Source organism: Alkalibacterium sp. 20, assembly GCF_001885615.1.
Lineage (GTDB): Bacteria > Bacillota > Bacilli > Lactobacillales > Carnobacteriaceae_A > Alkalibacterium.
Genome location: NZ_LSRN01000021.1, coordinates 1 through 46,718, shown reverse-complemented (window position 1 = coordinate 46,718; position 46,718 = coordinate 1). Strand labels below are relative to the sequence as shown.

36 protein-coding genes are annotated in these 46,718 nt (G+C 41.7%); 32 read left to right on the top strand and 4 right to left on the bottom strand.

What is annotated here, in order from left to right; translation table 11 throughout:
- Positions 1-126: 126 nt before the first annotated feature.
- Positions 127-687, top strand: a complete 561-nt coding sequence (locus AX762_RS03765; protein WP_071847828.1) for a TetR/AcrR family transcriptional regulator — start codon at positions 127-129, stop codon at positions 685-687.
- Positions 688-770: 83 nt separating this feature from the next.
- On the opposite strand, the gene AX762_RS03760 is transcribed toward AX762_RS03765, so the two are convergent.
- Both AX762_RS03760 and AX762_RS03755 read right to left on the bottom strand, forming a co-directional pair.
- Positions 771-1,037: a hypothetical protein gene (locus AX762_RS03760; protein WP_071847827.1), complete on the bottom strand. Its 267-nt coding sequence runs from the start codon at positions 1,035-1,037 to the stop codon at positions 771-773.
- A 21-nt stretch (positions 1,038-1,058) separates the two neighbouring features.
- The gene (locus AX762_RS03755) at positions 1,059-1,511 is read right to left on the bottom strand and encodes a flavodoxin (protein WP_071847826.1); all 453 of its coding nucleotides are present in this window, start codon (positions 1,509-1,511) and stop codon (positions 1,059-1,061) included.
- A 256-nt stretch (positions 1,512-1,767) separates the two neighbouring features.
- Between AX762_RS03755 and AX762_RS03750 the strand changes: the two genes are divergently transcribed.
- The 7 genes from AX762_RS03750 (at position 1,768) to AX762_RS03720 (ending at position 10,190) form a co-directional block, all read left to right on the top strand.
- On the top strand, positions 1,768-3,204 hold the full coding sequence (locus tag AX762_RS03750; protein WP_071847825.1) for a glycoside hydrolase family 1 protein: 1,437 nt from the start codon (positions 1,768-1,770) through the stop codon (positions 3,202-3,204).
- Between the two features lie 114 nt (positions 3,205-3,318).
- Positions 3,319-4,227 carry a diacylglycerol kinase family protein gene (locus tag AX762_RS03745; protein ID WP_071847824.1) on the top strand — a complete coding sequence of 303 codons (909 nt, stop codon included), beginning with the start codon at positions 3,319-3,321 and terminating at the stop codon, positions 4,225-4,227.
- Positions 4,228-4,474: 247 nt separating this feature from the next.
- Positions 4,475-5,092: a hypothetical protein gene (locus tag AX762_RS03740; protein ID WP_071847823.1), complete on the top strand. Its 618-nt coding sequence runs from the start codon at positions 4,475-4,477 to the stop codon at positions 5,090-5,092.
- Between the two features lie 52 nt (positions 5,093-5,144).
- A complete protein-coding gene (locus tag AX762_RS03735) occupies positions 5,145-5,762 on the top strand; it encodes a hypothetical protein (protein WP_071847822.1) in 618 nt (205 codons plus the stop codon).
- A 591-nt stretch (positions 5,763-6,353) separates the two neighbouring features.
- Positions 6,354-7,265: a nuclease-related domain-containing protein gene (locus AX762_RS03730; RefSeq protein WP_071847821.1), complete on the top strand. Its 912-nt coding sequence runs from the start codon at positions 6,354-6,356 to the stop codon at positions 7,263-7,265.
- A 701-nt stretch (positions 7,266-7,966) separates the two neighbouring features.
- Positions 7,967-8,722: a type I methionyl aminopeptidase gene (gene map, locus AX762_RS03725; protein ID WP_071847820.1), complete on the top strand. Its 756-nt coding sequence runs from the start codon at positions 7,967-7,969 to the stop codon at positions 8,720-8,722.
- A gap of 223 nt (positions 8,723-8,945) precedes the next feature.
- Entirely contained in the window at positions 8,946-10,190 is a 1,245-nt protein-coding gene (locus AX762_RS03720) for a CinA family nicotinamide mononucleotide deamidase-related protein (RefSeq protein ID WP_071847819.1), read from the top strand.
- An 82-nt stretch (positions 10,191-10,272) separates the two neighbouring features.
- Here AX762_RS03720 and AX762_RS03715 read toward each other — a convergent pair whose 3' ends face one another.
- Positions 10,273-11,133: a MurR/RpiR family transcriptional regulator gene (locus tag AX762_RS03715; RefSeq protein WP_071847818.1), complete on the bottom strand. Its 861-nt coding sequence runs from the start codon at positions 11,131-11,133 to the stop codon at positions 10,273-10,275.
- Positions 11,134-11,279: 146 nt separating this feature from the next.
- Here AX762_RS03715 and gnd point away from each other — a divergent pair, with 146 nt between their 5' ends.
- The 14 genes from gnd to AX762_RS03635 all read left to right on the top strand — a co-directional run bounded on the left by gnd (position 11,280) and on the right by AX762_RS03635 (position 32,258).
- Positions 11,280-12,179, top strand: a complete 900-nt coding sequence (gene gnd, locus AX762_RS03710; protein WP_071847817.1) for a phosphogluconate dehydrogenase (NAD(+)-dependent, decarboxylating) — start codon at positions 11,280-11,282, stop codon at positions 12,177-12,179.
- A 31-nt stretch (positions 12,180-12,210) separates the two neighbouring features.
- Positions 12,211-13,554, top strand: a complete 1,344-nt coding sequence (locus AX762_RS03705) for a GntP family permease (protein ID WP_071847816.1) — start codon at positions 12,211-12,213, stop codon at positions 13,552-13,554.
- A gap of 83 nt (positions 13,555-13,637) precedes the next feature.
- Positions 13,638-15,170: a gluconokinase gene (gene gntK / locus AX762_RS03700; protein WP_071847815.1), complete on the top strand. Its 1,533-nt coding sequence runs from the start codon at positions 13,638-13,640 to the stop codon at positions 15,168-15,170.
- A 437-nt stretch (positions 15,171-15,607) separates the two neighbouring features.
- Entirely contained in the window at positions 15,608-16,534 is a 927-nt protein-coding gene (locus AX762_RS03695) for a phosphotransferase family protein (protein WP_071847814.1), read from the top strand.
- A gap of 66 nt (positions 16,535-16,600) precedes the next feature.
- A complete protein-coding gene (locus AX762_RS03690) occupies positions 16,601-17,476 on the top strand; it encodes a YihY/virulence factor BrkB family protein (protein WP_071847813.1) in 876 nt (291 codons plus the stop codon).
- 295 nt (positions 17,477-17,771) lie between these two features.
- Positions 17,772-18,407, top strand: coding sequence for a YesL family protein (locus tag AX762_RS03685; RefSeq protein ID WP_071847812.1), 636 nt, complete (start codon positions 17,772-17,774; stop codon positions 18,405-18,407).
- 73 nt (positions 18,408-18,480) lie between these two features.
- Entirely contained in the window at positions 18,481-19,485 is a 1,005-nt protein-coding gene (locus tag AX762_RS03680) for a LacI family DNA-binding transcriptional regulator (protein WP_071847811.1), read from the top strand.
- A 367-nt stretch (positions 19,486-19,852) separates the two neighbouring features.
- On the top strand, positions 19,853-21,199 hold the full coding sequence (locus AX762_RS03675; protein WP_071847810.1) for an ABC transporter substrate-binding protein: 1,347 nt from the start codon (positions 19,853-19,855) through the stop codon (positions 21,197-21,199).
- A gap of 81 nt (positions 21,200-21,280) precedes the next feature.
- On the top strand, positions 21,281-22,195 hold the full coding sequence (locus AX762_RS03670) for a carbohydrate ABC transporter permease (protein WP_071847809.1): 915 nt from the start codon (positions 21,281-21,283) through the stop codon (positions 22,193-22,195).
- Positions 22,196-22,197: 2 nt separating this feature from the next.
- Positions 22,198-23,025 carry a carbohydrate ABC transporter permease gene (locus AX762_RS03665; protein ID WP_071847808.1) on the top strand — a complete coding sequence of 276 codons (828 nt, stop codon included), beginning with the start codon at positions 22,198-22,200 and terminating at the stop codon, positions 23,023-23,025.
- A 177-nt stretch (positions 23,026-23,202) separates the two neighbouring features.
- Entirely contained in the window at positions 23,203-24,540 is a 1,338-nt protein-coding gene (locus tag AX762_RS03660) for a glycoside hydrolase family 30 beta sandwich domain-containing protein (RefSeq protein WP_071847832.1), read from the top strand.
- Positions 24,541-24,554: 14 nt separating this feature from the next.
- On the top strand, positions 24,555-27,692 hold the full coding sequence (locus AX762_RS03655; protein WP_071847807.1) for a hypothetical protein: 3,138 nt from the start codon (positions 24,555-24,557) through the stop codon (positions 27,690-27,692).
- A gap of 488 nt (positions 27,693-28,180) precedes the next feature.
- Entirely contained in the window at positions 28,181-31,084 is a 2,904-nt protein-coding gene (locus AX762_RS12720; protein ID WP_177244028.1) for a family 16 glycosylhydrolase, read from the top strand.
- Positions 31,085-31,271: 187 nt separating this feature from the next.
- On the top strand, positions 31,272-32,258 hold the full coding sequence (locus AX762_RS03635; RefSeq protein ID WP_071847806.1) for an acyltransferase: 987 nt from the start codon (positions 31,272-31,274) through the stop codon (positions 32,256-32,258).
- Positions 32,259-33,073: 815 nt separating this feature from the next.
- On the opposite strand, the gene galE is transcribed toward AX762_RS03635, so the two are convergent.
- Complete coding sequence (gene galE, locus AX762_RS03630; protein WP_071847805.1) at positions 33,074-34,087, bottom strand: UDP-glucose 4-epimerase GalE; 1,014 nt, start codon at positions 34,085-34,087, stop codon at positions 33,074-33,076.
- A gap of 269 nt (positions 34,088-34,356) precedes the next feature.
- Here galE and AX762_RS03625 point away from each other — a divergent pair, with 269 nt between their 5' ends.
- From AX762_RS03625 to AX762_RS03580, 10 genes are all read left to right on the top strand, one after another.
- The gene (locus tag AX762_RS03625) at positions 34,357-35,409 is read left to right on the top strand and encodes a glycosyltransferase family 2 protein (protein WP_071847804.1); all 1,053 of its coding nucleotides are present in this window, start codon (positions 34,357-34,359) and stop codon (positions 35,407-35,409) included.
- 30 nt (positions 35,410-35,439) lie between these two features.
- Positions 35,440-36,873 (top strand): lipopolysaccharide biosynthesis protein, encoded by a 1,434-nt coding sequence (locus AX762_RS03620; protein ID WP_143139278.1) that lies wholly within the window; start codon positions 35,440-35,442, stop codon positions 36,871-36,873.
- Positions 36,874-36,916: 43 nt separating this feature from the next.
- Positions 36,917-37,843: a glycosyltransferase family 2 protein gene (locus AX762_RS03615; protein ID WP_071847803.1), complete on the top strand. Its 927-nt coding sequence runs from the start codon at positions 36,917-36,919 to the stop codon at positions 37,841-37,843.
- 164 nt (positions 37,844-38,007) lie between these two features.
- The gene (gene wecB / locus AX762_RS03610; protein ID WP_071847802.1) at positions 38,008-39,147 is read left to right on the top strand and encodes a non-hydrolyzing UDP-N-acetylglucosamine 2-epimerase; all 1,140 of its coding nucleotides are present in this window, start codon (positions 38,008-38,010) and stop codon (positions 39,145-39,147) included.
- On the top strand, positions 39,147-40,526 hold the full coding sequence (locus AX762_RS03605) for a sugar transferase (protein ID WP_071847801.1): 1,380 nt from the start codon (positions 39,147-39,149) through the stop codon (positions 40,524-40,526). The genes wecB and AX762_RS03605 overlap by 1 nt, the downstream gene beginning before the upstream one ends.
- A 32-nt stretch (positions 40,527-40,558) precedes the next feature.
- Positions 40,559-41,758 (top strand): hypothetical protein, encoded by a 1,200-nt coding sequence (locus AX762_RS03600; RefSeq protein WP_071847800.1) that lies wholly within the window; start codon positions 40,559-40,561, stop codon positions 41,756-41,758.
- Between the two features lie 33 nt (positions 41,759-41,791).
- Positions 41,792-42,934, top strand: coding sequence for an O-antigen ligase (locus AX762_RS03595; RefSeq protein ID WP_071847799.1), 1,143 nt, complete (start codon positions 41,792-41,794; stop codon positions 42,932-42,934).
- Positions 42,935-43,008: 74 nt separating this feature from the next.
- On the top strand, positions 43,009-44,172 hold the full coding sequence (locus AX762_RS03590; protein WP_071847798.1) for a glycosyltransferase family 4 protein: 1,164 nt from the start codon (positions 43,009-43,011) through the stop codon (positions 44,170-44,172).
- 17 nt (positions 44,173-44,189) lie between these two features.
- Positions 44,190-45,296, top strand: coding sequence for a polysaccharide pyruvyl transferase family protein (locus AX762_RS03585; protein WP_071847797.1), 1,107 nt, complete (start codon positions 44,190-44,192; stop codon positions 45,294-45,296).
- A 14-nt stretch (positions 45,297-45,310) separates the two neighbouring features.
- A complete protein-coding gene (locus AX762_RS03580) occupies positions 45,311-46,627 on the top strand; it encodes a lipopolysaccharide biosynthesis protein (protein ID WP_083432771.1) in 1,317 nt (438 codons plus the stop codon).
- The last annotated feature ends 91 nt before the right edge of the window (positions 46,628-46,718 follow it).

The window sequence follows — 46,718 nt, the reverse complement described above, 5'->3', positions numbered from 1 at the left end:
TATGACAAAGTAATTAAATTTTTAAACTGTTTTAAAAGTCTTTATTCTAAAAGTTAAATATGTTATACTAGCAATCATTATAGGGTAAGAGAGGTTAAAAAATTATTAATAAGGGAGTATAAGAAGGTGCCTAGAAAAAGGAGAATTTTGAAAGAACATATTTTAGATGCTGCTTTGGAATTAATAAAAGATGAGGGCTTCAGTCATTTCACAGCGCGACGCATTGCCGAGTATCTTAATGCATCGACTCAACCCATTTATAAAGAATTTAAAAACATGGATGACTTGAAAGATAATTTACTTGATTATGTAAAAGAAAGCATCCAGGAAGATGTATTCAAAATATCTGATCAGGATACTAATTTAAAAGATATGTGTGCGAATTACGTACGTTTCGCTAAAGAAGAAGGGACTCTTTTCTGCGCTCTCTTTTTGGGTGGAGCATCATCATCTAGCCCCTTACATGAGTGTGCCTTCGATTCATTAAACCAGGTGATGGATCAGATGGAAGAATTAGATTCGAGAAATAGTTCGGAAAAAAAGGCGCTTATAGATATCATTTGGCCTTCTATTCATGGAATGGCTGTATTAACTGCCCAGGGGCAATTTGATTACAGTGACAAAGAGATTACAGATAAAGCCGATCGCGTAGTTACCTATTCGTTAGCCGCTTGGCAGAATGTTTAAAGAAGTTTAGTTGTAGTAAATTGAAAAAGGCTTGAATAAGAGGTATGAAACCTCCTAATCAAGCTTTTTTTTTGTTCATTTAATTAAAATTGAACCGAATCGGTATCTTTTGCCGAGCCTGCACGGCCGGTCATACCGTCGCTCATTTTCATATCCTCTTCTTCATTCTTATACCTTTGAGCAGTATCGATATGACGGTAGCCAGATCCGAGTGCCCATAAAACGGACGGTTTGACTTCGTTATTACTGGCCTGCCATGTTCCAAAACTAACTTTCGGAATGGTCAAACCATTCCGAAAGTTGACCAGTGCAACAACACACATTCGTTGTTGCTGCCAAGCACCCTTCATTCGCTACTTCAAAACTAATACTTACTGATTTTTGTAAGCGGCCAATACTTTCTCGGCAAAAATTTTCAAGTTCTCAATGTCTTCGGCTTCAGGATTTAAATTCACTTTGACATTTTCAGCACCTTTTTTTGCACCGGTCTTTTCAAATTGCTCATCAAAATCATTCACTGATTTACAGTATTTCTCATAAAATGTATCACCCGAACCAAAGCAGCCGAAGATCTTTCCTGTTAAATCCACGTCTTCAAGTTCTTCATAAAAGTCAACGATCTCATCCGGTAAATCTGCATCGGTTCCGTAGGTGTATGTGCCAACCAACACAATGTCGACACCTTTCAAATCTTCAGGATCAGCAAAGACGCTTTCGACTAATTCGACCTCAGCTCCCAATTCTTTAAACGTTTCTTCCAAAATTTCCGCACATTCTTCCGTGTTCCCTGTCAAACTCGCATACACGATCATCACGCTCGGCATAGCTTTCACTCCTCGTATTGTATTCTTTTATGTAACAACGTACGACTTAATTTCATCCTAAAAAAGGATACCATTTTAGGTGGAGATTTTCAATGAATGCCCATTGGAAGGACAGCTATTAAATTCAAGAATGTTTTTCTTGAGATTGCTGAATGAGAACGGTTATACTGCTTGGGTAAGGGTCAGCGAGACATGGAAACGAACACCATTTCCATGTGATAACGATTTTATGAAAAAAAATTTAAGGAGTGAGTCAATGTTTCATAAACAACTGGATGCCTTTCCAGAAGATTTCTTGTGGGGATCCGCATCTGCTGCTTATCAAATTGAAGGGGCAATGAAAGAAGACGGAAAAGGGGAATCTGTTTGGGATAAATTCGTTCAGATTCCTGGTAAGACGTTTAAAGGCACGACGGGAGAAGTTGCAGTTGACCATTATCACCGTTACAAAGAAGACATCAAACTGATGGCGGATCAGGGACTGAAAGCCTATCGCTTCTCTATTGCCTGGGCACGTGTGATTCCAGACGGGGACGGTAAAGTGAACGAAAAGGGACTCGAATTTTACGACAACTTGATCAATGAGTTATTGAAATACGGTATCGAGCCGCTCGTCACCTTGTATCACTGGGATATACCGCAAGCCCTGCAGGATAAATACGGCGGATGGGAAGATCGTCAAGTGATCGAAGACTTTACCCGCTATGCTGAAATAATTTTCAATCGTTACACTGACAGAGTGAAGTACTGGGTCAGTTTAAATGAACAGAATGTTTTCATCAAACTCGGCTACAGCATGGCAGCTCATCCACCGAATGTCACCGATGAAAAGCGCATGTATGCGGCGAATCATATTGCGCATCTGGCAAATGCTTCCGTCATCAAACGCTTCAGAGAACTCGATATGACGGGAATGATTGGTCCGAGTTTTGCTTATGGCCCATCGTACGCTTTAGACAGCCATCCACTGAACCAACTGGCAGCGGAAAACAACGAAGAATTTAATGAACATTTATGGATGGATATTTATGTGTGCGGTGAATACCCGTCCGTTGTCTGGAAGTATCTGGAACGCAACAACTTGACGCCGGATGTTCAACCCGGTGACATGGAACTGCTCAAGGCGGGCAAACCTGATTTCATGGGACTGAACTATTACCAGACCGCGACCGTTGAAGCGAATCCGCTGGACGGCGTGGCTGAGGGTAAAATGAACACGACCGGTAAAAAAGGAACGAGCCAAACAAGCGGAGTTCCCGGCATGTATAAATCAGCTGAAAATCCATTCATCGAAAAAACCGACTGGGACTGGGATATTGATCCAACCGGTCTGCGCATAGCGATGCGTCGCATCAACAGCCGCTATCATATGCCGATTCTAATTACTGAAAATGGTTTAGGCGCCTATGATGATCTGGAAGCGGACGGTACGGTCCACGACGACTACCGCATCGACTTCTTAAGAAACCACGTTACAGCAATCCAAGAAGCGGTCACGGACGGAGTGGACGTTTTAGGTTACTGTACATGGAGCTACACTGATCTGCTCAGCTGGATGAACGGCTACCAGAAACGTTACGGCTTTGTTTACGTTGACCGTGAAGAACTGGATGAAAAAGAACTCAAGCGTTACAAAAAAGACAGTTACTTCTGGTACAAAAAAGTGATCGAATCAAACGGAAAAGAATTATAATCGAATTAAACGGAAATGGTCTCGGAATACCGAGGCCATTTTTTTAGCATATTGAGAGACTTTAAAGTAAAATGAAGCTTGCAATGATGAATTTACTTTAAGGAGTTTGAAACTATGACTAAAGCAGTTGTAATCGTTAACCCAACCAGTGGCCGTGAAGAAGGCGAGGAATACGGTCCTCAAGCTAAAGCCGAACTTGAAAAATTATACGATGAAGTGGAACTGAAATGGACAGAAAAAGCCGGAGACGCCATGGTGTTTGCCCGTGAAGCCGCGCGCGCTCATGTGGACGCGATTTATGCCTTAGGTGGTGACGGGACAGTGAACGAATGCGTGAACGGTATTGCGCCTGAAGAAAACCGACCAGCCTTTGGTTTCATCCCGCTAGGTACCGTCAATGACTTGGGCCGTGTTCTGGAGATCCCGATGAACCCGGACAAAGCAATCAAAGCCTTAACGAACCGCAAGAAAAAAGCAATCGATATCGGAAAATTGAATGACACGTATTTTATCGATATCGTCGCTATCGGATCCATTCCTGAAGCCGTTCATAGTGTACCGATCGAGAAGAAGACCAAGTTAGGTCCACTTGCGTATTTTTTGGAAGGTGTGAAAGCCATTTCTGAAAAAGAAGTGTATTCGTTCCAATTCGATATCAACGGTGAAACCACAGAAGTGGATTCCTTCCTGGTGCTTATTGCCTTAACAAATTCCGTGGTAGGGATCCAAACGATGATCCCAGACGCACGCGTGGACGACGGCTACTTGCACCTGGTAGCGTTAGAAGGCGGCAATATTGCCGACAAGCTTGATCTGGTACCGAAAGTCTTTTCCGGAAAACTGACCGAGGACGAAAATGTATTTTACCGCAAGTTCGAAGAAGCAAATATCTCTCTCACTGATGAACAAAAAAATGACTCAGTCATCACGAATATCGACGGTGATGAAGGGGATTCACTGCCGATCAAATTAAATGTAATAAAACAGCATATAGAAGTCTTTATACCTGACATGGACGAATAAATAGCGTATACTACAGGCAAGAACTAAGGCAAGCAATCGCTTTCGAGCTTGCACATTTACCAGATGGACCGTCCTCTTATTAAAATTCACTGTTCACCAGATAATCAACCCTTTTTTTCCTTGATTGAATACAATTGCCCCCTATGCTAAAATGGGGAAGGAAAACGGATAAGATGAAGCTTTACCGAACACGACAATTTTTAATAAAGAGAAAAGTAAAATTCATTCAAGAGGACGGTCTTTTATATTGAAAACGAAAGTAAGGGAAATACTGGATTCAGAAGATACGGCCAAAGAAAAAGTTGAATACCTGTGGGGATACTACCGCTGGCACGTGATAATTTCCGTGGTGGCGTTATTTTTTGTGGGCTATCTTTTTGTAGATTGGATGAACCGACCCATCACTGTTTTTCACGTTACGGTACTGGCGCCAGAAGTTTTACAGCAAGAGGCGCCGGACTTAACCAGTGACCTGAATGAACTTTTAAAACCCGAAGGCCGGAACGAGACCGCTTATGCTACCTTTACGGCTCACGGTCGAACGGCCGACCGCTTCGTGGCTCAAATCACCGCGGCAGAGTATGATGTGATCTTGATGAATCAAAGAGACTTTGAAGAGTATGCTGCGAATGATAACATGATGGCATTCCGTTTAAGCGGTTTGTCAGAAGAGGACTATTACCAGCCGGATAACTATGACGAACCGATCGGCATAGATTCAAGTCAGTTAGCGGTATTTGATGGCTATGAGACGACCAAAGACCTGGTTGTCATGATTCCCGGAAACACCAAACGCCGCGATGCCATCGAAGACTTCTTCGAAACCCAAGGCTACGAGATAGAATTCTTCGATACAAACCAATAATTTGATTCATGCTAAGATGGAGAAGAAAAATCACTAAAGAGGACGGTCTTTTATGGCGAAAACAAAAATAAGAGAAATACTGAATTCAGAAGATACCACCAAAGAAAAAATTGACTACCTGTGGGGATACTACCACTGGCACGTGGTGATCGCTGTGTTAGTGGTGTCTCTTGTGGCTTTTATCACGATCGATGCATTCAACCGCACCGAGACAACCTTTCACGTAACAGTTTTTGCAGCAGAAGTCAGTTTTCTAGAAGAAGAACCGTTGATCAGCGATTTGAACGATTTGCTGGAACCGGAAAGCGAGAAAGAGTCAGCCTACGTATCCTTCACACCACAGGGACGCATGGTGGAAGGCTTTATGGCCCGACTCGCTGCAGCAGAGTACGACGTGATCCTGATGGACAAAGAAGCTTATGAAAAATATTCAGAACTTGAAGCCATGCTGGAATTCCGCTTAACGGGTTTGGAGGAAGAGGACTATTACCAACCTGACGTCCATGACGATCCAATCGGCATAGATTCAAGACGGTTACCGGTGTTTGATGGTTATGAAACGACCGAAGACATGATCGTGATGATTCCTGAAAACACCCGTCGCCGCGAAACGGTCAAGGACTTCTTTGAGACCCAAGGCTACGAGATAGAATTCATCGATCAAGACTAATACAATATGGAAAGCCTTCGACTCTCGGGTCGAAGGCCTCTTTTTTGTCTTTGGAAAGACGAAACTGACCGCCACGGGTCAGTTTCCACAACCTTTGAAAGGTTAAAGGGGATATACTCGCTGTTGAGCGAGTATGGATATCATGAAAAGCAAATTTTGCGGTCGGTTCGGTAAGTAGGGATTCAAGTTTGGCCCCAATCTACCGAATATCACCCTATTCGGTAAGTTGCCGCTGCCGCTGTTCAGCTAATTACCGAAGTTGGCATGCCTTCGACACTTTGAAAAAACTTTCGCGCCGCTAATTACTGAACGGAGGCTCATTCAGTAATTAGCGGCGCGTTTAAATTTTCTAACAACCGAACCTGCCCGAACTTCGGCACATTGGGGAGAAGCAACGCTTGCTACTTACCGAACCTGTCACTATTCAACACTTAGAAAAGTGAAATAACCACCAAAGTGTCGAACCCGGATAAAATTGAAGCTGATTTGACGACTTTAGACCTTATTCAAAAGAATATCTCAAAAAACTCAACAATTTTGATGAAAAAATTATCAGTTGGACAATATTAAAGGTGAAGGGGTGAGTGCAAATTGATACTCAAACACAGAGAGAAGTCTAAACTTCATTTAGGACTTCTGGCACTGGATAAACGAATGGAACTGCAGGACACTGATCGGAATTATCTGCTCAATCTTGAGAAGGGGTTTGAAGGAGAGGAACTTTTTGACACGTATGTCAAAAAGTATCTGAATAAAGAAGTGATCGTTTTAAATGATTTGCTGCTGACGAGTCGATCAAGTACGTTCCAAGTGGACAGTATCCTCATTATGTCGGATACGTTATATATCTACGAAATCAAAAACTATAAAGGGAATTATCAAATGAATGCCGGTCAATTGACGACACTCACTGGACAGGAGATCAATAGTCCGCTGAATCAAGTGAGTCGTGCAAAAACGTTGATGAAGCAGTTAATCAAAGATTTAGGTTACGGGTTGAGCGTTGAAGCCTTAGTGATATTTGTGCATCCAACCTTTCATCTGTATCAGGCAAAGTCTTCCGATTCCTTTGTTTATCCGAATCAGATCGAGAAACATTTTAACGCTATCAATCACCGACTAACTTCACTATCTAAAGAACAGCGGTATCTGGCTCAAAAGTTGGTAAAAGAAAATAGAGAATCAGTTCCCTATCAGAAACAGTTACCGGACTTTGAGTATAAAAAGTTAAAGAAGGCTGTATACTGCAAGACATGTGGTGAGAATCAGGTGACTGTGACTCGGAAAAAAAGTTACTGTTTGCTGTGTCAGAACAAACAGGCGCTGGATAAAACAATACTGGAGCATATTGAAGAATTCAAACTGCTTTTCCCAAAAGAAAAACTGACTGCACGATGCCTGTATGACTGGTGCGGCGAACAAATCAGTCCACGCCGGCTAAGGAACGTTTGTAGAAAGCACTATGAAAAGGTAGGAACAACAAGCAACAGCTACTATGAATGAATAAAATATGTAAGCCTTCGACTCTTGAGTCGAAGGCTTCTTTATGAGATTTAGAAAGAAGAAACTGACCGGCGTCAGTTTCTACAGTCATTGAAGTTTAGTGGTGCATACTCGCTGTTAGGCGAGTATGGACATTATAAAGAGCGGTTTTGCGGGTGGTTCGGTAAGTAGGAATTCAAGAGTGGCTCCAATCTACCGAATACCATCCTATTCGGTAGATTGGGGCAAAACCTTTTCAGCTAATTACCGAACTTGGCACATTTTCGACACTTTGAGAAAGGTTGACCGCTGCTAATTACCGAATGGGCCTCCATTCGGTAATTAGCAGTACTTAATCGATTTCAAAGTGCCGAACAGTCACCAACTTCGACACTTTGAAAAAGAGAACCTTCTCCTAACTACCGAACCAGCCGGTATTCGGTAATTAGAACAGACACTACTCATCCTACTTACCGAACTTGAACAAATCACGCGCTAATCACTAAGCAATCACGCACAAACTCAAAAAGCACACACAACTCATGCACAACTCACTCAAGCAACACACAAATTTCCCGAACGCGACCCTTCCAATGCTGTTCATACTCGCCGGCAGCGAGTATGCTCCGTCCGAATAAAGCTCTTTTCAAGAAAAAGGTTTTTTAAACGCCGTTTTTTCGCTATACTGGTAAAGAATAATTTAAAGAAGAGGAGAATGTTTTGTGATTACTTTGAAATCACCTCGCGAAATAGAAGCGATGGATAAAGCCGGCGAAGTGCTAGCTAAAATTCATGAACATTTACGCGATTTTATTAAACCAGGTATAACGGGTTGGGATATCGAAAAATACGTTGAGGAATTAATGGAGAAATACGGCGCGACCCCTGAACAAAAAGGGTTTGAAGGCTATGAATACTCAACCTGTGTCAGCGTGAACGACGAGATCTGTCACGGCTTTCCGCGTAAAGTTGTCTTGCAGCAAGGGGACTTGATCAAAGTGGATATGGTTGTCAACTTGAACGGCGCCTTGGCAGACTCATGCTGGAGCTACAGTGTCGGTGAACCCACGCCGGAACTGAAAAAACTGATGGACGTCACGAGAGAAGCATTGTACAAAGGAATCGAAGCGGCCAAACTGGGTAACCGTATGGGTGACATCGGTCATGCCATTCAAACCCACGTTGAAGCGGAAGGGTTCTCGATTGTCCGCGAATTTATCGGACACGGCATCGGCCCCACGTTGCACGAAGCACCAAGTGTGCCACATTACGGTGAAGCGGGCAAAGGCTCTCGTTTGAAAGAAGGCCTGGTCATCACGATCGAACCGATGGTAAACACCGGGACATGGCGCTCGAAAATGGATAGCAACGGTTGGACAGCGCGCACGAAAGACGGCGGACTCAGCTGCCAGTATGAACACACCATTGCGATCACGAAAGATGGTCCGAGAATCTTAACGAAACAAACAGGCGAATAGCCTCACCAAACTGGATACTAAAAGAGAGAAGTACGCATTGTCGTGCTTCTTTTTCATTAGCATGTTCGCCTAAAGACAACCCACAACAAAGCTTTCCCGGGCACACTTGCACAAATAAGTCACACGTCTAAACTGAAGAAACAAGTTGCAACAGTCTATGCTTTAAACAATAAATTTTGATACAATAAGTTTATGAAGAAACATACTGCAGAGGAGTTTACTTATGAAAACAGAAATCATTTCAGTCGGAACCGAATTACTGATGGGGTTCGTTGTGGATACCAATTCCAGCAAAATTGCTCAAGAACTTTTAAGTATCGGCATCGGGACGTATCACCTGCAAACAGTCGGAGATAATCCCGAACGCATACGAGATGCTTTGGAGCTGGCGTCAAAACGTTCGGACATCATCATCTTGTCAGGCGGGCTTGGTCCCACCCAGGACGATATCACTAAAGAGGTCGTGGCGGAGTTTGTGGGTGATGAATTGGTCGAAGATGAGACACAGCTCGAAAGAATCTTGACAGAATTCAAAAAACGTGGCGAGCAGCCTACAAAAAAGGCTTACAGCGAATCGTTGACTTTCAAACATGGAACCACGCTGCTTAATGACGTGGGTCTGGCTTGTGGGGCCACGTTCGAGTTGGAAAGAGAAGGAACGACACCACAGTATTTCATTCTTCTCCCGGGTGTGCCATATGAAATGGAATATATGCTGAAAAATGGAGTGAAGCCGTACTTGCTGGAAAAAGTTCAGCAGGATGGCGTAATTGATTCCATGTACCTGAATTTCTATGCCATCGGAGAATCAAAAGTGGCCTCCATCTTGGATGAGCGGATCCTAAGTCAGACCAATCCAACGATCGCCATGTATGCCAAACCGCGCCATGTCATGATCCGATTGACTGCCAATGCAGCTGACCCGCAGACCGCACAGCAGATGAACCAGCAAGTGGCTGATGAAATTCTCGCTAAGCTTACATCGTATTTCATCGGGTACGGCGAAGATCAGACCATTGAATCCCGTGTGATCGAATTGTTACAGCAGAAAAAGTTAAGCTTAAGTGTGGTAGAAGGATTTACAGGTGGCCTGCTGATGGATGCCTTGACCGGGATAGCCGGCGTTTCAGCCGTGTTTGAAGGCGGAATCGTTTCGCGTGATCACAAGACCAGTGAAAAACAATTCGACCTGACCGATCTGGGAAGCCAATCCGAAGAAAAGGTAGTAATGCAATTAGCTGAACAATGTGCCGAAAAATTTCAGACGGATGTCGGACTGGGCGTCAGTGCCAGCACCGAATTGGATCCATCCGGCCAGCGCCTGTCAGGAACGGGCTTCGTGGCCATCGCCAGAAAAGACGAAGCTACACTAATGAAAAAGATTCCGTTCCAGACGCTGCCGGAACAGGTTTTGCGCGGCATTCTAAAAAACGAAGCACTGGCATTTCTGAAAGAGGCAGTGGAATAAAGATAAAAATCTTTCCTTTAAAAATTCACAAAAAAAAGGATCGAATATTGGCGGATTCGATCCTTTTTGTCTGCACAGGAAACTACAGTCGCTTTTTTTGTATGGCTCTACGGACATACTTCAATGATTCCTTACCTTTGTCTTCCAGCGCCATCATGACGTTGACATAAAGAGCGTCCAGTATGCTCAGTTGTGCAATTCGGGAAGCCAATGACTCGGAACGGAAGTCCGTTTCTTCCGACAACGTATACAAGGAAATATCAGCGCCCTGACTGAGTGGCGACTGAGTAAATCCTGTGATGCAAATGGTGGAGACGTTTTGCTCATCGACTGTTTCCAGGATCTCCAGGATATCTTTGGAGTGACCCGTATGAGAAATCAGAATGGCGACATCGCCTTCCTTTAACTGCGAAGCCGAAATCAGCTGCATGTGGGAGTCCGTTTGGGCACTCACAGTAAGACCAGTTCGAATGAATTTATGGTAGCCGTCCATGGCAATGATGTTGGAGCCGCCGAAACCGTATAACTCAATTTTATTTGCATGCAGAATGATATCGACGGCACCGGCGAAATCTTTATCATCGATGACTTCCAGAGTATCCTGAAGAGTCTTGATGTTCGAATGAAAAACTTTTTCTAATATGGTCTTTTCATCATCGCTTTTTGATACCTTTTCGTGGATATCTTTCATTACATAAGTCGATTCCGTTGCCAGTGAAATTTTAAGATCCTGGAAGCCTTTATAGCCAAGCTTTTTACAAAAACGAAAGACGGTTGAATCTGCCAAGTTCAATTCTTCAGCGACTTCGTTGATCGTGCCATGAATGATTTTCTCCGGATGGTCTAGAATGAAATCGGCCAGGAGTCGTTCTTTATCACTTAATGTGGCATGTAAAGCACGGATGCGCATCTGTGTGTTTTTATTTTGAAAAGTCTGATTCATCAGCTCACCTCATAGAATGTTGTTGTTTTTTTCATTATAAAGTAAAAAGAAATAAAAAGAAATATTTTTCCGTAAAACGCTTGCAAAGAATAAAATTCTTTTGTATAATAAAAACATAGAAAAATATTTCGTAAAGGGGAATGGAAATGAAATTAGCGATTTGTGGACTGGGAAAAATGGGTATGAACTTAGCTTTGAATCTGATGGAAAACAACCATGAAGTAATCGCATTTGATATAGATGCTGATTTGGTGAAGGAAGCCAACGAGAATGGCGCCACGGGAGTGAGTACGCTCGAAAAGGTCGTCAATAACTTTTCGGAAAGAAAAATAATCTGGATGATGGTACCGTCCGGAGATATCACGGAAAATCTTTTGAACGAGGTGACGCCACTTTTATCTGATGGGGACATCATTCTTGACGGAGGAAATTCACACTACAAAGACACCATGAGAAGACACGGAACACTCAAGGGAAAAGGCATCCATTACGTTGATGTCGGCACAAGTGGAGGAATAGAAGGTGCGCGGCACGGAGCTTGTACAATGGTCGGCGGAGACAAAGAAGTCGTCGAACAGATCGAACAAATATTCAAGGATATTTCGGTCGATAAAGGATACTTATATACAGGTCAAAGTGGCAGTGGTCACTTCCTCAAGATGGTCCACAACGGCGTGGAGTATGGCATGATGCAGGCCATCGGTGAAGGCTTCGATATCCTGGAAAAAAGTGCCTTCGACTACAATCATGAAGAAGTAGCGAGAGTATGGAACAATGGCTCCGTTATTCGTTCATGGCTGATAGAATTGATGGAAGATGCCTTTTCCGAAGATCCGAAACTGGATGACATAAAAGGGATCGTTCATGCGTCGGGTGAAGGAAGATGGACAGTGGAAACGGCGATGGAACTGGAAGTATCTGCTCCGGTCATTGCCTTGTCACTGATGATGCGTAATCGATCCTTGGAGTCTGATACATTTACTGGAAAAGTGGTGGCGTCCTTACGTAATCAGTTTGGTGGCCACGCAGTTGAGTTGAATGATTAATATAAATTTACTTAAATTGGAGGAATAAATAATGGATGGAACAATGTTGATTTTAATCGCGGTGTTAGGAATTGCGGTATTATTATTCTTAGTTATTACAACAAAATTACATGCGTTTGTTGCGTTGCTGTTAACGAGTTTACTGGTTGGTGTTGCTACGGGAATGCCGTTGAGCACCGTTATCGATACGGTCATAAGCGGGATGGGCGGCACGCTTGGGTTTGTCGCAATCGTTGTGGGTCTTGGAGCCATGTTCGGTAAAATGCTGGAAGTTTCCGGCGGGGTCGAACGTCTCGCAAGTAGCCTGCTGAATAAATTTGGTGAAGACAAAGCTCAGTGGGCTTTAGGTATAGCCGGATTCCTGGTAGCTATTCCAGTATTCTTTGATGTCGGCTTTATCATTTTAGTTCCGATCGTATACGGCTTGCAGAGAAAAACAGGCCGTTCACTTCTTTATTACGGGATTCCACTGCTGGCAGGACTGGCAGTTACGCACTCTTATATCCCACCAACACCGGGTCCAATAGCGGTGGCCGATTTAGTCGGCGCAGATCTAGGCTGGGTCATCTTATTCGGTTTCATTGCAGGGATTCCATCCATGATACTTGCAGGACCTGTATTCGGGAAATATATTTCGAAAAAAATAGATGTCGGTATTCCTGAATATATGAACATTGAAGACAAAGAGTGGGACAAAGAATTACCAAGTTTCGCTATGGTAGCGTCCATCATTCTTTTACCCTTAGCACTGATTCTATTAAACACACTGTCGACCGTTGTTTTGGCAGAAGGAAATCTAGTCCGCAGTATCACAACATTTGTCGGTCATCCGATCGTTGCCTTACTGATTGCGACCATGGTTACTTTCACCATGTTAGGAACAAAAAGAGGTTACTCACGTAAAGATGTACAGGGCATAGCAACTAAAGCTTTGGAACCAGTCGGAATCATTATCCTGGTTACCGGTGCCGGTGGCGTATTCAAACAGGTACTTATCGATTCAGGCGTGGCAGACGTTTTAGGTAATCAAATGGCTGACTCACCGCTACCACCGATCCTTTTGGCTTTCGCTATTGCTGCTGTCATAAGAATTGCGCAAGGTTCAGCGACCGTAGCTATGGTTACTGCAGCCGGTTTAATGGCTCCAGTACTACCGATCATGGGAGTAGAAGGACCTGGATTGGCATTGATCGTTATTGCCATCGCGGGTGGCGCAACAGCCTTCTCTCACGTGAATGATTCCGGATTCTGGTTAGTATCCCGATACTTCGGTTTAGATGAAAAAGACACACTGAAAAGCTGGACCGTCATGGAAACCATCATTGGCTTCACTGGTTTAGGCATGGCGATGCTGCTGGGAATCTTCTTTATATAAAAATGAATGAATAAATAAAATCTGAGAAGCTTCTGTTGCAGAAGCTTCTTTCTTATTAAACGAGTACTGAAAGGAGTAATGAAATGAAACACTATTCTATCGGAGCGGATATCGGAACCACGAGCACGAAAGCCGTGCTGTTTTCTGACACAGGAGAAATCATTTATCAAGCGACAGTCGAATACCCATTGCTGACACCGGAACCAAAAATCGCGGAACAAGACCCGGATGAAATACTGGAGGCGGTCATTACTGCTATTGAGAGAGTGATGAAAAATTCAGGCGTGGACAAAGAAAAGATCAGTGTCCTTTCCTTCAGCGCGGCTATGCATAGCTTGATTGCCGTAGATGAAGAAGGAAAACCGCTGACAGCATCGATCACCTGGGCCGATCAGCGAGCCGAACCGTATGCGCAACAGTTGAAAAATTCCAACGGAAAATCACTGTATGAAAAAACTGGGACTCCGATTCATCCGATGTCTCCATTGACCAAGCTGATGTGGTTAAAAGAGGAAGAACCGGATATATTCCATAAAGCAAGTCGGTTTATAGGCATCAAAGAGTATGTCTTTTACCATTTCTTCAAGAAGTATGTGGTGGATCATTCCATTGCTTCCGCCACCGGACTGTTCAATATATACAAACTGGACTGGGACACAGAGGCGCTTGAAACGGCCGGCATAACGAAAGATAAATTATCGGCCCTCGTTCCGACAACCGAAGTGATCTCGAATATAGACGAAGAACTGGCAGAGCGAATGGGAATTCATCCTGATATGAAAATCGTCATCGGTGCCAATGACGGCTGTTTAGCTAATCTCGGCGTAAATGCGATCGAAAAAGGCGTCGTTGCCGTCACGATCGGTACCAGTGGAGCCATTCGAACCGTGACTGATAAGCCCGCAACCGATCCTAAAGGACGCATATTCTGTTACGCCCTGACCGAAAACCACTGGGTCATCGGGGGACCGGTCAATAACGGGGGCATGATCTTACGCTGGCTGAGAGATGAATTATGCCAGGAAGAAGTGGCAGAAGCCAAAGAAAAAGGCGTCGATCCATATGAAATCATGACCGAAAAAATCGCAGAGGTACGTGCCGGTGCAAACGGCCTGCTGTTCCATCCATACCTGTCAGGCGAACGGGCTCCTTCATGGAACGCCAATGCGAGAGGCTCTTTCTACGGCCTGGCTATCCATCACAAAAGGGAGCACATGATGCGTGCCGTTTTGGAAGGCATCAATATGAACCTTTACATGGTGCTGTTGGCGCTGGAAGAAGTGATCGGCATACCTGAAAGGATCCATGCCACTGGCGGATTTGCCAAGTCAAGTGTCTGGAGACAGATGATGGCGAATATCTTCAATCAGGAAGTGCATATCCCGCAAACGGTGGAGGGCGCGTGTCTTGGAGCCGCAGTACTTGGACGGTTTGCCATTGGAGAGATCGATGATTTGACGGAAGTGAAACATATGGTCGAAACAAAAGAAATCAGCGTTCCTGAGAAAGAAGAAGTGGCCGTTTATGAAGAACTGATGCCGCTTTACATTCGCTTGAGCCGTTTGTTCGAACAAGAATATGAAGCGATCACCGAATTCCAGCAGCGTTACAAGTAATAGGCTGCAACCACAATAAAAGCTGTTAAACTAAAAAAATGCACTGAACTATCCGCACACGCAATCTGACAGCGGGTAATCCAGTGTATTTTTTTCGATTTTTATTAACTGTAGCTCACTCGCCAAAGTATGTTTTTAGAAATCCTAAAGAAAACGGCCATCATTGATCTTAGTGAAGATTGTTTCACTTAAGTTAAATAAGATATGTTAAACTGAGGATACGATGACTCATCTGTCAGCAATAAGAACTCTAACAGAAAAGCACCGCCGAACCTTTTTTAAATGCGACAAACGTGATAGGGTGAACGGCACTGGAAACTAAAAGTCACTTGATGAAACTGAAACTAATGAACCGAACCAAATTAAAATGAACTGAACGATCAGACGATAAATAGTCTGATCGTTTATCGTCTGTATGATTTAAGGAGGGACACGTCATGAAACTTTCTAACCAGACATCAAACTGGCTCGAACGAGATTTGAAATGCAAACTCATAAACGTTAAACCACTGTTGGGTGGCACCTCGAGTCGGTTGTGGCTACTGACGGCTCACCAAGGCGGTGAAATCATTCAGATCGCTTTGAGAGAATATACTGACTTGGAGTGGCTGGCTGTGGAGCCTGAAATCGCCGAACAAGAGGCGAGGAATCTGCTTTCTGCCAGACACTTATCGTTTGCTGTACCGGTATTATTAGCAGCGGATCCGTATGCGTTCAAGACCACACACCCAACCGTTGCGATGAGTTACGTTGCGGGTGATGTCGTGCTGGATCCAGCCGATCGATCGAACTGGATAGAAAAATTAGCTGAAACATTGGCACAATTACACACAAATGAAATCGATGTGCCGTATGAGTATATTCGTTACTTCGATCCGGAAACCAAAGTCAAAGCGGTCTGGTCAACGTGTCCTGACTTATGGAAGCAGGCTTTCGACTATTTAAACCAGAAGAAACAGCCGGAAATCAACCCCATCTTTATTCACCGTGATTTCCATCCGACGAACGTCTTGTTCAAAGACTCGAATATCAGTGGGGTCGTCGATTGGTCAAACGCATGTATGGGACCGAGAGAGGTCGACGTGGCACATTGCCGGTGGAACCTTACGATGCTGTACGGCTTGAACGTTGCAGATGAATTTCTAGAAGCGTATCTAAAATACAGTACACTCCAGAAGTACGACCCATACTGGGACTTGGAAGCATTAGGGAATGTCTATACCGAAGAGCCGCCTGCAGTTTATGCGGGATGGAAAACCTTTGGAAAGACAAACATAACGGCAGCACTCATGCGTGAGCGAATGGATACTTTTCTAGTGCAGGCTTTAGAAAAAATCAAGAATGATCCAAAGAAAATCCAATAACTATAAACCAAGTTATAAAGCTTTTAACCCGTTTGTGAACGAGTGTGAAGCAAGAAGGGAACAAACATGTTTAGTTTTAATGAAATCAAGAAACGTATTCCAAAAATGGAATGGGTCATGGAAATCAGTACGCGTGTACGTGAAGGAGAAATCTGGCAGCATTCAACGTTTGTCACTTATTATGTCTTGCTCACACTCTTTCCATTGATCGTCGGCATAATCAATGTCCTGCAACAATTCAATCAGGAAATAACCGGACTGTCATGGTTCGTTTACCGAATCGCACCGGAGCCGCTGGCCGAACAAATAATCGAAGATATGCTCCGGATTTATGAAAGTTCCAACGTCGGGATACTGATCGTCGCGGGCGTTTCAACAATGTGGACCGTCAGTTGGACGATGGCGGCCATTTTAATGGGTCTCAATAAAGCCTATGGGGTGAAGAATCGCAACAACATCGTGATTCTCCGTATACTGGCTTTTTTCTTGACTCTGGTCTTTGCGGCCTGGATAACGTTCGTCGTCTATTCCATTCAGTCATTCAGCACGACGACAGCCGGACGTTGGATGCTGTTCATTCCACTCGTTTTCATAACATTTTGCCTGCTGTATTATCTGGTGCCAAATGTAAAGCAGCCGTTTAAAGCCGTCATACCAGGCGGGCTCTTTTCAACTGGCGCTCTACTTATCGGCATTATCGGTTATCGTCTGTTCATTTATCAGCTCCCCGATGATTCCACTTTCTTTACACTGACGGGCAGCTTCATGGTCATGTTGGCCATCCTTCAGAAATTGTCACTGGCGATTCTGGCCGGTGGAACAGTCAATGCGACCATCACGCGGATGACAACTGGCGATGTGGTTGCGAAAGGAGATACCAGTAAATTCCTGAAATTTTTACGTCACATAGGTATCGGTAAATGGGTGGGGTTAGATCGTTAGTTTGTTTAGAGATAACGAAATGTGAATATTTTTTTTACAATTAACTGCTTTAAAAAAATCTGAAGGAGATTTTTTTCATGTGTTAAAGGGGTTTAATGATTATTGAGACGAATCGGAACCAACCTTTAAGAAAGTAAACGATTTCAGGAAATCGAAATAGAATGTTGCACTTTTTTTATATAACCAGTAAAATAACTATTAAATCCACTGATGACTTCAAGAACGGTTAGTGATTGTTGAACACAACGCATAAAATAACCGAAGCAGGCATTAGAAAATAGAAAGAAGTGATTCAATGGAAGAAGCAAACGTCGGGTCCCTAGATATGATTATGAAAGCTTTGGACTGGCTGGTCACACTAGCGTATCTAAATTTGTTGTGGTTAGGCTTTTCTTTATTGGGATTAATTGTCTTCGGGATCGGTCCAGCTACATTCGCTGTGCATTCGATCGTGAAAAAGAAACTCAAACAAGGAGACTTGTCCCATGTCTTTACGAAGTTTAAAAATGAATTCAAAAAATACTCCAAAGACGGAAATATTTATTTCGGGCTTGTCACTGCGGCCAGTTTATTTATTTATGTAGACATAAGAGTCATTCAAGCATTACCGCAGAATAGTTTCATCCAAATGGCTGTATTACCGGCACTCATCATCTTAAGCGCTTTAGTCTTGATCGTTGCCACATTCACCATAGGGATCTATTTAGAGTTCAATCATTCGTTGCAAAAAAGCATCAAAGACGGTTTTTGGCTCGCACTTATCTCTCCTGTGGCAGCCCTTGTCATGGTCCATGCATTCTTAGTGGGATTCCTTATATATGCTTATGTGCCGGCACTCATGCTCTTTTATTCGTTGTCGTTTTACGCTTTTATCACACAATGGGTGATGTCAAAAACGTTCAAGAGAATTAAAAAGAAGAAATGTTTGTAATATACTGTTGACATCGATTTCATAGTACGATATAGTGCGCATGTAAAGCGCTTTCGATTGGAGAAGTTTAACTATGGTAACGATTTATGATATCGCTGACCATACAGGTTACTCTATAGCGACGGTTTCCAAAGCCTTGAACAATAAAAAGGTGAGTGAGAAAGCGAGACGAAAGATATTGGACGCAGTTGAAGAACTGCATTACACACCAAATTCTTCAGCTCGAACCTTAGCAACGAATAAATCCTGGATGATCGGTGTAGTATTTGGAGAAAATCTTGGAAGTGGTATTGCCCATCCATTTTTCGGTCAAGTTATTGAAGGATTCAAAAAACACGCTGAATTGTATAATTACGATTTGCTTTTCGTTTCAAGACATATGGGTCTTCAGCAAGAAACCTATAAACACTTGAGTCACCGAGGCGTTGACGGGGTCGTTATTGTCCAGTCGCACGGGGAAGACGAAATCAAAAAATTGGATCACATGATACCAACAGTTTATATCGACAGACCGACCAACGAATCGGGAACGGTTTACAGCGACAACCAATCTGGAAGTCGTCTAGCGGTCAACCACTTAGTTGAAAACGGTCACACTAAAATCGCTCATATTATGGGTAATCAAACAACGTTCCCTGGCATTGAACGCGCAACAGGGTTCAAGAAAGCAATGCACGAACACGGGTTACCTGTGAGAGAAGAATATTTAGTTGACGGTGGGTTTTACTCGCAAGCCGGCGGTAGAGAAGCAATGATTCGCCTATTATCTTTAAAAGATAAACCAACAGCCGTTTATGTTGGCGGAGATGAAATGGCCATTGCAGCAATGAAAGTCACGAAAGAATCAGGACTTAAAGTTCCGGAAGATATATCATTTATCGGTTTCGATGATATCAAAATAGCGCAGCACGTTGAGCCAGCGTTAACCACGATTCGTCAAGACAAAGAATTGATCGGTCAGCAAGCTGCTATCATATTACTCGATAAAATTGCCGCCAAAGATACAACTCGAATTGTTAACAAAAAAATGATACCTGTAACCTTGATAAAAAGAGAGTCAGTCAAACGTCTTGCTTAAGTAGGGTATCGTTTTATAAAATTTAGTTAAGCGCTTAAGGAAAGCTGGAGAAGGGTTTAAAAGAAATAAAGGGGGAAAGTGATAGAATATAAGAGTTGTTAACGATAACATCTGTGTTTTTAGTCCATTAATCACCAAGTTTTTATTTAAGACCACGGTTAAGCGCTTAAGGTTAGCTGGTTTTATAAATCAACTGATAACGCTCTAATAATAACACTCATAGTGGGTAACATTTGTTGTTGAGTTAGCACTCATATTTACCATTTTTACAAAGAACAAAACACTTATCAGTGTCTAATGGTAAGTTGTTGCAGATACTTATATCAGTCAGTTCAAAAATAAGCAACCCTACAATAGGAGGAAAATAATGAAAAATTCATGGAAATTAGCTACTTTATTATGTGGAGCAGTTCTATTAACAGCTTGTGGTTCAGATGATAACGGAGATACAGCTGAAACCGGCGATACAGACAGCGACAGCGGTGAAGTTGATTTAGTCATCAACTCATTTACAGAAGAATTACAATACCCAATCGATGTATTTGAAGAAAGACACGGCGTGAATATCGACTTACAAATCATCCCTGGTGAAAACTACGTAGATACATTACGTCCGGCTCTTGAATCAGGCAGTGGTGCACCAGACATCTTTACAGCTGAAATCATATACTTACTTGACTGGGTAGAACAAGACTACTGGGCAGACTTAGGTGAATTTGGCGTTGAAGATTGGTCAACTGATTATCCTGAATATGCTTGGGAATTAGGACGTGACCAAGAAGGAACAATGAAAGCTTTAACATGGCAAGTAACACCAGGCGGAATCTTCTACCGTAGAAGCATCGCTAAAGAAGTATTTGGAACAGACGATCCAGATGCAATGGCAGAACAGTTCTCTACAATGGAAGGTTTAATGGAAGCCGGCGAACAATTGAAACAAGCTGGATACCGTTTATTCCCGGATGAAGAATCTGTTTCTGGTTCACCATTCACAATGGGTAGTAACCCACAACCTTGGGTAGATGAAGATGAAAACTTAACGATGACAGACGAACGTATGTCTTACTTCGACTACGCAAAAGAATTAAGAGACAATGAATATACAGCTTTAGCACCAGTTTGGTCACCAGCATGGTACGCATCATTTAACGAACCAATCACATACAACGCTGGTTGGGATGAGATGGAAGAAGATTCAGATGGCATGACAGAAGTATTTGGTGTTTCACTTCCATCATGGGGATTACCTCACGTTCTTAAAATAGATGCAACTGAAACTGCAGGCGACTGGGCAGTTACAAGTGGTCCATCATCATACTTCGGTGGCGGAACATGGATCGGTGTTTATGAAGGATCAGAAAACAAAGACTTGGCATTCGAGTTTATCCAAATGTTAGTTAACGATGAAGAGTTCCTGACAGAATGGGTCGAGGAAACTGGCGATGTATTAAGCTACACACCTGTAATGGACAAAATTTCTGAAGGTTATGAAGATGAATACCTAGGCGGACAAAACCATTATGACTACTTCTTAGCAGAAGCAGAAAACATTGATGCAAGTAATGTTACGCGTTACGATCAGCGTTTAGACCAAATGTTTGGTTCAGCTGTTGGGGCATATGTTGAAGGTGACTTAAGTAAAGAAGAAGCACTTGATTCATTCTACGCTGAAGTACAAAACGCATACCCACAAATCAATGTAAATCAAGACTAGTAAAATCACATAGGGGGTCAGCTAATCAAATTAGCGCCCCCCTATATTTTTTATAGGTCTTATAGAAAGGAAAAGAAGACTATGACTAAAAATAATAATCGGGCTTATTTCTTCATCGCTCCATTCGTTATCGTGTTTCTATCATTTAATATTTACCCTATTTTACTTACGTTTTACTACTCCCTAACGAACTATACGGGGATGGGTGGAATCGATAATGCTGATTTTATTGGCCTTGATAACTACAGAAGACTGACTCAAGATGATTTCTTCTTCCAGGCATTCTTTAATACTCTTAAAATTTGGGGAGCAAACTTTGCTATTCAAATTGCCATTGCTATGGGACTGGCATTGCTTTTTTCTGATTTACGCTTGAAATTAAGAGGCTTGAATACATTTAGAGCTCTTTTCTTCCTGCCGAATATCATTACCATTGCATCTGTAGCATTACTTTTCAGTATTTTACTGGACTGGAACTATGGTTCATTGAACCAAATGTTACTTAACTTAGGCTTGATCAGTCGCCCAATTAACTGGCTTAATAACCCAGTCTATGCACAAGGATGGGTCGCTTTGATCGGTGCGTGGATGTGGTTTGGAAATACGTTCATCATTTTGATGGCTGGTATTTCCGGTATTCCAAAAGATTTTTACGAAGCAGCTTTCATTGATGGAGCTAACTGGTGGGATTCTTTCACTAAAATCACACTGCCTCAATTGAAACCTATTTTACTTTATGTGTTCATCACATCTATTATTGGTGGATTACAAATGTTTGACTTACCATTACTATTAACAGATGGTAGAGGAGCACCAAGAGGCGCGTTGAATACAATGGTTATATACCTTTATAATCAAGGTTTCAGTTATGCCAACTTCGGATATTCCGCAACGATTGCTTACGGACTCTTTATTATCACTATTATCTTTTCAGTAATTACCTTTAAAACAATATACCGCAGCCAAGTGAAAGTTAAGAATGGAGGGAAAAAATAATCATGAAAAATTTGAAAATAGCACGAGGCGTGATTTATTTTTTCCTTGTTTTGTTAGTCATCATCTGTTTCATCCCTTTTTACATGATGATTGTCAATGCTACACGTTCTAACTCTGAAATCTTAAGAGGCTTTTCACTTGTACCAAGTAGCTATTTAATGGAAAACTACGCAACACTCGATAGTTATATCAGTATCTGGGTCGGCTTTAGAAACAGTTTGGTCATTGCACTTGCTGTAACGATTTTAAACTCGTATTTCTCAGCTTTAACAGCCTTTGCATTGGTTGTGTATCAATTTAGAGGCAAGAACGTTATTTTCGTCACGTTTATCATCATGATGATGGTTCCGGGACAGCTTGGATTGATCGGTTTGTACGACCTGGCAAGCACATTCGGCATGCTGGATACTTACTGGCCTTTGATCATTCCGGCAATTGCAGCACCGTTTACCGTTTTCTTCTTTAGACAATACTTGATTACATCAATGCCAATGTCTATTTTAGAATCCGGTCGAATGGACGGCGCCGGTGAAACTTACATGTTCCACCGATTAGTCGTACCGATTTTAAGTCCGGCGATCGCAACAATGGGAATCTTTACGTTTATCGGTTCATGGAATAACTTCCTGTTCCCATTAGTTATCATTCGTTCGCCAAGACTGTACACGTTACCAATCATGATTAGACAATTACAAGGATCACCTGTTGCGCAAAACTTAGGTGCAATTTACTTAGGTATTGCTATTTCGGTGGTACCTATCATGATTGCGTTCATGTTCTTATCTAAATACATCATCTCAAGTATCTCTGCAGGTGCGGTAAAAGGATAAGCTTGGACATCAAAAGTACTATCATCTATGTGTTTTGTAGAGTATAGTGCTTTTTTTGTGAAAAATTTGAACAAAAAGTGATGATTTCACAGCTCTAATCACTATATGTATACTCTAAATAAAACAAAAAAGTAATGATTTTTACACTCAACTACAACATGGAGGATGATGAAAAAGATGACGAAACGTACCGTGACAGCTGTTCAATCTGTGAAAGCAGACAACAGTTTCTGGCAACCTGTTTCTATAAAAACTTCAAAAAATCAAGCGTCCAACAAGCAATTGACGGTTGACTCAAACAAAACATATCAAACATGGATGGGTTTTGGCGGCGCTTTGACTGAGGCCGCAACCTATACACTTGATCAATTACCAAAAGACCAGAAAGAAAGTGTTCTACAAGCGTATTATGATCAGAAAGATGGCTTAGGCTACACACTTGGGCGTTTACACATCGCCAGCTGTGACTTTTCTTTAGGACATTACGACTACATTGAAGAAAACGACGAAACACTGGAAACTTTCTCACTGGATCATGAAGAAAAATGGGTCCTGCCGACACTTCGTCGCGCCCAGGAAATCGCCGGTCAACCGTTGACACTCGTTGCATCACCGTGGAGTCCCTCTGCATGGATGAAAACGAACGGCGAACGTAACCATGGCGGCAAGCTTAAAAAAGAATACTACACCCTTTGGGCAAAGTTCATCGCCCGTTACTTGAAAGAAATGCAGGCAAAAGGATTCGACATTGAAGCCATCACCGTTCAAAATGAACCTGCCGCAACGCAAGTATGGGACTCGTGTGAATATACCGCCGAAGAAGAAGCCGAGATGGTCAAAGAGCTGTCGCGCGTCTTCAAGGAAGAAAGCCTGGACGTCAACATCATCATCTGGGATCACAACCGCGATCTGATGTTCGAACGTGCGGACACGGTCTTGAAAGATGACGCAGCCAACAAAGCGGTCTGGGGCATCGGGAACCACTGGTATGTGTCAGAAGACTTTGAAGAACTGTCAAAAGTTCACGACAAGTATCCGGACAAGCATCTGATTTTCACTGAAGGCTGTATCGAAGGCGGCGTACAATTAGGCGCTTGGCACACCGGAGAACGTTATGCCAGAAATATCATGGGTGACATGAACAACTGGCTGGAAGGTTTCCTGGACTGGAACATCGTCTTGAATGAACAGGGCGGACCAAACCACGTCGGTAACTTCTGTGATGCACCGATCATTGCAGATACAAAAGAAAAAGTTGCGCATTACAATAGTTCGTATTATTTCATCGGTCATTTGAGCAAGTTCATCAGACCGGGTGCGAAACGCGTGCACACCGAATTGAACGGTGACGATTTATCTGTCGTCGCTTTCCAAAACGCAGACGGATCGGTTGCAACCGTCCTTTTAAACGAAACAGAAGAAGCGTCAGATTTAACCGTAACACTAGATAATGAAGCAGTTACTGTTCATATACCCCAGCACAGCATCACAACTGTCGTATCTGAACAGGCATAGAAAGGTTGACAAACGTGTATAAATTATTAGAAGACGGACGCTTCCAGATTCAAGATTTCCAACAGGCAAGTCCGTTTGCCAGTTTCTTACCCGGGATCTCCGGAACAGACGGCATTCCTCTCTGGGCATTTTATGTCAATAGAGGACAGGGAATGGCCAGTTTTGGCGTCGGAAACAAAGACAACGCCATGCTAGAGTTCCTGCCGGCAAACAAGGCTTATCAGTATATTGGCACACAGGGTTTCCGTACTTTTTTAAAAGGAACGCGTTCGGGAGAAACTGGTCCAAATGAATCGTTCCAGTACGAACCGTTCAACAAAGAAAGTGACGGCATTACCGATGACATGATCATTTCAGACAATCACCTGGAACTGACCCATTCACATAAACACTTAGGGATAGAAATAAAAGTGGTTTACTATACCTTACCGCATCAAGCGATCCCTGGTCTTATCCGTGAAGTGAAAATAACCAACATGCAAGATGGACCGTTGTCACTCGAAGGCCTGGATGGCTTGGCAAGCATGTTCCCGGCGCACGTTGACGACGCGGGTTACAAATCGATTTCCAACACATTCAAAAGCTGGTTTGATGCTGCGGTCGAAAATGACACGTTTGCTTATTACTTCCTGCGTGGGAGTACCGCCGATGATGCCAAAGTGGATCAGAATGATGAAGGGAATTTCTACGCCTCTTTACTTGATGCCAACAATAAAGCAGCCTTTGTCTCACCGATATTTGACCGTGACGTGGTCTTCAAGAACGACTTGACGCTGCAAAATCCAAAAGGGTTTTATAACGAAGCGGAATTCGACACGTCAAATCAGATCGGAACCAACAAAGTGAGTTGTGCGTTTACGCCATTCGCAGTTGAGTTAAAAGGACAAGCATCCATGACCTTGACTAGTGTGTTCGGTCAAACGTCAGACAGAAAACAGGCAGCCGAATTTTTGGAATCACACATTTCAGTAGACAAACTGGCTGCATACAAAGCGTCCGCATTTGGACTGGCCAAAGAATTTACCGACCGTGTGGAAACCAAAACGGCCAATAAAGCCTTTGATGCTTATGTGAAACAGAACTACCTGGATAACGGTATCCGCGGCGGCTTCCCGGTCGTCTTTGAAAACGATCAGGCTAAACAAGTCTTCTACTTGTACTCACGTAAACACGGCGATCTGGAACGCGATTATAACTTCTTCTCCATCTCGCCAGAGTATTACTCACAAGGAAACGGTAATTACCGTGACATGAATCAGAACAGACGACTGGACACGTTCTTTGAACCTAAAGTGGCGGACCGTAACCTGCGTCAGTTCATGAGCCTGATCCAACTGGACGGCTACAACCCGCTTTCAATCAAAACAGTGAAGTATACACTGGAAAACAGAGACTTTGATTTCAAACAGTATGGTTTCACAACCGAGCAAGTCGACGCCTGGCTGGAAAAATCAGCAGACGGCTTCACGCCCGGCAGCTTGAAAAAATTTGTGGAAACTGAAAATATTCAGTTGGCTAAAGCGTTTGAAGCGTTCCTGACAGATGTCTTGAGTGCCAGCAAAGAATCACTGGAAGCCGAACACGGGGAAGGATTCTGGAGCGATCACTGGACTTATAACCTCGACTTGGTCGACAGTTATCTGGCCATTTATCCGGATAAGGCAGACGAAGCCTTCTTCGGCGGAGGATACCGCTTCTTCAACAGTCCTGCGTCAGTCCGTCCACTGAGTGACAAACTGAAACAAGGCAAGTTAGGCTGGCGTCAGTACGATGCCGTTAAAATTGATAAGAAGAAAAAAACAGCGCACGCCAAAGGTGAACGCTTATGGATCGAGTCTGAAGAAACCGGCAAACCTATAGAAACCAGCTTGTTCAGCAAATTGATCCTGCTCGCCGCAAATAAAATCTCTACATTAGCGCCTTATGGTTTAGGTGTAGAAATGGAAGGTGGCAAACCCGGCTGGAATGATGCCATGAACGGCTTACCAGGCATGTTTGGTGCCGGAACATCTGAACTGTTTGAACTCAAACGTCTGGCGGCTCTTTTAACTAAAGTCGAAAACAAACAAAGCATTGCCTTGCCGACACAAGCAGCTGAATTCCTGCTTCGTTTAAGAGACGTGCTGAGAAACAACGACACATTGGATATGGACGCCTGGAAAGCACTGACCAGTGTGCGTGAAACATACCGCGAATCAATCGTGGGAGAGGACACGTATAAGTTAGTCACTGTCACTAAAGACGTGGTGACTGAGATCATCGACTCGTTTGAAGAAGTCATGACAAAAGCCGTAAAGAACGTGGAAGCGCTGGATACAGAGCTTGTCCCGACCTACATCTATTTTGAAGCAACCGTCGAAGGCGAAGAAATCGTTGAGATGAAACCACATCCAGTCACACCGTTTTTGGAAGGCATCGTCAAGAAGATGAAAATCTCCGGCGACACCAAAGAAGCGCGTGACCTTTACGGTAAAGTGAAAGCCAGTGACTTGCACGACAAAAAACTGGGCATGTATAAAACCAGTGCGAGCATCAAAGATGAACCGATTGAACTGGGTCGGGCCAAATTTTTCACCCCCGGCTGGTTGGAAAACGAATCCGTCTTCCTGCATATGGCCTACAAATACTTGCTTGAACTAGTCAAAGTAGGCCTGTACGATGAATTCTTTGAAGAGATCAAAACCGGACTCGTCGTCTTCAATGATCCGAAAGTCTACGGACGAAGCATCATCGAAAACTCATCCTTTATTGCCAGCAGTGCCAATCCGGACGAAAGCCTTCATGGCAAAGGGTTTGTAGCGAGACTGAGCGGGTCAACAATTGAATTTTTAAATATGTGGGTAGAAATGTTTATCGGTAAAACACCCTTCATGATGACGGATAATTTGACCTTTAAACTGAACCCAGTACTGCCAGCGGACTTCTTTTCTGATGGGAAAGTAGAATTTTCGCTCTTTAGTGACATTGCCGTCACGTATATAAATAACACATCTAAATCAACGTTTGGAGATGATGGCGTTAAACCCGTGTCATACACAGTGACATTGAAATCCGGTGAAAGAGAAACCTTTGATGAAAAGGGCGTTACCGGAGCATGGGCAGAAAAAATCAGAAACAAAGAAGTGGAAACAATCACTGTTGCACTGAACTAAACGTTAACTTAAGAAGTGACAGGGGATCAGGTAGAAACCCCTGAAGAATACGGCTAATCTAGAGAAGTTTTGGACTAATCCCCCAAAACTTCTGAAGGAAACATGCTAATCTTAAGAAGTTTCATACTAAAAGGTCTTTACTTCTGAAGTAGACAACGAATGGGCAAAAAAAATTCACTAAAAGAATGCAAGAAGAATGCAAGAATGAAACGTCTCCGCTGCCGGAGACGTACAATTGATAAAGATCTTAAGACAGTAAGGCATACGTGCAGGCGTATGGTCGATATAGAGTGTATAAAATGAACAGAGAAGTAACTTACTAGCCATTATTGACTAGTTGCTCAAGCCTGACACCGCATGAAAAAAGAGAAAGGAGCCCATTGCGCAGTATGCTCATTCAGAGCATCCTTTCTCTTTTTTTACGGGTGTCAAACCGGGCTTGACTTACTTTTATCTATAAAAAAATAAAACAAAAGCGGAGGAAACAAATGAAGAACAGGAAAAGAGTCGCCGTTATATGTGGGTTATTGTTGATGGGTCCGGCAGTTTTAAGTCAAATGCAAAATGAAGACGCTGTCATGGCAGTCGAAGAAGAACAAGAAAACGTATTCCAGAACGGTAATTTCAGTCTAGGAACTGACAACTGGGAAATATGGAATGGTGAAGGCGGCGAAGCAACCTTTGCAATCGTCGACGATCAGGCTCAGGTAACTGTGCAAAAAATCGCCGGGATACACCCCGACTGGGATATTCCGATCAGTTGGTCAACACAATTATCTCAAGAAGGCATAGCAGTCGAAGCCAATCAGCGGTATCAGTTATCGTTTGATGCAAAATCAACGGTAGCACGTCCGATAGTTGTGGAATACACCGATTTACTTGGCAATCTTCAAGCAGACTTTTTTGTAACAGAAGAAATGCAAACGTTTACGAATGAGTTTGAAACAATTCAGGCCGCAACCGCACATTTCAAATACTTGCTCGGAAACGTGCAGGTTGACGGACAGTCCACACCTAAAGAAGAACACACATTAACATTCGATAATGTTTTACTGAAATCATTGGGTGAAGTCGAACCTGATACAGGTGAAAGAGACTGGCAGTTGACCTGGAGTGATGAATTCGACGGCGAAATTCTGGACCTCGCAAAATGGCGGATCGATGAAGGAAATGGATTCATGAGTGGAGACGAATGGGTCAGCGGTTGGGGCAACAATGAAAAGCAATATTATCATGAAGATAACGTGACGGTCGGAGACGGCAAGCTTGTTCTTGAAGCAAGAGAAGAACAGGTGACGGATGAGCACGGTACTTACGATTACACATCCGGGAAAATCATATCTGATGGACTTTTCAGTCAAACTTATGGTCGTTTTGAAGCGAGCATGAAATTGCCTGGAGGACAAGGCTACTGGCCGGCTTTCTGGATGATGCCGCAGGATGACACATATGGTGGCTGGGCTGCATCCGGCGAAATCGATATCATGGAAAACCGCGGATCAGAAACAGATTTAGTTGGCGGAGCGATCCACTACGGAGGGCAATGGCCTCTAAATACCTACAGTGCCGGAGAATATGATTTTGTAGGAGAAAATAGAACCACTGATTTCAATACGTACAGTGTCGAATGGGAACCGGATGAAATCAGATGGTTCGTGAATGATGAATTATACTATAAAACAAGCGAATGGCACACTGAAAACGGCATTTATCCAGCACCGTTCAACCAGGAATTCTTTATGATCATGAACCTGGCAGTCGGTGGCTGGTATGGTGGTGAACCGGACGCAACAACAGAATTCCCGGGTCAAATCGAAGTGGATTATGTCAGAGTTTACGAAGATGCCAATGCTGACTATGACAAATCACCAACACCTAAAGACCCTGATGTAGAGGAAGAGCCAGAACCAGATGACGGTTTGGATCGTACCCCGGTAAACTGGCAGGCAGTCGGCGACAACTTGATCGTGGACGGAAGCTTTGATGATACAACGACTTTCGGCGATCCTGACAACATCGAAACTTGGAACGTGTTCAACTTAGCCGATTCCGATCCAAATGGCGGCAAAGCAGCGTTCTCAGTTGTGGATAACGTATTAAACGCTGATATACAGCAAGTCGGCTGGAACTGGTGGCAGATTCAATTATTCCAAGACTTAGCTTTGACTGAAGGCACATATAAACTAGCCTTTGATATGAGCTCGATACAAGCAAGAGATATGCGCGTTGAACTTGTTGATTCAGGCGAAGGCATTCAAACATTTGCAGTGAATGACAATGAAGAAACGCAAGAATTTGTTTTCCATGTGGGAGCAGACGGTTCGAGCAGACTGTTATTCGGATTCGGACGCGAGCACACTGAAGCAGAACCAGCTGTCCCTTACTCGATGACGCTGGACAACGTGACACTGACGGCGGCAGAACCTGTTGCAGAAGTACCCGTTGAACCAACACCTGAAGAAGGTGGCGAATGGGTCTATATTGGTGATAACTTGATCCAAGACGGCACATTCGAACAAACAAATGAATTTGGTGATGCAGGTAACCCATCAACCTGGAACCTTCATAACCAAGGCGACTATGAAGAATGGGCAGGTTTGGCAGAATTTTCAGTGATCGATGAAGTACTGAACGCTGAAATCAATCAAGTCGGCTGGGATTGGTGGCAGATCCAGTTATTCCAGAATGTCAACGTGCCAAGCGGTACCTACAAATTATCATTCGACATGGCATCTGAAAGCGAAAGAAATGTACGCGTTGATTTGAAAGATTCAGGCTTGGATATCATGGACTTCTCTATCAATGACGAGATGAAAACCTATGAAGCCATTGTAGAAATCGAAAACGATGCAGACTTACAACTCTTATTCGGACTCGGCAGACTTCCCGCTGAAGCTGAATTAGACGTTCCTTATAGCATAACACTGGATAACGTCAGCTTAAGAGAAATTGAGTTCGTTGTAGATGAAGAGCCAGTTGAAGAAGAACCAGCGGATGAAGAAGAAAAAGAAGCTAAAGAAGAACTGAAAGATGAAGAAAAAGAAGCTAAACAAGAATTGAAAGACGAAGAGAAAAAAGCTAAAGAAGAACTGAAAGACGAAGAGAAAAAAGCCAAACGAGAACTGAAAGACGAAGAAAAAGAAGCTAAAGAAGAACTGAAAGACAAAGAGAAAGAAGCTAAAGAAGAACTGAAAGACGAAGAAAAAGAAGCTAAAGAAGAACTGAAAGACGAAGAGAAAAAAGCCAGACAAGAACTGAAAGAAAAAAAAGTTAAAGATGATGCTAAAAGTGAGAAATTACCAAAAACAGCTACAGCAGCCTGGACAGTTGGCGCGCTCGGCTTAACGGGTATCACAAGTGGTGCAGGCATTAAATTCTTCAAAAGAAAATAATAATTAAGAAAAAAGATAGCAGATAACAGATTCTGAATAAACAAAAGCTCTTTTTAAGCGCACAGACCGATTAGTCCATCGTCTGTATGTCTTGAAAGGAGTTTTTCTTGTCCCGTTGTCTAAAAACTTAAAGTTGTCTAGCGCATCGTAAAACTGTATACTCTTATAGTTATGAAAGAGGTGCGCTATGACCGAACGAAATTACAATATAGACTTTATCAAAGCATTGGCTATCATATCAGTGATACTCATTCACGGCTTATCCCATGATTCGCTCTATGCAATTCTAGCACCTTACTATATCTGGCAGACGGTACCGGTATTCATGATCTTAGTGGGATTTAACTCCGCTAACTCATTCATGAAAAAAGATTACGATAGACTATCAGAAATTTTCAATCAACACTATATCATGAATAAAGCAAAACGCATTCTCCTGCCGTTCACATTTATCTGGCTCGCACAGGTGCTGATTCAATTCTTTTATTTTGACAACACAAACATAGCAGAGCTCTTTAGATCTTTTCTAGAAGGTGGGTACGGTCCCGGAAGTTATTTTGTTCCGTTGATCGTACAAGCGACGCTTCTAATTCCTTTTATATATCTGATCCTAAAAAAACAGCCGACAAAAATGATGGTCGTGCTATTCTTCGTCAGCCTGCTTATTGATCTGTCATCTACCTGGCTGGATATGTCAGATGAATTATACCGAATTCTGATCATTCGTCATGTGTTTTCAGTTACATTAGGCATATGGTATGCGCTGGTGAAACCAAAATTAAAGGTGAGATGGCTAGTATTACCGGCTGCATTCAGTCTGGGTTATATTACCGCCGTGCATTACTTCAACTGGGAACTGATTATAGAAGAGTACTGGCACAGTCAGCACGCACCGTCTTATTTTTATGTGCTATTTATAATTATTATTGGAATGGAATTTTTGAAAATCAAAAAACAATCGTTCCTTGAGAAGACCTTTATTTTAATTGGTCAGGCGTCGTTCCATATATACCTGACCCAGATGTTTTATTTCTGGTTCGTCCATAAACGGCTGCCGGACTTCAACGGGTTTGTTTACATTTCGTTGTTCCTTTTGATTCCTATCATTTCCGGCATCGGTTTTTATTATCTAGACAATTATCTGAACAAGAAGCTTTCGCATCAGATCAAATGACATTTAAAGGGGATCATACTCGCAGAAGTGCGAGTATGGTCTTTTTTTAGTAATGGTTTTTAACAAATCATACCTTTTCTGGCTGAATATGAGTAATATGTGCCCGAATCTTAAGGAGTAGAGTCAATTCTACTATCAACTCCTGAAGAAACTTGCCGAATCATCATAAGTGAGTCCCGTTTCAACCTCAACGCCTTAAGATAATCGTCCAATCTTAAGAAGTAACCGCACTTTTACTGCCAACTCCTTAAAATAACGCGATCGAAGAACTTAAGTAATGAAAAAAGCCTCCGAAATCGGAGGCTTTCCTTATAATTAATGAACCTCAATAGATGTAACCGGTATTCATGGAAAATGAAATATAATTAATGCAAAGTAATCGAATCATACCTTTTCTGGCTGAATATGAGTAAGGGACATACTCGATCTTAAGGAGTTGATTCGTTTTCACTCTCAACTCCTTAAGAAACATGCGGGATCATCAGAAGTTTGTCCTGATTTAACCCGAACTCCTTAAGTTAACCGATCAATCTTAAGAAGTACCTGCAATTTCACCGCCAACTCCTTAAGGTAACCCCCAAATAAGAACGTTTATAACGAAAAAAGCTTCCGATGCCGGAAGCTTTCCTTATAAATCATTAATTCTCACACCCAAGCAGGTCATACTCGCAGCAGTGCGAGTATGATCATCATCAAAAACTGGTTCAATCGACACAAGTGACCGCAAATAAAGCACCCACTTATCCTGATAACCACTAACTAGGAACTATATAACGAAAAAAGCCGCCAGTGATGGCGGCTTTCCTTATATCTATTTAATCGTCGTACCCGTTCGGATTGTTGCTTTGCCACTTCCAGGAATCGCGGCACATGTCTTCGATACTGTACGTTGCTTCCCAGCCGAGTTCGTTTTTCGCTTTCGTTACGTTGGCATAACTGGTCGCAATGTCGCCCGGTCGGCGCTCATTGATTTCGTGTGGGATCTCGACGTCGTTTGCTGATTCAAAGGCATGAACAACGTCCAGCACGGAGTAACCTTTGCCTGTGCCCAGGTTGTAGGCTTCGACACCGGTGGAATCCATGACTTTTTCCAAAGCTTTGATATGTCCTTTTGCCAAATCGACCACGTGAATGTAGTCTCTGACGCCAGTCCCGTCATGCGTGTCGTAGTCTGATCCGAAGACCGACAGTTTCTCACGTTTGCCTACTGCGACCTGCGTGATATACGGCATCAAATTGTTTGGAATATCATTCGGATCTTCACCGATACGACCGGATTCATGCGCACCGATCGGATTGAAGTAACGCAGCAAGGCGGCACTCCACGCGTTGTCAGCGACATACTGATCCTGAATGAACTGTTCGATGAACATTTTGGTCGTACCATAAGGATTTGTTGTCGACAGCGGCATATCCTCAGTAAACGGTGTTTCATTCGTCATGCCATATACTGTTGCGCTTGAGCTGAAGACGATTTTCTTGACGTTAGACTCATTCATCAGTTCCATCAAGACGAGGGTCCCGTTCAAGTTGTTGCTGTAATATTTCAATGGCTGAGCCACGGATTCGCCGACTGCTTTGTATCCGGCAAAATGAATGACTGCGTCCAAGTCGTGTTGTTCAAAAACCTCGCGCAACGCTTCTTTATGACAAATATTCACTTCGTGGAAGGGAATATCTTTGCCCGTGAGTTCTTTTAATCGATTCAGGACTTCGGGTTTTGCGTTGGAATAGTCGTCCACTATCACGACCTCATACCCCTTTTTCACCAATTCGATAACCGTGTGGCTTCCAATATAACCGGCGCCACCTGTAACTAAAATAGCCATGGTATTCGCTCCTTTGATTTTTATGAATTTACTAAAATTTACTTACATATTTACTAAGCTAATTGTATCATAAATACCGGGTATTGTGCATCGATATTCTTATGAGGTAACAAAACAGTTAAACTCTAAAGACAAATGTAAAGAATTAATGAAAATTTCAGTAATAATTTAAAACTATGGTATAATTGCCCTTGATTGAAGGAGTATAAGCAATAGTAATTTGTAAAGAATATAATTAACCGAAGTGAAGTAAAGAGAGGACTTGAGTTATGTTCGAAGTTTCCATTATTATGCCAGTGTATAACGTGAAAGAACATTTGGTACGAGCCATTGAATCGGCCTTGAATCAAAAAGAAGTGCTCGCTGAAGTGATTTTAGTGGATGACGGATCGACCGATGGCTCTGCCGAAATTTGTGACGACTATGCCAGACAAGAACCTCTCTTGATTAAAGTGATCCATCAGGAAAACAAAGGGTCCGGACCCGCGCGCAATGCCGGACTTGATCAGGCGATAGGGAAGTACATTTATTTTGCGGATCCTGATGACTATTTTGATCAAAATCTACTCGCAGACAACTGCAGACTGGCCAAAGCAACGAAACCAGATCTAGTCATTTTTGGCTACACCCAGGAAAGCGCGTCAAACCCGCAGGACCGCGAACTGAAACTGCCGAATTTCCCACAGCTGACAACGCAGAAAGTCTTTCGTCAGCACTTCAAAAACGTGTATCAGTTTTCCCCATATGCGCTCTGGAATAAACTTTATAAAAAAGCTTTTTTAAATAAACACCATATCCGCTTCACGAACCAGCCGACAGGTCAGGATGCGCTTTTCAATATTGAAGTGTATAAGCACGTTTCAGCTGCCCTGGTAAACAGAAAAGCCTACTATCACTATGTGTCCCACGAAGGTTCTTCAGTGAACCGTTACCGTCCGGAGCGCTTTTTTATGGAGCAGAACATTGCTCAGGCCTTTGAATCGCTGGTTAAAGAGTGGAGTGAGGAGCCGGCATACGATGAATTGATCGGTGAAGAATACTTTCATGGCATCTATCTGGAAACAGCCAATTTAGTGCGTGAAAACTGTCCGCTAAACGAAGAAGAAAAAGTGGCACGTTTAAGAGAACTCTGGCAGACTGTCGGAGTGGAAAAAGTGTTGCCTTTCAAAAGTAAGGACCACAATCCTTTCAGACAGCTACTGCTGAATGCCTATAAACAGGGGAATTTCAAACGAGCGCTGCTTTTAATGAAAGGCCGCAATCAAGTTTCCAACAGTTACACCAGCGTGTTCAGTAAACTGAGAACTTTTTTTGAAAATTAATGTGACCAAACAACCGAGGAGTCAGCCGTTATGATGGAACAATTTAAAAATGCCCTTTTTTATACCGTCTTAGGTAAATATTCAATTGTAACGGTGCAATTACTCGTTCAAGCTGTACTGTCCCGGATCCTGACGCCGCAAGAATACGGGATTGTCGCAGCCGTCAATATCTTTCTCGTTTTCTTCCAGCTACTGGCCGATTTTGGCTTAGGTCCGGCAATTATTCAAAACAAAGATCTTGACCATAAAGAAGTGAATGCCATCTTTTCGTTCAGTCTTTACATTGCCTTTGGGTTAGCGATTCTCTTTATCTTCCTGGGTTACCCGATGAGCGTGTTCTATGGAGACGACGTCTTCATCCCCATCAGTCGGATCTTAGCGATCGCGGTGTTCTTTTATGGCATCCTGGTCGTTCCGCAGTCCATACTCCTGAGAGAGAAGAACTTCAAACTCGTCAACATTACAACAGTAATCGGGGCATCCGTGTCTGGCGTCATTTCCATTATTCTTGCCTTACTTGGCTTCAGTTATTATGCGATCATCATCGGAAATACAGCCAAAGCGTTCACGTTATTCGTTGTTTTTTACATAAAAACCGATACGAAGATCAGTCTGAAATTCAGCTGGGCACCACTCAAAAAAATCTTTGCCTTTTCCCGCAATCAGTTCTTGTTCAACTTCATCAACTACTTTTCCAGAAATCTGGACAATTTACTTATCGGACGTTATTTTTCTTCCAGTGCCCTGGCTTTCTATGACAAAGCCTATCAGGTCTCCCTGTATCCGAATCAAGTGTTGACCAGTCTGGTTACGTCAGTGATTCATCCGATCTTGTCTGACTATGAAGATGAAAAGGACCGGATCAAGCGCGTCTATTTGCGCATTTCCAATCTGCTGGCAACTTTAGGCATGCCACTTTCCGTCTTTTTGTTCTTCTCTGCAGAAGAAGTGATCTTGTTCCTGTTCGGTGGACAATGGGGCGGCAGTGTCTTGGCCTTTCAGATCTTGGCTTTATCGATCTGGATTCAGATGATCCTCTCGAGTACCGGTGGTATTTTCCAGTCGGGGAACCGTACTGATTTACTGCTGCTTTCAGGTATCTTGTCGACTGTCTTTAATGTCACCGGGATCGTGATAGGAATCTTGATGGGACAGATCGAATACGTAGCTGCTTTCTTAGTTATGGCGTTCAGTTTGAACCTGATTCAAGCCAACTACTTGTTACTCGTTAAAATGTTCCAGTCAAGCCTGCTTGACTTCTTTAAAGTGTTGATCAAACCAGTATATCTAGCGCTTATGCAAGTTGCCGCGTTCTGGCTGCTGCCGGAGTTACCTTTAAATATCTTCCTGAGCCTGTTGGTCAAAGGACTTGTGTTCGTCAGTGTCTGGTTCATCGGTTTGCTCATCACAGGCGAATTCAAACGTTTGAAGCTAGAGTTGCAGCGTGCACGCGCAATGAAATAAGTCAGCCTATTATACTATTACAATAGAAGAGAGGCGCAAAGAAATGACGAAACCATTAGTGTCCATCATCGTCCCCACCTATAATGTCGAAAGATATGTCGAGGACTGCATAGATTCTTTGCTTGATCAGACCTACAAAAACATGGAGATCATTGTGCTGGACGATGCGTCGACCGATGCGACCGTCTACTTACTCAAACAATACCTGGGGAAAATCAAGTTGATCGAAAATAAAACGAATAAAGGTCAGGGTACACTTCGCAATGAAGGCCTGAAAATAGCCCTGGGGAAATACATTTATTTCATGGATTCAGATGACTGGCTGGAAAAAGAAGCCCTTGAAGAACTGGTGAATCAAGCCGGAAAAACAGAAGCAGAATTGGTCCGCTTTAATGGTGTGGCTTTTTATGAAGGCGACCAGACGCTGGTCAACGAAAATAATTATGATTTTTCCAATATACTAAAACATAAACAGCTCTACACGGGTGAAGAAGCACTGATCAAAAATAGGCAGTCTTTTTCACCGTCACCGTGCCTGTACTTAGTTAAGAAAACAGTCATCGATGCACACAACTTAGTTTTTCCAGAGGGCGTCCTGCACGAAGACGAGTACTTCACGACCGTCCTCTTTGCGAACACAATAAAAATGACTTACTTAGACAACGACTATTATCACCGCCGTTACCGCATCGCTTCAACGATGACGGAGCACACCAAGAAACACAAACTGAGATCCTTCGATTCCTATCTCAACGTGTTCGAAGCACTGGAAAAGGAGCATCAGAAAGAAAGTTACTCAGATCAGCAGAAACAGCTCATCAAACGCCAACTGCTTTCTATATACAATGCCTTACTCATAAGCGAAGTGAATCCGGAAAGAAAGAAACAACTGAAAAAATTTGAAAGCATCACTTTGAAAGATAAACTCTTTGTCCAGGCTGCAAGACTGAAACAGCATTTAAAAAGATAACCAAAAATAATTGTGAACAAGAAAACACTTACCTTTACCAGATTATGACAATTCTAAAATATCTGTCGGTCGAGGTTCTTTTTATGGTAATATAGGCGGTGATTGTGTAACAATAAAACGAGTTTTAAATGAATCGAACAAATTCAGAATGGAGAAGAGACAGGATGGAGAAAAAGAAAATTGCGATAGTATTTGGGACAAGACCTGAAGCTATCAAAATGGCGCCAGTCATTCTCGAACTGCAAAAACATCAGGAGAAGTTTGAATCGTGTATCATAGTAACGGCTCAGCATAGAGAAATGTTGGATCAGGCGTTAGCTGTGTTCGACATCAAACCGGACTACGACTTAGACATCATGAGACAGAATCAGACCCTCTCAGATATAACAGCTGATGTACTTAAAGGAATCGAGACCATCTTTATCAAAGAAAAACCAGACATGGTCCTCGTTCACGGCGATACAACAACAAGTTTCGCGGCTGCTTTGGCAGCGTATTATCACCAGATCCCCATCGGGCATGTGGAGGCCGGGCTCCGGACACACGATAAAAATTCGCCGTTTCCTGAAGAAGGCAACAGACAGTTGATAGATACAATTACCGACCTGTTCTTTGTGCCTACGGAAACAACGAAACAGAACCTTCTCAAAGAAGGTAAAGATGAAAAATGGATAGTTGTCACAGGCAACACCGTCATTGACGCGATCCACTACACCAAAGACAGCCAGACGAAACATTCGGCACTGGATCTGATGGATTCGAAACCGAATCAGAAATGGATCCTGTTGACCTCGCATCGCCGAGAAAATTATGGCGAACCCATGGCGAATATTTTTGAAGCGATCTTGGAAGTAGTGAATGAACACCCGGAGGTAGACTTGCTGCTGCCTGTTCATTTGAGCCCAACCGTTCAAGAAGTAGCCAGAAAAATATTAGGCAGCCATAAACGGATCCACTTGATCGACCCACTCGAAGTGGATGTCTTTCATCAGGTCATCAGCAAGGCTTACTTAGTACTGACTGATTCTGGCGGCTTGCAGGAAGAAGCGCCCGCTCTGGATATACCAGTATTAGTCTTGAGAGACAAGACAGAACGGCCTGAAGGTTTAAAAGCAGGGACATTAAGAGTGATCGGAACAGATAAAAACAGAGTAATAGAAGAAGTAAATGAATTAATAACCAACGAAGAACGTTACAATAAAATGTCTAAAGCTATAAATCCCTACGGAGATGGACTAGCGAGCGGGCGAATACTAGAAGAAATCAATTACTATTTTAAAGGAAAGAATAGGGGGTTATCCTAATGGGTCAGTCACAAGGATTCGATCGATCGAAAAAAATCATCATTGGCATAGTGGATATCTTTTTATACCACATTTCATTTGTTTTATCTTTTTTAATACGTTACGAATTTAATATTCCAGCAAGAAATTATTTCGCTTATACAAGCGCACGCATATATATTTTCATAGCCTTTATACTCTTAAACATATTGTTCGGAATTTACATTCTGTATAACAAACAGAAAATGGACTTTATTTACTTAACGGTTATAACTCAATTTCTCATGGCACTGTTGATTATGGCAATGACCTTCTTTGGCAGATGGTTCACGTTCCCACGTACGATTATTTTTATAAGTTTTGCTGTCAGTAGTGTGATATTGATTCTCTGGAGAATCATCGTATTTAAACTTTACGAAAAGATAGATGGGACTAAAAAAGTAATGGTTGTGGGTTCACAGAAATCCTGCTTGAAAGCCGCAAGGAATTTTGAAAGTTCTAAAAATAAACGTCATCTGATAACTAAAATGGTGACAGGTAATTATTATGAAAACATTGTAAACAATATGAATGCTGTGGACATCGTCTATATAGCTGAACGAATAGAAGAACGCGAAAAAATAAAGATATATGATCTATTGATCAGAAACAAGAAAAAATTATTTTTAAATACAAGTTTTGAAAACTTAGTACTGGTTAATCCGAATATTATGAGCATTGAAGACGAAAGTATCATTGAGGCATCAGATTTCAGCATATCGCCGGAAGACGATATAATCAAACGTTTAATTGATATGCTAGCATCACTAGCCATCTTAGTCATCACGTCTCCGATTATTTTGATCACGGCTGTCTTAGTAAAAGCAACGTCACCTGGTCCGGTCTTTTATAAACAGATAAGAATAACGAAAGACCAGCGCGAATTTGGTATCCTGAAATTTCGGACGATGTCAGCGACTGCTGAACAAGAGTCCGGACCGGTTTTAGCATCCGCAAACGATGCTAGAGTCACCGCTGTTGGTAAATATCTCAGATCTTTACGAATAGATGAATTACCTCAGCTCTTCAATGTATTAGTAGGTGAAATGTCTCTGGTAGGACCGAGACCTGAACGACCATTTTTCGTCGAACAGTTCAAAAAAGAAAACCATGATTACTATCTTCGCCACAATGTAAGAGCAGGCATTACAGGTTACGCACAAGTTTACGGAAAATATGCCACGGATTTTAACAGCAAGCTGAACTTTGATTTGGTTTATATTAAAAAGTTTTCCTTTGTCCTGGATTTAAAGATTATGCTGCAGACAATAAAAACGCTCTTCGATAAAGTGTCATCTCAAGGTGTGGACGAAGAAAACGAAGAAGTTGAAATATTATCGGACATTGAAATCTTGAAATGATAGATAATAGGTAGCGTAGGGAAGGACAAATTATGGATTCAGTATTTAATAACTTTAATGTTAATAAAAATAATTATTGGTTTGAAACTGCGCTGCTCAGTTTACTGGTGACATCCATGATAATATCTGATTGGTTGATTGGTCCATTCGCAGTGAGCGAACTGGTGATGGGGGGGCTGCTCGCTTTAACGCTGCTTGTTGATCCTACCCTTTTAAAAAAACTCAAACTACGCTGGCTCGGTTTCATTTCTCTCTATATGTTATTCCATATAGGCGTGAACTATTTTATAAATACACCGTTTAATTTAAGACTGGGAGTATACAGTTATATCAAGGTTGTATTCTTTTTTGTATTTGTCAGCATAATGTATGAGTATATCAAGAGGAACAGAATGGAAGCAAAAGTGTTAAGAGGCTTGAATATAGGGGCTATAATTGCCATAATCATTGGTGTATATATCACTCTGTCGATTGCCACTGATTTCGAATGGCCTTATGAATTTTTCTGGAGGTTTACACGAACTTCCAGTTTTACATATGAATTTAAAGGAAACAGCGATATTATAAGAACGAGAAGCTTGTTTTCAGAACCCGCCCATCTTGGGTATTTCCTGAACAGTGTATTAGGGATCAATTTTTTCGGGAAATTGAAAGACAAGTATTCTATGTATTTTCAGTTTTCACTTATTATCGGCATCTTACTGACGTTATCTTATGCGTCGATAGGTGTGATGGTTATCTTGATCATCACTAAATTAGTGCAGGTCATCAAAGAAAATAAAGATAACAAGTTACTTCAAAATAAAACAGCTCTATTGATTCTGGTTGTTTCAACTTTATTAATTGTTTTTATCTTTAGAGATTTCTTATATACTACCATTATAGAAAGAACGATTGGTATTATTGAAGGCACGGATAACTCAGCGTATAATCGTTTGATCAGTAGCTGGACTTATATAAGCCGTGACTACATTTTATTTGGTAACGGTATCGCTCATTCCCCGCCTATTCAGAATGTCTATGCGTACTTTCTAACTGATTTAGGAATGATCGGGTTTGTAAGTATCTTGTTTGCGACATACAAGCTATTGATGCTTAATTTTGGACTAGGTTTCTTGTTCATCTTATTGAATTTTCAAAAAGGTGGCTATCTGTCACCGATATTTTCATTACTCATACTTATAATTATAGTATTCGCGAATTATAAAGAATCTAAAGCATTAAACAACTGAAAAATATAATTTCTATAGATTGGAGGGTAAGGATTGACTAACAAGAAAATGGCTACCAGCTTATTGTTTTCATTTTTTGTATCACTAACACTGAATCTGCCGAGTGTGAAATTGTTTTATTCATCTGCACTATTAAATGTGATAGCCTTTGCAGGTATTTTTTCAGTTGGTTTTTATCGAACTTATTTTATAGAAAATGATGTGATCGCATTACGTTGGAATGAATTGAAAATTCTCTTTTATTTCTTTCTAATGTGGTTATCCCTTCTCTTTGTCACATGGATTCGCAATCCGTTTGAAATGAACATAGCGAATCTCATTCAATATGGTCTTATTATCGGTTTTACAGCAGGTATTTTCTTTTTCTTGAACAAAGAAGACCTCCCGAAGATTTTCATTTATCAAATCATTTGGGGCCTTTTCATTGCAGCTTTGGAGGCAACAATCAGGATACCAAAAAGTAGAGCATTAGGGCAGCATTATTTAACGAGTGGGGTGCCTATAGCCTTAACGATTGTTATGTTGTTTGCTTATAATTACTATAAAAGGGATATAAAGACATTTATATGGTCTTCTCCGATTTTCTTTGTCCTTTTTTCCGGTGTGACGTCATTAAGTGGGCGATCACCCATTATCCTTTCCCTGTTGGTACCGCTGCTTATCGTTCTTTTTCATGTCTCTACTCAAAGAAACTTGAAGAAGAAATTAATGAGTTTTGTCATCGTATTGATCTCAACAGCCTTTATCGTTTACGTGCTGTCACAAACGCTGCCACCTGGGGTTATTAATCGGTTGATAAGGGTTATTGCAGACATTGAAAGCGAACCGAGACTTGAAGTGTATTTTGCCACGATCGATACGATCATAGAAAACCCTTTTGGTGTGGGCTTTAATTATACAAATGAATTTGATATCTTTTACCCGCATAATATTTTTCTGGAGATCATCCTTGTGGGAGGGGTTTTTGCTTTGATACCAGTCTCATTGTTGTTTTTTGCTTTATTGAAATCATTTAACAGAATTTTCAGATTACGTTTAACGTCGGTCATCTGGTTTGGATTGCTCACATTTATCTTCTTAACTTGGAACATTTCGTTTTCATTGAGTAGTACATATATCTTGTTTTCAGCTATGGCTATATATGTTAAGAGTCTTTCAGAGCAGCATACGATGTAAATAAAATGATACGCTATTAATTTTAAAAAGATAATGACCACAGTAATTTCATATTTAAGAAAGTTTGGGTGAACATGAACCGAGTAGTATTAGTAAGTTTAAAATACCCGCCAGTCTATTCTGGATACGGGAAACAGTTGGAGTCGGTAACGAAAGATCTGTTGAATAAAAGTGACGAATTTAGCATCACTGTGTTGACCGCCTACAAAGAATCTAAAGATAAACCAAAGAGTAATTATGAAGTGATCAATCTTCTAGACAAGTACGATGATGAAAACAGTAAGACCGTTTATCCGTTTAGCAGACAAGTCTTTAAATGGCTAGTGGCCAATAAAAATCACTATGATATCATTCACTGTGTCAAAGCCGGACCGGAAGCAATGGCCTGTAATTTGGCAAGCAAGCTGCTGAAGAAAAAATTGATCGTCAAAGTTGCCCAGGATGAATTAAGCGACCGTGAGATCGACTCGGCTAAAGGATTAAAAAAACAGACAAGACTATTCAGACAACGTTTACTTAAAAATGTCGATTTTTTTATTGCTATCAGTGAAGAAATCGAACAAAATATAAAGAACAGAACAGGTGAAAACACTAAGATCGTACGTATTCCAAATGGCGTAAACACAAAACAGTTTGAACCTGCAGATGCAGATGAAAAGACAGCTCTCAGAAAGGCATTAAACTTTTCATCCGATGAATTGATACTTTTATATACAGGAGCCATCAATAAACGCAAAGGTGTGGATGACTTACTTAAAGCTTTAGAGATGTACGAGAGTAAGGTGTATCTAAAAGTCGTCTTGTGTGGACCTGTTCTGGAAGACATAAAACTTGAAGAAAAAATTGAAATGATAAATAATAAAGGGTATGTGTCTGTCGATTATAGAGGAAAAGTTTCGAACGTTGATGAATACATGAAAGCAGCAGATATGTTTATCTTGCCTTCTTATTCAGAAGGGTTACCTAACGTGTTGTTAGAAGCGTGTTCTTCAGGATTGCCTGCTGTAGCTACGGACATCGGCGGATCAAGAGATATTCTGATCGACGGTAAAAATGGTTATCTGGTGAATACAAATCAGCCAGACGAAATCAAAGGAAAATTGACATTGCTGGCTGAAAATGAGCAAGACAGAATAAATATGGGTAATTATTCCAGAGAATTTATCGAGAAAGCATTTGCTCTGGATAAAGTCAGTGATGCGTATATGAAATTATATGAGACAGTGTGCAAGTATTAGAAGAAAGGGGAACTTTCATGAGTCACGTAAGTTTACACGGAGCCTATTTCCCAAATAATTATGGGGATGTACTTATTTTAAATATCGAAGCAGACTGGATAAAGGAATTAACAAATAAAGAAGTGTCCTTACCTTTTGCGACCGAAATCTACAGAAAAACATTGCAGTCAAATGATGTAAAAGAGTCAGAAAGTATCAAGACTGCCGATTATATGATATATGGTGCAGGCGGATATCTCGGTGAACCACCTACAAAGAAAGCCAAATGGTCGCTGAAGTTCATGAGAGATCATTTGAAACCAGCAATGATAGCGAATAAAAACAAAACACCCTATTCAATTATTGGAGCTGGAGCTGGACCGGTTTCTCCGTTTTATGGACATCGATCATTGAAATACATTGTCGATCATGCTGAAGTGATCGCAGTGAGGGATGAAGAGTCCAAACAATACCTTGACGGGTTTGTTAATGATCCTAAAAAAGTGTTTGTTACGGCTGATGTGGCTTTAAGTTTAACGAAAGCAGACATCCCGGCAGAAACCAGGGATAAAATAATGAATGAATATTTAAATTTTGAAGGATTGAAAATAGGTGTTCACATCGGAGCGGATCGTCATTCAAAAGAACACGGCGAGAACGTTCAAATGATTATTGACGAAAGCATTGAATTTTTCAAACAAAACGAACACTTGACACCGGTACTGATCATCGATAATGAAAATGATATTCAGTTAGAGGCTGTGGATTATATCAAAAAAGAATTGAAAAAAGAGTGTGTCGTCTATAAGCATTACGATATCTGGGAAACGACCACATTGTTGTCTGAGTTGGATACTGTACTCACGAACAAACTCCACATTGGTATTGTGAATTATGCTATGGGCAACATCCCGATCAGTTTCCCTTATCATTCGAAAACTAAACGCTTTTATAAACAAATCGACTTGGAACAATTGTGTACACCCATCGCAGAGGTTAAAAGAGATTCAACCTTTAACTTGCTGAATCAGGTGATTAATGATATTGATCTTGATAAAAAAGATAAGTATCAGTTGAAGCGCAATGAAATGATGGAAAAAGCGTTAATGAATAAAGAGATTTTAAATAAAGTTTTAACAAAATGAAGTGAGTGAATAACGTGGGAAAAATCGATAAGAATCCTTTTTACATTAAAATAGTTCAGTTTATAAAATATAAAATAGGTTCCGACAAGCTAATAAAAAATATAGCAATGGTTACGGGTGGGACTGCATTAGGTCAAGTTATCAATATGTTGTTCTCGCCGGTTATCACACGGATCTATAGCCCGGAGGAATATGGGATTTTATCGGTTTTCACTTCGATTCTTCTTATATCTTCTTTCAGTTCGCTGAAATATGAAGTGGCTATTCCCATAGCAAAGGATAAGTACGAAGCTTATTATTTGTTTTCTTTAAGTTTGTTCGTATTGACTAGTGTGACTTTAATTGTAGGCATAGGTGTTTACTTTTTTGAAGATGTGATTTTTCAGACGTTCAATGCACAAAGTTTGCAGCCGTACAAATACTTTATTCCACTGGGGATATTTTTCCAGGGCATTTACCGTATCTATAAACAGTGGATGTTTAGAATGAAGAATTTCAAGCTCGTATCAAAAACAAAAGTAGGACAAACGCTGGTTGGTAATACAACCAAGGTCGTTATGGGTTTGTTGAACTTTGGTGGTGTCGGACTGGTTATCGGAAGAATAGTGAGTGTCAGTGCGGGTAGTTTCAGCTTTTATAAACAATATCGAACAATAGAATTTAAAGATAAACGCATAAAATTAGCGAAAATTAAGGAAATAGCGTTGACGTATAAAGATTTCCCTTTATTTCAATCGTCAACTACAGCGATACTGCAGTTTAGAAATCAGTTTCCTGTGCTTTTTTTAGCGCCATTATATGGTACACAGGTGGTCGGTCTTTATGGTCTGGCAAGCACGATTGTGAAAATTCCCATGACGTTAGTCGGACAGTCAGTCATGGACGTGTTCTTTGCTGAAATTGCCAGCATAGGGAAAGACAATCCGAAAGAAATCAAGGAATTATCCAACAATCTACTTAAGAAATTGATCATGATAGGGACGCTTCCCATCATTCTCTTAGCTCTAATAGGCCCGTATTTATTCACTTTTGTCTTTGGGGAAGAATGGTATGAGGCGGGAATCTATGTCCGTATTTTAGCTATATATATATTTGCAAATTTCATGTTTTCTCCAATCAGTAAAATTTTTGAAGTGTTCAGGAAGCAATACATTAAATTATTGATCGATTTAACGAGTTTAGTGATCATGAGTTTAGTTTTTGCCAGTGCCTACTATTTCAATTTAGATGCAAGGGTAACTGTGTTTTTATATTCTGTAGCAATGGCTATGGTTTATACAGCAACATATATCATTGCTCAAATGGTTTTGAACAAAGAATCTGACAAATAAATAATATCATAACGAATAAGTGAGGGTTATTATGGGCGATAGGTTTACAATGAAAGATTTATGGTTTTTTATTAAATCGAACAAAAAATAC

Coding starts and splice junctions, on each gene's coding strand:
- AX762_RS03760 (WP_071847827.1), bottom strand. CDS start 1,037: ATGAAGGGTGCTTGGCAGCAACAACGAATGTGTGTTGTTGCACTGGTC.
- AX762_RS03755 (WP_071847826.1), bottom strand. CDS start 1,511: ATGCCGAGCGTGATGATCGTGTATGCGAGTTTGACAGGGAACACGGAA.
- AX762_RS03750 (WP_071847825.1), top strand. CDS start 1,768: ATGTTTCATAAACAACTGGATGCCTTTCCAGAAGATTTCTTGTGGGGA.
- AX762_RS03745 (WP_071847824.1), top strand. CDS start 3,319: ATGACTAAAGCAGTTGTAATCGTTAACCCAACCAGTGGCCGTGAAGAA.
- AX762_RS03735 (WP_071847822.1), top strand. CDS start 5,145: ATGGCGAAAACAAAAATAAGAGAAATACTGAATTCAGAAGATACCACC.
- AX762_RS03720 (WP_071847819.1), top strand. CDS start 8,946: ATGAAAACAGAAATCATTTCAGTCGGAACCGAATTACTGATGGGGTTC.
- AX762_RS03715 (WP_071847818.1), bottom strand. CDS start 11,133: ATGAATCAGACTTTTCAAAATAAAAACACACAGATGCGCATCCGTGCT.
- gnd (WP_071847817.1), top strand. CDS start 11,280: ATGAAATTAGCGATTTGTGGACTGGGAAAAATGGGTATGAACTTAGCT.
- AX762_RS03705 (WP_071847816.1), top strand. CDS start 12,211: ATGGATGGAACAATGTTGATTTTAATCGCGGTGTTAGGAATTGCGGTA.
- gntK (WP_071847815.1), top strand. CDS start 13,638: ATGAAACACTATTCTATCGGAGCGGATATCGGAACCACGAGCACGAAA.
- AX762_RS03695 (WP_071847814.1), top strand. CDS start 15,608: ATGAAACTTTCTAACCAGACATCAAACTGGCTCGAACGAGATTTGAAA.
- AX762_RS03690 (WP_071847813.1), top strand. CDS start 16,601: ATGTTTAGTTTTAATGAAATCAAGAAACGTATTCCAAAAATGGAATGG.
- AX762_RS03685 (WP_071847812.1), top strand. CDS start 17,772: ATGGAAGAAGCAAACGTCGGGTCCCTAGATATGATTATGAAAGCTTTG.
- AX762_RS03680 (WP_071847811.1), top strand. CDS start 18,481: ATGGTAACGATTTATGATATCGCTGACCATACAGGTTACTCTATAGCG.
- AX762_RS03675 (WP_071847810.1), top strand. CDS start 19,853: ATGAAAAATTCATGGAAATTAGCTACTTTATTATGTGGAGCAGTTCTA.
- AX762_RS03670 (WP_071847809.1), top strand. CDS start 21,281: ATGACTAAAAATAATAATCGGGCTTATTTCTTCATCGCTCCATTCGTT.
- AX762_RS03665 (WP_071847808.1), top strand. CDS start 22,198: ATGAAAAATTTGAAAATAGCACGAGGCGTGATTTATTTTTTCCTTGTT.
- AX762_RS03660 (WP_071847832.1), top strand. CDS start 23,203: ATGACGAAACGTACCGTGACAGCTGTTCAATCTGTGAAAGCAGACAAC.
- AX762_RS12720 (WP_177244028.1), top strand. CDS start 28,181: ATGAAGAACAGGAAAAGAGTCGCCGTTATATGTGGGTTATTGTTGATG.
- AX762_RS03635 (WP_071847806.1), top strand. CDS start 31,272: ATGACCGAACGAAATTACAATATAGACTTTATCAAAGCATTGGCTATC.
- galE (WP_071847805.1), bottom strand. CDS start 34,087: ATGGCTATTTTAGTTACAGGTGGCGCCGGTTATATTGGAAGCCACACG.
- AX762_RS03625 (WP_071847804.1), top strand. CDS start 34,357: ATGTTCGAAGTTTCCATTATTATGCCAGTGTATAACGTGAAAGAACAT.
- AX762_RS03620 (WP_143139278.1), top strand. CDS start 35,440: ATGATGGAACAATTTAAAAATGCCCTTTTTTATACCGTCTTAGGTAAA.
- AX762_RS03615 (WP_071847803.1), top strand. CDS start 36,917: ATGACGAAACCATTAGTGTCCATCATCGTCCCCACCTATAATGTCGAA.
- wecB (WP_071847802.1), top strand. CDS start 38,008: ATGGAGAAAAAGAAAATTGCGATAGTATTTGGGACAAGACCTGAAGCT.
- AX762_RS03605 (WP_071847801.1), top strand. CDS start 39,147: ATGGGTCAGTCACAAGGATTCGATCGATCGAAAAAAATCATCATTGGC.
- AX762_RS03600 (WP_071847800.1), top strand. CDS start 40,559: ATGGATTCAGTATTTAATAACTTTAATGTTAATAAAAATAATTATTGG.
- AX762_RS03590 (WP_071847798.1), top strand. CDS start 43,009: ATGAACCGAGTAGTATTAGTAAGTTTAAAATACCCGCCAGTCTATTCT.
- AX762_RS03585 (WP_071847797.1), top strand. CDS start 44,190: ATGAGTCACGTAAGTTTACACGGAGCCTATTTCCCAAATAATTATGGG.